This is a genomic window from Streptomyces sp. NPDC043726, assembly GCF_056436565.1.
Genome location: NZ_JBWKCI010000004.1, coordinates 342,621 through 396,264 on the forward strand (window position 1 = coordinate 342,621; position 53,644 = coordinate 396,264).

Below are 53,644 nucleotides of genomic sequence, written 5' to 3' on the forward strand. Positions count from 1 at the left end.
CCGCGTAGACCTGACGCTTGTCCTCGTTGTTCGAGCTCGTGCCACCCAGCGTCCGGGCCGCCACGCCACCCATGTCGAAGATGAGCTGGTCGATCACTGATTCCTCCAGATGTCAGCCGCGGGCAGACCGCCCGACAGCAACGAAACGGGTCGAGAGAGACGCAAGGGGGTGCCCCCCGGGGAAAACCCGGGAGACACCCCCATCACGCGGGGATCAGGCCGCGTAGACCTGACGCTTGTCCTCGTTGTTCGAGCTCGTGCCACCCAGCGTCCGGGCCGCCACGCCACCCATGTCGAAGATGAGCTGGTCGATCATCACTAACCTCCAGGTACTGCCGGGAGGGTCGGCCGCGGCTGCGGCCTGGGGTCGGTTGGCCCTTCCCGGCACGAGCCGATCAGGCAGGCGCCTGGAGGGGGCCGCAAGGCGCTTTCCCTTGCGGCCCCCCAGGCGTCTGCCAGGCTCTGGTGCCGGGAAGGGCCCGACCCCAGGCTTCGCAGCCGGACCGACCCGGTCAGTGCCTGGAGGAAACACACCCTCCTCCGGAGACATGAGGAGGCGATGGCCGGCACGGCTGGTGCGGGATCGACGACACAGCAGGACACCGCGCCTGCACCGCCAACGATGCGTTCACGCAGCCACGCGGGGCTGCTCTCTGACCCCTCTGATCGCCATACGGCCCACCAAGGGCCCTAGAAGTGAACAGCAACGCGCTGGGGCCCCACGGGCACCCGAGGCTCGCACGGGACCGGGAGATCGCCGTAGACGGCCCTGGAAGCCGCACAGCGGAACAGATCAAGCAGACGAGTCGTCACCTGACAGATTCTCGTCAGCCAGCGCCAGGACATCAGCTCGCGCAAACCGACCAAAACGACCCGAAGCCACCCCGCGCCGCTCGGCAGTGACCTCGAACCGACCCTCCGACCAGCCCAGCAGCTCGGCAGCCTCGGCACTCGACACACTCGCGACCAGCCACGCAAGACGCTCACCGACGACCCCGGAGACAGCCACGACCGGCAACCCGTCCAGGTCCTTCACGGCATACAGCGGCCAACCACGGAAATCACCCACCGGCCTCAGCACGCCACGATCAGCCAGAAGCTGGACATCCGAACGATCCACCTCCAGACCCGTCCGCTCGGCCAAACGCTCCGCCGCCTTCTCCGAACCCAGACCCGGATGATCACCGACGGCCGCCAGGACCTCCGGCACCCGATCCGGCAACGTGCGCGCCAACTCCTCCGACCAACGGTGCTCCGGCGTGTCCGGATCAGGGATCAGACCTCGGTCACGAGCACGTTGCAACTGCCAGTTCTTCAGACCCAGATAGCGCGCCAACTGAACAGGCCCCATGCCTTCACGGCTTCCCGAACGCATACGCTTCGGCTCCTTGACCTCATCGACGACGGCGACCTCACGGTCCGCACCGATCGCCGACAGGATCTCCGGCACCCGATCCGGCAGCGTACGCGCCAGATCGGCCGACCAGCGGCGGTCCTCGACGTCCGGCGCGGGGATCAGACCACGGCTCAACGCACGCCTCAGCTGCCACTCCTCGATCCCGAGCCAACGCGCAAGCTGAACAGGGCCGAAGTCAGTGCGGTGCCGGCTGGTCACAGCAGCATCCCTTCGTCGTCGGGCAGAGCAGTCCACAGAGGGCATCCCGGGCCTGCAGCACGGCAACCCCCTGTCGCAGTCTCGCCTACCGCACTGACAGCGGAGGACTCGGACTCATCACGACTGCGAGGAAGACCCCAGGTCAGACCCAGCATCGGGGTCCGGCGCCGCCACCGCCGTACGCAGCTGCGGCCAGCTCAGATCCTTCGCCACCTTCGACGCCGGAACCCAGATCCGGCCCCCGTCACGGTCCCGCCACTCCGGGATCGTGAAGGAATAGCCGCCCATCTCACCCGCCGTCGTCAGACGCGCCCGCCACAACACGCCCGCCGCGTCCAACGCCCGCTCGAACGCCTTCCTGCCCCGGCCACGCGATGCGTCCCGCGCCTCACGCACCCGCGCACGCAACTGCTCACGCTCCGGCACCGACGCCCCACGGCGCAGACTCGCCTCCCGCTCAGGACGCGTCACCTGCGGCGCCACACGGTCACTCCGCTCCTCCGCGTCCACCAACTTGTAGATGCGCTCAATCTCACGGACGATCGGCCAGGAACGGTGATAGTCGAACGCGTCCCGCACCAGCCAGCCACGCCAGTCCACCCGACTCACCGTGAGATGGATGTGCTCCTCCCCGTGCCGGACCGCGACCCACGGACACTCCCCATAACCCATCAGCCGCACGTAACGCTCGGCTATCCGGCCCCAGTCGGAGTCGGACAGAATCCGGTCCTCCGGAGCAGTCCGCAGCGCACAGCGCCAAATCGGACGGGCCACGTCAGCCCGCCGCTCCGTGTGCGTGTCGATGAGCTGCACCAGCTGGTCCAACGTGCCGGGGACGTTCCCCGCCACCAGGCGGGGATTCTCGTGCTCCTCATGGCGGCCGGGGCCGAAGTCGTAGCGCAGCGCGCGAGCCGCGCGGCGGCCCTTGGTGATCTTGGCGATCACCGAGCCGTCCCGGCGTGGGGAAAGGGAGCGGACAGGCCCCGCGTCGACAGTGCCGCGTCCCCCAGGCGCGCGATCACCTCGTCCGTCCGGGGAGAGAGCTCGCCTCGCTCACGAAGTGCGGTCACCAACTCCCTGAGATCCGACGCCGCTTGGACGAGCTGAAGGTAAGCGGCTTCGTTCACCTCCGGCACCTTCGGCACGTCCCCCGGAACTCCTGGGTGGCCCTGCAGCGCCTCTTCCACCACCGCCCGCACCCAGGCGCCCAGTTCCTTCCTCTCCGTGCCGCCGCGCGCCGCCTGCCAGCGCTCCAGCTCCTCTTCGTTCAGGCGCACGCTCACGCAGTGCTTCCGCTTCGCGCCTGGTGTACCGCGTACCAACTCCCACTCCCTCCCCAGCGACAGCTCCCACCGCCCGCCCGCCGGCGCCAGCCGACACCGCGACAGCGGTCCCACCCCTCACGGTAACCACACGTCGAGCACCGCGAGATCGTCGAGCCCCAACACGCCATAAGCGAAGCCCTATTGCATAGCTCGCTCCCTTCCACCACCAACACCAGGGCCACAACAACCAGACACAGCACGGGCGTTCCGGCTTGCGCGTCGACGCCAGCGCCACAACAACCACGCAGCGAACGGGAGTTCGCCGTGTTGTTGGCATGGGGCGTTTCAGGGCTCGACGTCCATTGCCGGAGGGCTGGTGAGGGCGGTGGCCTTCCGTGGATGGCTCGTCAAAAGGCGACAGGGGCGTTGTCCGACGCAATGCTGGCGTCGGACAACGCCCCTGTCATGGGCGACCGTTCAGGGTTGCTCAGGCTGGCCTACGGGCCTCCTCCGCCCTCTGTTGCTCCAACAGCCGCTGGATCATCAGCGCCCTCTGCTCCCGGGACATCTTCTGAATGGCTATCTCCGCACACGCCACTCCGTCGTCCCACGGCATCTTGATCTGGCGTCGGGTGCCGGGCTGAGCACCCCATGCGGGGACGTCCGCGGGACGGCGCTCAGGAGCCGGCTGTGGCGCCGGTACCGCACCCATCTCCTCTATTACGCCGTAATGACCGTCCCTCGTCGCGGGGTCCATTACGCCGTAATGGCCGTTGCCGGACTCTCGGTTCATTACGGGGTAATGGCCGACGTCTCCCGGGGCCAGGGCAACGCCGGTTCCCGCGGCGGGCCGCTTCATTACGCCGTAATCATCCGCCTGAGCCGGAGGCTGGGCAGCGGTGGGAGCAGGTCCCGATGCGGCGGAGCGCGCTGTCCGGGACGCCTGCCGTGCGGCCTCCTTCTCCGCCCTCTGCCGCTTGAGGCGATCGAGGACCAGCTCCTGCTCCTCAGCCGGCTTCTTTCCCACCGCGCGCAGGAGATCGATGGGCTCCTTTCCTATGCGCTCCTGGAGTTGTGGGGTCAGATTGAGCAAGGCAAGGCGCTGGGAGACCCAGCCCTGGGAACGATGCAGCCGCGCGGCGAGGGCCTCCTGGGTGCCGTAAATCGCCTTCAACCGGAGCAGCGCACGCGCTTCGTCGAGCGGATCCAGGTCCTGGCGATGGATGTTGGCCACGAGCGCGGACTCCAGCAGGGCGTCCTCGTCGGCGCCCTGGTCGTCGTCGACCAGGACTTTCACCGTGGCGAGGCCCGCCATCCGGGCCGCTGCCAGGCGGCTGCTGCCGTCGATGACGACATGGGTCGCGTCCGGGTCGATCTCCGCCTCGCTCTGGGGGTTGGCCTTCAGATAGGCATGCCGGTTCATGACCGTGATCGCCTGCTTCTGTCCGTGCTCCTTGAGGCTGCCGGCAAGCTGGGTGAGATCGCCCAGGGACGAGCGGGGGTTGTCCGGGTTGAGGCTGATGCGATCGACCGGCAACTCGGTGAGCGCCGCCTCGGTCATGAGAACTCCCCGGTCAGGGCAGGGATGCCCACCGCCTGTGGGCGCATGGGGACACCGGAGCGCAACGGGTTCCGCGTCAGCAGCACAAATGAAGTCATGAGAACACTTTGCTAACTTGAGAGGTCAATTTATGCCTCAACACGTCAGTTATTGCAGAGTTGTTGATCGAGATGTGTGGCGGGTGTGCCACATGGCGGCGCGACCGAGTTGGGCCGGACCCTCCGATGGGCTGAAGTCCGCCTGGCGGGGGGAGCCCCCAGAGGGCCGTCGGCTCGGCGATCGGCAGGTGGCTCTGCGCGGGGTCGAGAAGCTCCGCCCAGCGGCATCGAGAAGCTCCGCCCAGCGGCGGTGAGGCGTCGGCCGCGAAACAGGTGAGACGGGCCGGAGGCCATGTGGGGGATCCGGCCCGTCCGGGGGTCAGCTCGTTGTGCAGGTCGCGCCGTTCAGTGTGTACGTCGTCGGGGGCGCGTTCGTCGTGCCCTTCGTGCCCGTGAAGCCGACCGTGACCGAGCCGGCGGCCGGGATCGTGGACGTCCAGGAGGCGGCGGCCACCGAGACCGCGTTGCCGGTCTGGGTCGGGGTGCCGCCCCACATGTTCGTGACCTTCTGGTCGTTGGGGAAGGCGAAGGCCAGGGTCCAGCCGTTGACCGGGGCCGGGCCCGTGTTGCGGATCGTGATCTCCGCCTGGAAGCCGCCCGGCCATTCGTTGGACACCCGGTAGCCCACCGCACAGGTGCCCGCGGGGGTCGCCGTCGTCGTCACGGCCACCGTCGCCGAGCGCGGCGAACGGTTGCCGGCCGCGTCACGGGCGTAGACCGCGAAGGTGTACGACGTGTTCGCGGTGAGGCCCGTCAGCGTCGCCGTCCTCGTCGTGGAGGACGCCATCGTCGCCTCCGTCCCTCCGGTCACCCGCACCACGTCGTACGCCGTCACGCCAACGTTGTCAGTGGCCGCGGGCCAGCTGAGCGTCGCCGAGGTCGCCGTCACCCCGGAGGCCGTCGGGGTTCCGGGTGCCGTCGGGGCCTGGGTGTCGGGCGCCGTGCCGCCGAAGATCGTGGCCTCCTTCGACGTCTGGGCGATGCCGTTCGCGCCGTTGAAGATGCGCTGGCCCCACGAGCTCAGCTGATTCGGGTCGAACCCGATCGCCAGGTCCAGGATCGGGTCGGTGTTGCCGCTCCAGGACCAGGCCAGGTAGCCGAGGTCCAGCTGCTCCGCCGCCGCCATCATGGTGTCCTCGTCCGGGTCGCCCCACTGGTCTGCGGGTCCGCCGAACTCGCCGATGAGGAGGGGGAGTTTGGCGGTGACGAAGGCGTTCAGGTAGTCGGTGATCTCCGCCACCGTGTCGTACACGCTGTACATGTGGATCGAGAAGATCAGGTTGCCGGTGGTGTCCGCCGCGTACACCGCCTGGGCGTTGGCGCGCATGACGTTCTGCCAGTCCTGGCCCCAGTTGGGCGCGTCCACCATGATCGTGTGCTGCAGGCCCGCGGCCCGCAGCTTCTTGATCGCGGCGATCGTCGGGTCCGTCCAGCCCGCCGGATCGGTGTTGCCCCAGGGCTCGTTGCCGATGTTGACGATGACGTAGTCCTCCTGGCCGGCCAGTACGTCCTTCAGGCCGATCCAGTAGTCCGCCGCCGAGTCCAGCGTGGCGGCCGCCGCCTCCTCGCCGTAGCCCGTGGTGTCGTGCACCTCCAGGACGCAGATCAGCCGGTTCGCCTTGCAGCTCGCGATGACCGCGGCCACGTCCTCGGGCGTGTTCCGGGTCCAGCGATGGCCGTTGGACAGCACGACCCGCACGCTGTTCGCGCCGAGCCGCTTGATGTCGGCCAGCGACTGGGTCTGGCCGGGGTACCAGGTGTGGGCGTGGTTCACGCCGCGCATCACGAAGTCGTTGCCGTTCGACTCCAGCAGGCGGCCGTTACTGATGTGCAGGCCGGTGGCCTGCGGGGCGACGGGCGGCTCGGCGGCCTGGGCGGGGGCCGTGCCCAGGGCCAGCAGGCCGAGCAGCGCGGCCAGCGCCGTGAGCAGTGCGGCTAAGGGCGTTCGGGTTCGTCTCGTGCTCTGTCTTCTCACTGCGACTCCAGTAAGCGCCGGAAACAGGGACAACCACAGAAACGTGGGAGCGCTCCCATAAACCCACTCAGGCAGGGACACGTCAAGATGTCGCGCAGACCCGCGTGCGCTCGGCGCCCAGGCCCGGCGCGAGGGACGCCGTCACCGCGAGGGAGAGCGCGGCCATGGCCGTCATCGCCGTTGCCGGGGAGGTCAGTTGGGCGATCGTTCCCGCCAGCGTCGCGCTCGTGCCCTGCCAGGTGAGCATTCCGGCGGAGTGCAACCCGAGTGCGTGGCCGCTCAGTTCGTCCGGGGTCAGTGCCATCAGCTGCTCCTGCTGGACGAGGCTCGCGCCGAAGCCGACGGAGGCGACGGCGACCGCGGTGGCGGCGAGCGGGAGCGCGGGGTGCAGGACGAACAGGAGGTACGGCGCCGCCAGCAGGCACAGGAGCGGGACCCCGAGCCGGGCGCGCGGCGCGGGCGGGAGCAGGCGGCCCACGGCGACATCGCCGACCAGCATGCCGAAGGCCGCGCAGGCGAACAGGGTGCCGGCGGATTCGGGGTCGTAGGAGACGTAGAGGGATTCGCAGCCCACCACCAGGCCGTTGGGGATCCACAGCGCGAGGTAGACGGTCCGGCGGGGGCGGGAGGACCACAGCAGGGCGTTGGCGCGCCAGGTCGCCGAGACGGAGGGGCGGCCCGAGGCGCGGGGCCGGCGGGGTGTGAGGCCGAGGCGGACCACGGCCGCCGCGAGGACGTACAGCAGTGCCGAGAGCAGCAGGCACAGGCGGGGCGTCAGCAGCGTGACGAGGGCCCCGCCCGTCGCGTATCCGGCGATCTGCGTGATCCCGCTCATCATGTTGAAGAGCGAACGCCCCGGCAGGTAGCCGTCCTTGGCGAGGATCTCGTTCAGCAGGCCCCAGCGCACTCCCCCGCCGAGCGAGGCGACGAGTCCCTGGGCGAGCAGCACGGCGAAGACGGCCCAGATCGGCAGGCCGGGGACGGCGAGGACGGCCGTCGCCGCCGCGAAGGCCAGCGAGAGGCCCGTCAGGGCCGCCCTCGGGGGCAGCCGGTCGGCGCCGGAGAGGAAGAGGGACGCGCCGAGCACCTGGGCCAGCGAGGGGCCGAACATGCTCACCGCCGACAGCAGCGGGGAGTCCGTCGCCCGGTACACCAGCGTGGCGAGCGCCAGGCCGCCGATCGTCTGGGCCGCGATCTGGGCCGCGGAGGAGAGGAAGAGAGGGGTGAACTCGGGGGTGCGGAAGAGGAGTCGGTAGCGCATGAGCGGAGTCTCCGGCGGGCCGCGCGGGGCCGGTTAATGTTTCGCGCGGGCACGAAAGGTGGGGGGCTTCATGGGCTGGTGGCAGATCAACGCGGACACGCTCGCGCGCAGCCGGTTCGTGCTCTCGCCGCTGGCCGAGACCTTCGCGAGCCTGAAGCTGCTGCACGCGGGCGTGGGCACGCATCCCGGGGAGCGGGACTGGCTGCGCGCCCACCGGCCCGGGTACCGGGCCCTGCTCGCCGCGGATCCGGTGACGGCGCTGCTGGTGCGCGCCGGGCTCGGGCGGGACTGGATCGCCGACTTCCTCACGCCGACGCCCCGGGACGGGGAGAGCTTCGAGGAGGGCGTGGCCCGGGTCCGCGCCGCCCGCCCCGAGGACGCCCGCGCCCACCTCGCCGTGTCCCTGGCCGGCCCGCTCCCCGCCGACCTGGACCGGGACGACCTGCCGTCCCGGGCGGCGGCGCTCCTCGAGTACGTCTGGCAGGAGGCCGTACGACCGGACTGGGACCGGCGCCGACGGGTGCTGGAGGCGGACGTGGTCGCCCGGACCGTTCAGGTGAGCCGGTACGGCTGGGCGGCGGTGCTGGACTCGCTGCGGCCGGGGACCCGCTGGCTCGGGGAGAGCCGGTTCCAGGTCAACCGGCACGAGTACCCGCCCCGGGAGCTGTCCGGCGCCGAGCTGGTGTTCGTGCCGGTGACACCGAGGGCGGGGTGGGTGGCGTGGGAGGGGTGCGAGCGGTACGCGGTCGTGTACCCGTGTGTCGGAGCGCTGGCCGAGGAGGGCCGCAGGCCCGCGCCGGCCGGACTCGGGGCCCTTGTCGGCGGCGCGCGGGCCGCGGTCCTGATGCTGCTCGGCTCACCCCTGAGCACGACCCAGCTGGTCGCCGTCACCGGGCAGGGGCTCGGCTCGGTGGGCGGCCACCTGCGGGTCCTGCTGGACGCGGGCCTGGTGGAGCGGCGGCGGGCGGGGCGGTCGGTGCTGTATGTGCGGACGGCGGCGGGCGAGGTGCTGGTGGAGGCGGCCGGGGCGGTGTCACCCGGCGGAGCTAGCATCCGGGCATGACTGTAGACAGCAGCAAGGGCAGCCCCCTGGACGTCCCGATCGGCGCGCTCACCGGTGGCTCCGCCGATCTCAAGCAGTACGCCGGCCAGGTCGTGCTGGTCGTGAACGTGGCCTCCAAGTGCGGGCTGACCCCGCAGTACGCCGGGCTGGAGCGGCTGCACGAGCGGTACGCGGAGCGTGGGCTCACCGTGCTCGGGGTGCCCTGCAACCAGTTCCTCGGGCAGGAGCCGGGCAGCGCCGAGGAGATCGCCGAGTTCTGCTCGGCGACGTACGGCGTGACCTTCCCGATGACCGAGAAGGTCGAGGTGAACGGCGAGGGGCGGCACGCGCTGTACGAGCGGCTCGTCGGCTTCGCCGATGCCGAGGGGCACAGCGGGGACATCCGCTGGAACTTCGAGAAGTTCCTGATCGGCCGGGACGGAGGCGTCGTCGCCCGGTTCTCGCCGCAGACCGAGCCGGACGCGGCGGAGCTCGTCGCGGCCGTCGAGGCGCACCTCGCGGGTTGACCTTGCCCCTGGGGCAGGGCTGAGCCTCCCTGTCGCCGGGCGGAAGAGCCGCCCGGTGACGGAGGATGAGGCCGTGGACGAGGAACTGCTCACCATCGGCGCGTTCGCCGCGCGGGCGCGGCTGTCGGCCAAGGCACTGCGGCTGTACGACCGCCTGGACCTGCTGGCCCCGGCGCATGTCGACGAGGTCAGCGGTTACCGCTACTACCGCGCCGACCAGGTCGAGCGCGCGCGTCTGGTGGCGCTGCTGCGCCAGCTCGACATGCCGCTCGCCCGGATCGCGGAGGTCGTCGGGGCGCCGGACGGGATCACCGCCGCCGGCCGGCTCGACGCCTACTGGGCGGACGTGGAGACGCGGGTGGCGGGGCAGCGGACGCTGGCCGAGTACCTCCGTGGACGGCTGTCGGGGAGGAGCTCCGAGATGTACGGAAAGTTCGTGGTCGAGACGGTGGACGTGCCCGCGCAGGTGCTGATCACCGAGACCCGGCATGTGCTGGCGGGCGAGCTGCCGGCCTGGATCGGCGCCTCGCTGGGGCGCCTTGAGGAGGGGTCCCGGGAGTGCGGCGGCAGCACCGGGGCGCCGTTCGTCGTGTACCACTCCGACGTGTCGATGGAGAGCGACGGCCCGGCCGAGGCGTGCGTCCCGGTGGCGGACGAGGCTGCGGCCCGTGCCTGGGTCGAGCGCCAGGGCCGTACCCATGCGACGAAGCTGCGCGTGGAGCCGGCCCAGCGGCTGGCGTACACCAGGATCACCAAGGCGCAGGTGGCCCATCCGCAGATCCTGGCCGCCTTCGAGGCGGTGGAGGAGTGGATCCCGGGGCAGGGGCTGCGGATGGCGGGCCCGTGCCGTGAGGTCTATTTCGCGGACTGGGACGCCGCGGGCCCGGAGGACCCGGTCTGCGACGTCGCCTTCCCCGTGAAGTGAACGGCCGTGCCCGGCGGACGCGTTGGACGTCCGCCGGGCACAAGCCGAGCCCCCTCGGCAAGGACGGCGGGCTGGTCGAGAGGGCTCTTGCGTGGTGCTTGTGCGGTTGTCGATCGTCATCGGCCAAGGCTCAGGGGGCAGCCCCTTACGCCTTGACCGAGGCCACGAAGGCGCTCCACGCGGTCGCGGGAAACGCCAGGACGGGGCCCTCGGGGACCTTGGAGTCCCGGACGGCCATTGCCGAGAGGACAGGGGACTTGATCTCGACGCATGCGCCATTGCCCTGCGAGTACGAGGACTTGACCCACGTGTCCGTGACACCCTGCTTGATTGCCATGTTCGCTCCGGTAACCAGTTGCTGAGTTGCTGACCGCGTGCCGTGCGGGTGCCTTCCGTCCGCACGGCACGGTTTGCGCCAATCGGTGTTGCTCGATGGCGTGATCGACGCTACTCGCCAACTTCGGGGTGCGGAGCGACTATTCACTCGACTGGATGGCATATTCCAGTGGGGACTTCCGCCGCGGCCGGGCGAAGGTGTATCTTCCGGCGCCGCAGCTCAGCGCGCGTAGTCCTTGGCCACGTCGGCGATGAACTCGCGGCTCTGGTCGGCGTTCAGGGCCTGCGCCCGCAGGTGCTCGTACATCACGCTGTACTTCTGGACGTCCTGCGCCTTCTCCAGGTAGAGGTCGCTGGTCACGCCCTCGATGTAGACCACGCTGGAGTCGGCGGCGTCCGGGAACTCCAGGATCGCGTACTGGCCGCTCACGCCGGGGTGCGCGCCCATGGTGAACGGGATGAGCTGCACGGTGACATGGGGCAGCCGGGACATCTCGACGAGGTGCTCCAGCTGCTCGATCATCACGTGCCGGCTGCCCACCTCGCGGCGCAGCGCCGCCTCGTCGAGGACGGCCCACAGGCGCAGCGGGTTGTCCGGGGCAGAGATACGTTCCTGTCGGCGCAGCCGCACCTGGACGCGCTTGTCGATGTCGACCGGGGTGACCTCCGGCAGGGCGCCCGAGATCAGGGCCTCCGCGTAACTCTTCGTCTGGAGCAGGCCGGGGACGACCTGGGGGTCGTAGACCCGAAGGCTCGCCGCGTCCGTCTCCAGGCCGATGTAGACGCTGTACGGGACGTCCCCGAAGGCGTGCCACCAGCCCTGCTGGCGGGAGTCCTTGGCCATCTGCATCAGGGAGTCGACGATCCGGTGGTCCTCGACCTCGTAGACCCCGCACAGGTCGCGCACGTCTCGCTGGCTGATGCTGCGGCGGCCGTTCTCCAGACGGCTGATCTTCGACTGGGAGACCAGCAGCCGCTCGGCCACCTCTTCGGCCGTCATGCCCTTGAGCTCGCGGAGCCGGCGCAACTCCTGACCCAGCCGGCGGCGCCTGACAGTGGGATTGACATTGGACGCCACGGGACGTGCACCTCCGGCTGCATGAACTGCTTGCGACTTTGCGTATCTGCTGTTGAGCAGACTGCCACCAAGGTGCTTTCTACCGCTGGGAAACGGTGGATATGCGCTGTGTAAGCGCCAGTTCAGAGCGCTGACCGAATTGTTCCGCAATCTTCCGCACATGCGGCCGCGCGGGGCGGCGGGACCGTGTCGTCGTCCGGACACATACGGTCCCGCCACCCCGCGCGGACCAGCGGCTCCCGAACCGGCCTTGGGGACTGCGGTGCGGCGCTCGTGGTGCGTGGTGCGTGGTGCGTCGTGCGTGGTGCCGACTGCGGTGACGTTACGTCGTGGACCTGCGGCTCAGTGAGCCACGACGCGTGCCATCGAGCCTCGGCGTGGCTGCATCGGAACGCCACGAGCGGGTTCCGGTGCGGCCCTGCCGCCCGCGGCCGGTTGGCGGCCCGCCGGGGCTGGGCTGCGGCGCGGCTGGGCCGCGACGCCGTTCTGGACGTCCATCACGGCGTGCGCGACGAGACCGCCCATGGGGTCGTGCCTGATCAGGTCCCGCAGCCGGGACCGCGAGGACCTGCCCTCGTTGCCCGGATACAGGTGCTTGCCGAGACCGACCGCGTGCGCCAGTGCGGCGAGCGCCGCGGTCCGCGGGTCCGGCGGCACGCCGGTGCGGATCGCGGAATCCAGCCGGGACCGGATCTCCCGGCTGATGGCGTTGTCCGTCGCCTGGTAGCGAGTGGTCGGCAGCACCCCGCACATCTGACCGGCGACGGCATGCACCATGCCGCACCGCTCCAGATGCGAGAGGTAGGTCTGGCGCAACCCCAATCGGGGTCCGCCGATCCAGTGAACGGCACGCACGGGAGCGCCACGCCTGCGCAGCAGCTCCAACGCACAGTCCAAAGTCGGATCTCCAGTCGGCCGTGGTACCACCACGGCGATACGATCCCCGTCTGGGGCTATCCGTCCGGCCAGCGCCAGCTCCACTAGCTGTGCTCCGGCCAGACCGAGGTCGAGCGACTGCGGCTGTGCAGTGGTACCCGTGGCCGGGTCCAGTGCCAGCAGCAGAAGCTCCTCCGGAATTGTTCTGCGGCTCCTGCCCATCCATGCCTCCCCGCGTGGATGAATGACAGGGTGACCCCTCTCACATTGGTCTGTCGAGGGTGCGTGACCTGTTTGTAAGGGAACCAGTAGGTATGTCGTTCTCGTCTATCGCTTCGGTCAGGCCCGCACACAGGACACTGGTACATGGTTCGGACAGCGCTGCGGAGCGGTGTCCCGGGCGGCGGCGATTCAGACGGATCACGGTTTAGGAGGCATCGGTGGCGGGCGAGTCCCCCGACAGTTCGAAGCAGCGCGAGTCGTCGGCAGAACCGACGTCGGGGAGCGCGGTTCCGGTTCCGGAGTCCCGGAACGAATCCACCGACCCCCGTCTCGCGATGACCCGCGGCGGCGTGGACACGGCCACGCGCGTGTTGTCGTCCCGCGACCTGGCGGAGGCCAGAAAGCCGGCGCCGCCCGCGGAGAAGCCCGACCAGGCCGAGCCCCCGGAGAAGACCGAGAAGGCCGAGAAGGCCGACTCCGAGGAGCCCAAGTCCGGCGACGACCGCCTGCGCGCGGCCGTGGCGGCGTGGGTGGCGAACGGCGACGAGAAGACACCGGCTGCCGAGGCCGCGGACGCGGAGGAGACGCGCGAGGCCGAGGCGGAGGCGAACGCCGAGGCGAAGACCGCCGCCGAGGAGACCCCGAAGCCCGAAGCCGACGCCACCCCTGAGGGGGACGCGGACACCGAGGCGAAGGCGCAAGACGCCGAGGCGGAGAAGCCGGAGGCCGAGGCGGAAGAGCCCGAGGCCGAGGCGGAAGAGCCCGAGGCCGAGGCAGACGACCCGGGCGCCGAGCCCGAGGCCGAGGCAGACGAGCCCGAGCCCGAGGTCCAGGCAGACGAGCCGGAGGCCGAAGCCGAAGCCGAAGCCGAGGACGGCGAGTCCGCCGACGCTGACGCCGAGCCGAGCGCCGGCCCGGCGGCCACCGGCCCGGAGGCCGCCGCCACCAAGACCACCCCCCAGGACGCACCCGAGGCCGCCGACGGCGAGGACGCCCCACAGGGGCCGCCCGCAGCCGACGACGAGAGCCGCACGGGCGGTGCGGGTGGGAACGACACCCCCCAAGCCCCGCAGAGGCCCGAGGCCGCCGACGGCGAGGACGCCCCACAGGGGCCACCCGCAGCCGACGACGAAAGCCGCACGGGTGGTGCGGGTGGGAGCGAGGCGGCCGAAGGCGAAGCCGAGGACGCTTCGAAGCCCGCGGCCAAGGTCGTGGACCAGCCCACCACCGCCTTCCGCGCCGTCCGGCCCCCCGTGGACCAGCCCACCAGCAAGTTCGTCGCCCTCAAGCCCGACCTCCCGGCCAAGCCGGCGACGCAAGCGAAGCCCACGGCACCCGCCACCTCGCCGAAGCCCACGGCGCCCGATGCCACCGCCGCCGTCCCCCAGGTCGGTCCCGAGCGCACCACTCAGCAGCCGCTGCCGCCCAAGCCGCCGCTCGACCTGCTCGCCGAGCTGACGAACACCCCGCCGCCCCCGGACACCCCTGTCCGCACTCTGGTCCGCCGGGTCAAGATCTGGACTCCGCTCGTTTTGCTCCTGGTGGTGGTCTTCGCGATCGTGCAGGCCGTACGACCGGTCCCCACCCCCACCCTCGACCTCACCGCGCAGGAGACGTACACCTTCGACGGCGGCAAGGTCGACATCCCCTGGCCGCAGGAGGGACAGGCCGCCCTCGACGTCCAGGGCATCGGCACCTTCGGCTCCTCCGGTGAGCAGAAGCCCGTCCCGATCGCCAGCGTCGCCAAGGTCATGACCGCGTACGTCATCCTCCGCGACCACCCCCTCAAGAGCGGCGAAGAGGGCCCGAAGATCGAGATCGACCAGACCGCCGAGGAGCAGTCGGACGCCGGCCAGGAGTCCACCGTCGACGTCTTCGCCGGTGACTCCATCACCGAGCGCGAGGCCCTGGAGAGCATCCTCATCGCGTCCGCGAACAACGTGGCGCGTCTCCTGGCCCGTTGGGACGCGGGGTCCGAGAAGGCGTTCGTGGAGAAGATGAACGCCGCCGCCGAGGACCTCGGCATGACCAACACGACGTACACCGACCCCTCGGGCCTGAACAACACGACCGTCAGCACCGCCGTGGACCAGGTCAAGCTCGCCAAGGCCGGGATGGAGTTCCCCGCCTTCCGCGAGGTCGCCGCGATGATGTCGTACGACGACTACAAGGGCCAGAACCACGGCAACTGGAACCAGCTCGTCGGCAAGAACAACGTCGTCGGCATCAAGACCGGCACCACCACCTCCGCCCTCGGCAACCTGGTCTTCGCCGCGAAGCAGGACGTCGGCGGCGAGACCCGCACCATCGTCGGCGCGGTGGTGCGCCAGCCGGACACCGGCAGCGGCATCCTCGCCGCCGCGCTCAGCGCCGGCGACCAGCTGATCCGCGCCGCGCAGGGCGCGCTGGAGTCCAAGACGCTGCTGAAGAAGGGCGAGGTCGTCGGATACGTCGACGACGGGCTCGGCGGCCGTACCCCGGTCGTGGCGACGAAGGACGTCAAGGCGGCCGGCTGGACGGGCCTGAAGGTGGAGCTGGACTTCGCCGCCGACGCCGTACCGCACACGGCGAAGGCCGGCACCAAGGTCGGCACGCTCACCGTCGGCGACGGCGGCACCGCGGGCGCGGTCAAGGTCCCGGTGGCGCTCCAGAGCGACCTGGTGGAGCCCGGCTTCACCGACAAGCTGACGCGGATCGGCTGAGCCGCCGAGGTCGCACCGCCCGCGCCGCAGCCCACCGACCGGCCCCACCCGGGAGCCGCCCGGTGGGCTGCGTGCTAGCGTCACGAAACGGGTCAGGCCGTCGCCCACAAGGCACGACCGGAGAACCCTCAGAGTCAGGGCCGACAACACGCGGGAAACGGGACGCGGCCAGAACAGAAGACAGGACACCACGGGGAGCCTTGACGGTGGCCACCGCTGAGCCGACACGCACCGACGACACCGACCCGGGCCCGGGAACCGGCCCGCGAATAGACGGGTCCGAGGAACCTGCACCGCAGTCCCTGCTGCTCACCGTGCGTGAGCGGCTGCTGCGCCACCCGGTCCTGTCGGTCACGGCCCTCGCCGGGGTGCTGCACATCGTCTGGTTCTTCACCTTCGCCAACAGCGGCGGCGACCTCGCGGCGCAGGACGCCTGGGCCGAGTTCGTCGGCCGGCACCCGGACTCGGCGTACAACCTCGCCTGGTACGGCGGGATGCACCCGGTGTCCTACAGCGTGGTGTCGCCGTATCTGATGTCCGTGCTCGGCGTCCGTACGACGATGATGATCGCCGGGACCGTCTCCGCCGGGCTGCTCACGCTCGTCCTGCTGCGCAGCCGGTCCGTGCGCAATCCGCTGTGGGCCGCGCTCGCGGGCGTGTTCGCGCTGCTGTGCAACGCCGCCTCGGGCCGGGTCACCTTCGGCCTGGGCACGATGTTCGCCCTCGGCGCGGTGGCCGTGGTGTTCTGCTGGCCGTACCGCTGGCGCTACAAGCGCTGGGCGAAGGCGCTGTGCGCCGCCCCGCTGGCCGCGCTCGCGACGATGGCCTCGCCGGTCGCCGGACTGTTCGTGGGTCTGATCGCGGTGGCGATGTTCCTGCAGAAGAGACGTCCCGGCGCCTGGGCGCTGGGGCTCGCGCCGACCGCGGTGGTGGCCGTGTCGGCGTGGCTGTTCCCCTTCTCCGGAACGCAGCCGATGTCGATCGCCTCGGCGATCCTGCCGTTCACCTCCGCCGTCCTGGTGCTGTTCCTCGTCCCCAAGGAGTGGACGACGGTCCGGCTGACCTCGGCGGTCTACGCGCTGTCGGTGCTGCTGGTGTGGCTGATCAGCTCGCAGATCGGCTCCAACATCACCCGGCTGCCCATGCTGTTCGCGGGCGTCGCGCTGGTGGCGGCGCTCCCGTTCACGGTGCCGCGCTCGCGCAAGTGGTACGCCGTCGTGCTGTCCGTCGTCGGGTTCACGGTGTGGATCGGCGTGAAGTCGGTCGACGACGTCGTGCACACCACCCCGGCCGCCTCCTGGGCCCGGGAGCTGGCGCCGCTGGTCAACGAACTCCAGGAGGTCGGCGCCGAGAAGGGCCGGGTGGAGGTCGTCCCGGCCCGCTCCCACCGCGAGGCCTCCGCGCTCGCGCCGTACGTCAATCTCGCCCGCGGCTGGAACCGCCAGGCCGACATGGAGCGCAACCCGCTCTTCTACGACGACACCCTGAACTCGGCGAACTATCTGGAGTGGCTGCGGCGCTGGGCCGTGCACTACGTGGTGGTGCCGAAGGACGATCCGGACGGCGACGGCGGTGAGCGCGAGCGGGAGCTGGTGCAGCGCGGGATGCCGTATCTGAAGCAGGTCTGGGGCGACGCGAACTGGCAGCTGTTCCGGGTGATCGACCCGGCGCCGCTGGCCGAGCCGAACACCGTGGTGGAGCGGGCCGAGCAGGGCGAGTGGACGATGCGGGTGAGCAAGCCGGGGCGGGTGCTGATCAAGATCCCTTACTCGCCGTGGCTGAGCATCGTCGACGCCGAGGGCCACAAGCTCGACCCGCCGAAGGAGACCGAGGCCTCCAAGGACCGTCCCGACGGTGAGCCGAAGACGTACGACAACGTCAACGGCTGCCTGATGGAGACCGAGGAGGACGCCCTCGGGGACAAGTGGACGATGCTGGTGGCCCCGAAGGCGGGCACGTACCGGCTGGCGGCGCCCTATGACGTGCCGCGCGGCACGCCGTGCCCCGACGCCCTGAAGTGACCCCCCTCAGCGGAGCTGGTCCACGTACCTGTCGGTGCCGGGGACGGTGGGGACGAAGGGGGCGAGCAGCTCGATCCGGCCCAGCCCTTCGGTGCTCAGGTCGGTGCTCAGGTCCGTGAAGTACGGCTCCCAGCACTCCCGTGGGTCCGCCTCCAGGAACCACAGCAGGGTCAGCCGGGTGTCGACGCCCTCGACCTGCTTGACGTAGGTCATCCGGTCGCCGGGCAGCGGGGTCGGCCGGAAGATCGTCACCATCGCGGCCGGGGAGCCCGCGAGGCGCTTCGGCAGGTGGCGCGAGCGCAGCCACTCCAGCAGCTCGGCCCGCCGCTCGGCCGACTCCGCGTCGACGACCTCCAGCACGAGCCCCCGGTACGGGTGGTCCAGCGCGTGGAAGTCGCGCGGGCCGGCCGCGCCGTCCCGGTACACGGTCGCCTCGTGGTCCTGGAAGGCCGTGAAGACGTGGGTGCGTTCCCGGTGGACGCGGGCGTCGCGGTTGAGGCGCTTGTTGATGGCGACGGTCCACTTCATGTGGTCGTCGTAGCGGCCCGCGGTGATCCAGTACGTCGAGAGGTAGCAGCCCGCCGTGACCGGCTGGGCGACGGCCGACTTCTCGGGCACGCGCAGGAGCTGCAGGTCCCGGGTGGCGACCCAGCGGCGGCCCGCGTACATCCAGGGCATGGCCATGGCGCCGGCGTAGTAGTGATCGTCCTCGTACCAGCGGTTGTAGGCGTACTCGTGGCCCGGGTGCGGTTCGACCATGGTGATCAGGGCATGGCCCGGGCGGACGCCGTACGGGCCGACGGCGGCCAGTTCGGCGTAGACCTCGCTGCGGGTGCCGTCACTGCGGGTGCCGTCACTGCGGGTGTCCTCGCTCCCGCGGTCCTGAGCGCTCATGCGGTTCCCCTTTCCTGCGGTCGCCCATACTCTGACGCTCCGTCAGATGGAGCGCCAGAGGCCGGGAGGGGTCGGGATGTCTTTGCTCGCGGGCAGGACCGTGGTGGTGTCGGGAGTCGGGCCCGGACTCGAGCACCAAGTGGCGGCGGCGGTCGTCCGGGACGGCGGCAACGCGGTGCTCGGGGCGCGCACGGAGGCCAACCTCGCCAAGAGCGCGGCCGAGATCGATCCGGGCGGGGCGCACACGGCGTACCGCCCGACGGACATTACCGACGAACCGCAGTGCCGCGCGCTCGCCGAGCTGGCGCGGGAGCGGTTCGGGCGGATCGACGGCGTCGTGCATGTGGCGGCCTGGGACAGCTGCTTCGGGGGCCTGGAGGACGCGGACTTCACCACCTGGCAGTCGGTGCTCGACGTGAACCTGCTGGGGTCGCTGCGGATGACACGCGCGTGCCTTCCCGCGCTGCGGGACGGCGGTGGCGGCTCGGTGGTGTTCATCGGCACGCAGTCGGCGGTGGCGGCGCCCTCGCAGGTGCGGCAGGCCGCGTACGCCGCCTCGAAGGGGGCGCTGACCAGCGCGATGTACTCGCTGGCGCGGGAGCTCGGGCCGTCTCGGATCCGGGTCAACACCGTGCTGCCGGGCTGGATGTGGGGGCCGCCGGTGCAGGCGTACGTCCAGTTCACGGCGCAGACGGAAGGGGTGCCGGAGTCCGTCGTGCTGAAGCGGCTCGCGGACCGGATGGCGCTGCCGGAGCTGGCCACGGACGGGGATGTGGCGGACGCGGCGGCGTTCCTGGTGTCGGACCGCGCACGGGCGATCACCGGACAGTCTTTGCTGGTCAACGCCGGGGAGCTGATGCGATGAGTTCATGGATATGAACTGAGGCCATGTTCGCGAATACTTTTACCTCCCCTTGACCCTACGCTCACTTGTCGTGCTCACGCGACAGTGCGGACGATGAGCGCCGGGCTGAACCCTGGGAGGGCGCACATGAACGGTCTCGACTGGGCCGTGCTCATCGGCTATTTCGGCGTGATGGTGGCCATCGGCATCTGGTCGCACAAGCGCGTGGACAACGTGAGCGACTTCTTCACGGCCGGCGGGAAGATGCCGTGGTGGCTCTCCGGCATCTCGCACCACATGTCGGGCTACAGCGCGGTGATGTTCACCGGCTACGCGGGGATCGCCTACACCTACGGCGTGACGTCCTTCGTCACCTGGTCCTTCCCGATCGCCCTCGGCATCGCCATCGGCTCGAAGCTGTTCGCGCCGCGGATCAACCGGCTCCGCTCACGGCTCCACGTGGCCTCCCCGCTGGAGTACCTGAAGAACCGGTACGACCTGAAGACGCAGCAGGCGCTGGCGTGGTCCGGGATGCTGCTGAAGATCGTGGACGTGGGCGCGAAGTGGGCGGCGATCGCGACCCTGCTGTCCGTGTTCACCGGGATCTCGCTGAACCAGGGGATCCTGATCACGGGTTCGATCACGGCCGTGTACTGCACGATCGGCGGGCTGTGGGCGGACGCGCTGACCGAGCTCGGCCAGTTCGTGATCCAACTCCTGGCCGGTGTGGCGATGTTCGTGGCCGTGGTCGTCGAACTGGACGACAAGGGCATCGGCTTCTTCGGCGCCTGGGACGAACCGGAGCTCCAGGGCCACGGCGAGCCACTGGTGGGGCCGTACGGGACCGTCTTCCTGCTGGCGTTCCTCTTCATCAAGCTGTTCGAGTACAACGGCGGCATGCTCAACCAGGCGCAGCGGTACATGGCGACGCCGAACGCGCGTGAGGCGGAGCGGTCGGCCCGGCTGTCGGCGATCCTGTGGCTGGTCTGGCCGCTGGTGCTGTTCTTCCCGATGTGGATGTCGCCGCTGCTGGTGGATTCGCAGAAGCCGGACGGTTCGGACTCCTACGGTCTGATGACCGAACAGCTGCTGCCGCACGGCCTGTTGGGCCTGGTGATCGTCGGCTTCTTCTCGCACACCATGGCGATGTGCTCCTCCGACGCGAACGCCATCGCGGCGGTGTTCACCCGGGACTGCGCGCCGGTGGTGTGGCGCAGGGCGCGGAGCTGGAGCGAGGGTCAGGGCCTGCGCGTGGCCCGGGTCACGACGGTGGTCTTCCTGGGCCTGTCCATGGCGGCGGCGACCCAGGTGAACTCGCCGACGTTCGGGGACATCATCACGGTCGTGATCAAGTGGGTGGCCGGGCTGATGGGCCCGATGGCGATCCCGATGATGCTGGGCCTGCTGCGCCCCTTCCGCCGCTCGGGTCCCACGGCGGCGCTGACCAGCTGGTCGCTCGGGCTGCTGGCCTTCTGGCTGGTGAACTACCCGATCAGCTGGAACGTCGAGGGCGGGGTACCGCTGCAGTACCAGGTCTCGATCCCGCTCGCGGTCTCCCTGGTCCTGTACATCCTGGTCGGCTACATCAAGCCGGAGGACACCCCGGAACGCCTGGCCATCATCGAGAAGATCAACACCGACGACGACAGCGCGGCGGCCGCGGTACCGGCCCCGGCCCCGGCCGGGGACGACGTGGTCGGCATGCGGGTGAAGGACTAGCGCGGATAGCGGGCCAGCCAGCCCGGGGAGGAGCCCGCCGGGCCGTGCAGGGCCGGGCCCTGGGTCATCTCCATCGCGAAGTCGTCCGCCAGTTCCAGGATCGTGGGACGGCCCTCCAGCTCGGCCAGCCAAGCCGGGGGGAGGGCCGTCTCGCCGTGCAGGGCGCCCAGGAGGCCGCCCGTCAGGGCGCCCGCCGCCGCGGACGGGCCGTCGTGGTTCACCGACAGGCACAGGCCGTGCCGTACGTCCTCGCCCACCAGGGCGCAGTACACCGCCGCCGCGAGCAGACCGTCCGCCGTGCCCTCGCCCAGCAGTTCCTCGACCCGGGCCGGCGTCGGCATCCCCTGCCGCACCGCGCCGAGCGCGTGCTGGAGCGCCGCCGAGACCGGCTGGTGGCCGGGACGGGCCGCCAGCAGCGCCAGCGTCCGCTGGACCGCGCCATCGAGCGACTCCCCGCAGGCCAGGCCGTGCACGATCACCGCGTACGCCCCCGCCGACAGGTATCCCACCGGGTGGCCGTGCGTCTGCGCCGCGCACTCGATCGCCAGCTGGGCCACCAGTTGGGGCTCCCAGCCGACCAGGAGCCCGAAGGGGGCCGAGCGGGCCGCCGCCTCCGGACCGGCCTCGCCGGGGTTCTTCGGCGCCTCCGGTGTGCCCATCGTCTCGTCGCCCAGACCGATCAGCAGCGACCGCGCCGGATCGCGCCGCGCGTACAGCCACTCCTCGCGGGCCAGCCAGCCGTCGTCCTTGCGCCGCTCGTCGGGACCCCAGTCCCGCTGGGTCGCCGCCCACCGCAGATAGGCCCGGTGCAGATCCGTCGGCGGATGCCAGGCGCCGGTGTCCCGGCGGACCTGGGCGCGTATCAGCCCGTCGACCGAGAAGAGGGCGAGCTGGGTCAGATGCGTCACCGCGCCCCGGCGGCCGTAGCCGAGCCCCAGATCGACCAGGCCCTCGGCGCCGTACGTCTCCCTGATCTCCGCCAGGCCCATCCCGTCCACGGGCGCGCCCAGCGCGTCGCCGACCGCGACCCCGAGCATCGTGCCGCGCACCCGGCTGCGGAAGTCCTGCTGTTCGGAACGGCCCCAGACCGGGCCGGCAGTCGCACCCACCAAGACCTCCCCGGGACACCGTGCGGACGTACGACAGCTCAGCACTGTAATCGACCAGGAACGGTCGGTTCAGGGTGTGGAAGGGTATGCGGGGTGTGCGGAGAACGGCTCGTACTGACCCGTCTTGCTCACCGATGGTCACATTTGCGCCTACGACGGGTTTCCCAAGACGGGTTCAGGCGCCGTCCAGCCGGCCCGCCCGCTCCTCGTCCGCCGCCGCGAGCTCCTCGGCCCCCAGCGTCCGGTGCACCGCCGCCCGCTGCATCAGCGCCCACGTGTACGCCGGGCGGGCCGCGAGCACCCGGTCCAGTTCCGCCAGCGCCTCCTCGCACCGGCCGTGAACGGCCAGGGTGGCCCCCCGGCTGGCCCGCGCCGACACATACCCGGGATCCAGGGCCAGCGCCCGGTCGAGGTCGGCCAGGGACTCCTCGCACCGCCCCACCGCCCGCAGCGCGTCTCCCCGCTCACACAGCCCCCACGCCCAGTCGGGGTCCACGGTGAGCGCCCGGTCCAGGTCCGCCAGTTGCCGCTCCGGCTCCCCCAGCGCCCGCCAGACCCTGGCCCGGCGCGCGAGGGCCCACGGGTACTCGGGGTTCAGCTCCAGTGCCCGGTCCAGGTCCGCGAGTGCCGCCCGCGGGTCCCCGTGCCGCAGCCGGGTCGCGCCCCGGGAGGCCCAGGCGAAGTCGAGGGCGGGGTCGAGCCGGATGGCCTCGCCGAGGTCCCGTTCGGCCTCGTCCCGGTGGCCCTGGGCCCGGTGGTACTCCCCGCGGACCGCGAGCCAGCGGGCGTCGTCCGGGGTCAGGGCGAGCGCCCGGTCCAGGTCGGCGACGGCCGCCGCGTAGTCGCCGAGCTCGGCGTGGGTGCGGGCCCGGCCCCGGTGGGCGCGGGCCAGGCCGGGGTCGAGGGCGAGGGCCCGGCCGTACTCCACGAGCGCCTCCTCGTGCGCCCCGGAGTCCCGCAGAGCGCCACCCCGTACCGTCAGCGCCTGCGCCTTCACGGCGGCCTCGAATCCCGCGCCGCGCACCAACAGCCCCAGTGCCGCTGGCACTCCGCCCTCCGCGAGCGCCGCGCCCAGCTCACTCCCCCACCGGCCCGCCTCCCCGGCCCCCGCGTCCTCGCCCGCCTCCGCCAGCGCCCGCGCCCAGCGCACCGCCACGGTGTCCCCCGCGTCGCAGGCCATGACGAACTCGCCCAGCACCTCGGGCAGCGCCTCCCGCGCCCCCGCGCACAGCCGGTGGTAGGACTCCGAGAGCCGCAGCTCCCGCCACTCCTCGTCCGCCCACAACTCCTCGGCGCCCCGCCCGCCTTCGGTCTCGGCCCGCCACGCGCCGAACACCTCCGCGAGCCGCCGCTGCCGTGCGGCCCACCCGCGCGGGGAGCGCCGCCGCTCCAGGCGCAGCATGGGCGCCCGTACGACGTCGTGGTACCGCACCCACCCGCCGTGCTCGACGACGAACGGCAGCGAGCACAGCCAGTCGTACAAGGCGTCGGTCTCGTCGTCCGGGCAGTCCACCAGCGCCCGGAACACATCCGCGTCCAGCCGGCGGGGCAGCGCGCAGGTCAGGGCCACCCGGCGGCGGACGGGATCGCTCTCCCAGCGCAGGAAGCGTTCGACGGCGGTGGCGCTGGGGTCGCCCACCTCCGCCAGGCCGCCGGGCCGCGCCTCGGCCAGCGTCGACACCAGGACCGGCAGCCCGCCGGTCAGCCGGAGCACCTCCGCCACCACGGGCTCGGCCACCACGCCCCGCGCCGCGAGCAGGCCGCGCGCCTCGGCGTCGGTGAACGGCGCGAGGGGCACCTCGGTCACCGAGTCCAGGCCGCTCCAGCGGGCGCCGGACAGCCGCCGCTGTCCGGCGGTGACCACGACCACGGCGGCCGGCAGTCCGCCGTACCGCTCCGGCCCGGTGAGCACGTCGTACAGCCACGGATCGAGGAAGGGCCCGGTCCGCTCGTAGGTGTCGAAGAACAGGACGATCGCCGGTACGGCCGAGGCGGCGGCGCGCAGTTCGTCGAGGAGGACCGGGGTGAGCACCTTCTCCGGTGTGAGGACCAGGTCCACGTCCTCGGGGCTGCGGAAGCGGGCGCTGAGGCCGGCGCGCAGCCGGTCCGCGCCCTGGGCGAGCCGGTCCACGGGCACGGCCCGGGTGACGAGCCCGGCGCCCGGCACGGCCGTGTCCAGCAGGCCGAGGCCCAGTTCGACGGCCGCCCTGCTGCCGTCCGAGGGTGCCTCCGGCTCGGCCGCGAGCGCGGCGACGGCCGCCGCCTCCGCCTCGTGCCGCCGCTCCCGGTAGGCGGCCAGACGGCGCTCCAGTTCCTTCAACCGCCGTCCCTGGTCCAGGAACTGACGGCACAGCACGTCTAGAGCTTCCGGCACGCTGCCCGCGCCCTCGTCGACGTACGCCGTCAACGCGCCGCGCTCACGGGCCAGTTGAGCCAACTCCCGGACCAGGAAGGTCTTTCCGACGCCCGCGCTGCCGTGCACATGGAAGCGGAAGCGGCGCCGGGCGTCCCCGGGCGGGATGTCGAAGTTCCCCGTGAACAGGGCCCGTTCGGCCTCACGGCCGACGAATCCGGCACGGGCGCGCTGCCGGATCAGCTCCTGCCACGACGGGTCAGCGTGCGCCATGCGCTCCATTCTGGCTCAATCGATCTGGATCACACCGCCCCGCCACGGGAAGATGGCCGTCATGGCATCGACACCCCCACGCACCGCCCTCCGCCTCACCGCCACCCTTCTCACCGCGAGCGTCGCGCTCTACATGGCGCTCGTGGCCTTCGGGAACATCACGGACTACGGGACGAACCAGCAGTTCGTACGGCATGTGCTCGCGATGGACACCACGTTCAAGGACGACGACCTGATGTGGAGAGCCATCACCAGTAAGGGACTTCAGGACACCGCGTACGTCGCGATCATCGTCTGGGAGACCGTGGCCGCGCTCGTCCTCATATACGGCACCTGGCTCTGGGCCCGCGGCGGCGACCGCGGGGCCCGGCGCTTCTCGACCTACGGTCTGCTCATGGTCATGCTGCTGTTCGGCGCCGGGTTCATCGCGATCGGCGGTGAGTGGTTCGCCATGTGGCAGTCCGGGGACTGGAACGGTCTGGACGCGGCGACCCGGGTCTTCGTGTTCAGCGGCATCGTGCTGATCGTCAACCATCTGCCGAGTCCGGCCGAGTCCTAGTCGGAGCCCGAGCTGCTGTTGCTCCGCGAACCCTTGCCCGAGGACTTCGCCAGGACCGACAGCAGCTCGCCGGCGCCCCGGGTCGCGGCGGCCCACACCCGGGCCCAGCGCGGAGCCGTACCCCGGGCCGTCCACACCACGCAGACGCAGCCCCCGACGGCCAGCGCCAGAATCACCAGAAGGATCAGTACGCCCACTGTCACGTCCCCCGCTCTCCGTCTACTCGACCACCGTCACGGTCGTCCCCGCCGTCCCGAACTTCCACACCGCCGAGCCGTCCGCCGCCTTCATCCGGATACCGCCCGTGCTGGCCCCCTCGGCCGGGGGCGGCGGGGACGAGCCGTCCACGGCGTTGGAGAAGGCGAAGTTCACGCCGGACCCCGCCGCGAAGTAGACCACGTTCTCGATCTCCACGCCGTCCGAACCCGTTGTCTCCTCGGCCCGCGTGCCCACCTCGTAGCTGCCCGGCTCCGGGGACACCGTGCCCGGCCAGACCGTGAAGGTGCGGCGCGTGGCCTCGCTCGCGTCCACCAGCCACACCCGCTTCTCGCCGAGCGAGTACACGATCCGGCGGCCCGTGCCCGAGTCGTCCGGCACCCGCGTCGGCTTCGCGGACTCGGCGGGCTTGGGCGTCGCGGTGGCGGAGGCGCTCGGCCGGGCGGCTTCGGCCGTGGGGCGCGGGCCCTTGTCGGCCTGTACGGCCAGGACGGCGACGGCGGCTATCGCTCCCACCGTCAGACCGGTCACCCAGACCTTCGGGGCAGGCACGGCACGGATCTCCTCAGCTCACCGACAGGGTCGGATCATCGTACTGCCCAGGGGCGGAGACCTTTGCTCCAGCCAGGTGCGGAAGCCCTCCGCCCCGGCCCGGTGCCGAAGCCTTCTACTCCAGCACCGGCAGCAGCTCCGGCAGATGCCCGTCCGACACCGCCGCCGCGCGCTGCCGCTCCTCCGGGACCTCGCCGTACAGGGTCGTGCGCGGCCGCGCCGGGCGCCCCGCCGCCTCCGCCACCGCGATCAGGTCCTTGACCGACTTGTAGGAGCCGTAGGAGGAGCCCGCCATGCGGGAGATCGTCTCCTCCATCAGCGTGCCGCCGAGGTCGTTCGCGCCGGAGCGCAGCATCTGAGCCGCGCCCTCCGCGCCCAGCTTCACCCAGCTCGTCTGGATGTTCGGGATCCAGGGGTGCAGCAGGAGACGGGCCATCGCCGTCACCGCCCGGTTGTCCCGCAGGGTGGGGCCGGGGCGCGCGATGCCCGCCAGGTACACCGGCGCGTTCGTGTGGATGAAGGGGAGGGTCACGAACTCCGTGAAGCCGCCGGTCTCCCGCTGGATGCGGGCCAGGGTGCGGAAGTGCCCGAGCCAGTGGCGCGGCTGGTCGACATGGCCGTACATCATCGTCGACGAGGAGCGGATGCCCAGCTCGTGCGCCGTGGTGATCACCTCGATCCACGTGGCCGTCGGCAGCTTGCCCTTGGTCAGCACCCAGCGGACCTCGTCGTCGAGGATCTCCGCCGCCGTGCCGGGGATCGAGTCCAGGCCCGCTTCCTTCGCCGCGCTCAGCCACTCGCGGATCGGCATACCGGTGCGGGTGGCGCCGTTCACGACCTCCATGGGCGAGAAGGCGTGCACATGCATCCCCGGCACGCGTTCCTTCACCGCCCTCGCGATGTCGAAGTACGCCGTCCCCGGCAGGTCGGGATGGATCCCGCCCTGCATGCAGACCTCCACCGCGCCCACGTCCCACGCCTGCTGGGCGCGGTCGGCGACCTGGGCCAGCGAGAGGGTGTACGCGTCGGCGTCCGTGCGGCGCTGGGCGAACGCGCAGAACCGGCAGCCGGTGTAGCAGACGTTGGTGAAGTTGATGTTCCGCGTGACGATGTACGTCACATCGTCGCCCACCGCCGCCCTGCGCACGTCGTCGGCGATCCGCGTCAACGCGTCCAGCGCCGGTCCGTCGGCGTGCAGCAGCGCCAGCGCCTCCTCGTCGGTGAGCCTCGTCGGGTCGTCGGCCGCGGTGGCGAGCGCCGCCCGTACGTCGGTGTCGATGCGCTCCGGTGCCATCCCGGGGGCCGCCGCCTCGCGCAGGGCGCCCCAGTCGCCGTACACCTCATCGAAGTCGTCGCGCCGGTCGGACGTACGGCCCTCGGTGTCGATGGTGGCGTGCAGATCCGTCCGGCCGGAGGCCTCGAAGACCTCCTCGGGCTCCTGCCAGGGGTGTCCCTCGACCACGGCGTCCGCTTTGGCGAGCCCGGTCGCCGGATCCGCCAGCGCCGCCACGTGCGGACGCAGCCGCGGGTCCAGCCAAGGCTCCCCGCGCCGCACGAACTCCGGGTACACGCACAGGCGTTCCCGCAGGGTGAACCCGGCGGCTCCCGAGCGGGCGGCCAGCTCCTCGATCTGCGGCCACGGCCGCTCGGGGTTCACATGGTCGATGGTCAGCGGGGAGACCCCGCCCCAGTCGTCGATCCCGGCGCCGATCAGCCGCTCGTACTCGGAGTCCACCAGGTTCGGCGGGGCCTGGAGGCAGGCCGCGGGCCCCATGATGTGCCGGGCGACGGCGATCGTGGCGACGAGTTCGTCGAGTTCCGCGTCCGGCATGCCGCGCATCGCGGTGTCCGGCTTGGCGCGGAAGTTCTGGATGATCAGTTCCTGGATGCCGTGGTAGGCGCGGGAGACCTTGCGCAGCGCGAACAGGGACTCGGCGCGCTCCTCGTAGGTCTCACCGATGCCGATCAGCAGCCCGGAGGTGAAGGGGACGGAGGAGCGGCCGGCGTCCTCCAGCACCCGCAGCCGTACGGCCGGTTCCTTGTCCGGGGAGCCGTGGTGCGGGCCGCCGGGCTCGGACCACAGCCGGGTGGCCGTCGTCTCCAGCATCATGCCCATGGAGGGCGCGACGGGCTTCAGGCGCTGGAAGTCGGTCCAGGTCATGACCCCGGGGTTGAGATGGGGCAGCAGGCCCGTCTCCTCCAGGATCCGGATGGAGACGGCGCGGACGTAGGCGATGGTGTCGTCGTAGCCGTGCGCGTCCAGCCACTCCCGCGCCTCCGGCCAGCGGTCCTCCGGCTTGTCGCCGAGGGTGATGAGCGCTTCCTTGCAGCCGAGGGCCGCGCCCTTGCGGGCGATGTCGAGGACCTCGTCCGGGGACATGAACATCCCGTGCCCGGCCCGGCGCAGCTTGCCGGGCACGGTCACGAACGTGCAGTAGTGGCACTTGTCCCGGCACAGCCGGGTGAGGGGGATGAAGACGCTCTTCGAGTACGTGATGACCCCGGTTCTGCCCGCCGCCTCCAGGCCCGCGTCCCGGACCCGGGCGGCGGACGCGGCGAGGTCGGTGAGGGCCTCGCCGCGCGCCTGGAGCAGGACGGCCGCCTCGGTGACGTCGAGGGCGACGCCGTCCCGGGCCCGTTTGAGGGCGCGACGCATGGAGTTCTCGGTCGGGCCGGTTCCGGAGGTCGCCGAAGTCGTCATCCTTCGAGCATACGGTCGCCTTGATCGACGCTCGCCGGTCACTCGGGCCTCCCTCGTACGTCAGGCGCCGCGTCTGCCGCCGCGTCAGCCGAGGAAGCCCGCGAGGTCGTCCAGCGCCCGCAGCACCTCGGCCTCCCCGGCGGGTGGCAACTGCGCCACGACCTCCTCGATCCCGAGGTCCGCGTAGTGCGCGAGCTTCCCGGCGGTCGGATAGACGGCGTACGGCACGACCTGGAGGGCGGCCGGGTCGCGGCCGGTGTCGGCCCAGACGGTCCGGAGCGCCGGCAGCGTCTCGGTCAGGCCCCGCCCGCCGATGGGCATCCAGCCGTCGGCGTACTCGCAGATGTGAGAGAAGAGCTTCGGCCCGGCGGCGCCGCCGACGAGCGTGCGCGGCCCGACGACCGGACCGCGCGCCTTCCGCACCGGCTTGGGGTAGGCGTACGAGGCCCGCACGCTGCCGAACTCGCCCTCGTGCGCGGTCGGTTCCTCCGCCCACAGGGCACGCATCAACGCCATCCGGTCGCGGACGAGTTCGCGCCGGGTGCGCCACTCGACGCCGTGGTCGGCGGCCTCCTCGACGTTCCAGCCGAAGCCGAGGCCGAGGGTGACGCGCCCGCCGGAGAGGTGGTCGACGGTCGCGATCTGCTTGGCCAGGGCGATCGGGTCGTGCTGGGCGACCAGGGTGATGCCGGTGCCGAGGCCGAGCCGCTCGGTCACGGCGGCGGCCTGGCCGAGCGCGACGAAGGGGTCGAGGGTACGGCCGTACTCGGGCGGCAGCTCGCCGCCGGCCGGGTACGGGGTGGTCCGCTCGACGGGGATGTGGGTGTGCTCGGGCAGGTACAGCCCGGCGAACCCCCGCTGCTCCAGCTCGCGGGCGAGCCGGGTCGGGGCGATCGTCTCGTCGGTGAGGAAGATCGTGACGGAGAGGCGCATGTCCCATCTGTACCGGGGGCGCCGCGAGAAGTCGATACCGACCGGTCGGCACAATTCTCGGGGTGACGCTCGATGTCCGCCGATTTCCTTCCCGTCCTTGCGAGTTCACGCCCGATGGGCACACTCCCGGGCATGTGTGATGACGACGCAAGGCTCGGAAGACGCGCCCTGTTCGTGACGGGCGCCGCGGCTGCGCTTACGTTGGGGAGCGTGACCTTCGCGAGAGGGGCGGACGACATGCACCACACCGAGACCCGTACGGTACGCGGGACTCTGCCGCCCGGCTCGCCCGATTTCGTGTACGTCCCCGTCGAAGTACCCGACGGAGTCCGGGAGATCAAGGTCTCCTACACCTACGACCGCCCGTCGGTCCCGGCCAGCACCCCCGGCAACGCCCTCGACATCGGCATCTTCGACGAACGCGGCACCGCCCTCGGCGGCAAGGGCTTCCGGGGCTGGTCGGGCGGGGCCCGGACCGAGTTCCACCTCCGCACCGACGACGCCACGCCCGGCTATCTCCCCGGGCCCGTCAACGAGGGCACCTGGCACATCGTCCTCGGCCCCTACACGGTCGCCCCGCAGGGCCTGGGCTACGAGCTCACGATCACGCTCTCCTACGGCGAGCAGGCCCCGGTCGCCGAGCCCGTGTACCCGCCGCAGCGGGCCAAGGGCCGCGGCCGGGACTGGTACCGCGGCGACTGCCATCTGCACTCCTGGTACTCCGACGGCCGCCGCACCCCCGCCGAGATCGCCGACCTCGCCCGCGCCGCCGGGCTGGACTTCATCAACAGCTCCGAGCACAACACGCACTCGGCGCACGCGCACTGGGCGGACGTGGCGGGGGACGACCTGCTGGTGATGCTGGGCGAGGAGGTGACCACCCGCAACGGCCATGTCCTCGCCGTCGGCACGGACCCCGGCACGTTCATCGATTGGCGCTACCGGGCCCGCGACAACCGGTTCGGCAGGTTCGCCCGCCGGATCCGCGAGTCCGGCGGCCTGGTCGTCCCCGCGCATCCGCACGCCACCTGCATCGGCTGCAACTGGAAGTTCGGCTTCGGCGAGGCGGACGCGGTCGAGGTGTGGAACGGCCCGTACACGCCCGACGACGAGGTGGCGCTGGCCGACTGGGACGGCATGCTGGTGGCGTCCGTGCGGGAGGGACAGGGAGACCGGACGGGACGGGGCTGGATCCCGGCCATGGGCAACAGCGACGCCCACCGCTCCCCCGACGCCGTGGGCTCACCGCAGACGGTGGTGCTCGCCGACGACCTGACCCGGGAGGCCATCCAGGCGGGGATCCGGGCGGGGCGGTCGTACGTCGCCGAGTCCCGTCATGTGTCGCTGGCGTTCACGGCCTCCGGCGGGCGGGGTCAGCACGCGGGCATCGGCGAGCGGTTGCGGGCGGACCGGGACACTCCCGTCACGGTCCGGCTGGAGGTCACGGGAGCGCCGCGCTGCACGGTCCGGTTCGTGACGGACCAGGGCGTGCTGTTCACCAGCGCGCCGCTGCCGGTCACGGGCGGCGGGACGGTGGAGTGGGTGACCACTCCGTCGTACGCGGCCTATGTGCGGGCGGAGTTGCGGCACGAGGCGGTGCTGGCGCCGTTGCCGGGGGCGTTGGCCGCGTTCACGAATCCGATCTTCCTCGGCCGCGACTGAGGGCTGCTTCACCGTGATCTCGTACCGGAACCAGGCGGCCTCGGCCTGGACGACGCTGCCGCGCCGAGGGCGATCCTGGCCCGGGTGCTGCTGAACATGCCCATGATCGCCGGAAGTCAGCACACCAGGTCGGCGACGACGGCCGCGTGATCGGAGGGCCACACCTCGTCCACGGGCCGGTCACCGGCCCGCCGCACCGCGCGCGCGGACACGGGCCCGCCCAGCTGGACGTAGTCGATCCGCGCCCCCCGCTGCGGCCCCTGCGGGTACGGGAGTCCCGGGTCCCAGTCCCAGGTCGCGGACGGGGCCGCGGGGTCGCCGGCCTCCGCCCAGGCGTCCCGGAAGTCGCGGGCGAACAGCCGCAGTTCGGGGGAGTCCGGCTCGGCGTTGAAGTCGCCGGTGACGATCGTCGCCCCGTCGCGCCGGGCGAACCTGACGAGCGCCTCGGCCTGTCGGCGGCGTACGGCGGAGGCGTGCGGGCCGCTCGTCAGGTGCGCGGTGACGAAGGACACCGGCCCGGTGCGGGCGTACAGAGCCAGCCGCCCGTCGTCCAGTTCCCCGGGCGCCGGAAGCCGCAGGACCTCCGTGGCCTCCACCGGCCAGCGGCTCAGTACCGCGTTGCCGATGTCCACGGACGTGTCCCCGATCCGCCGGCGCCAGCGCTCGGGGGCCGGAGAGGCGGCCCAGGTCCAGTACAGGCCCAGTTCGTCGGCGAGCCATTCCGCGAGGTTCTCCCCGTCGGCCGACCACACCTCCTGGAGTCCCACGAGGTCGGGCCGCAGTTCCCGCAGCACGGAGCGGATCGCCTTCTGCCGCTCACGCCATGGGCCGAACCGCCACCACAGGTTCCAGGTCACCACGCGCACGGACCCACCCCTCGGTCATGGCACCGTCAAGGGCACCATTAAAGGGGGCGAGGCACCGCCGCCCGGCGACACCACCGCAAAACATTCGTGAACACGTACCCACAGCGCCGCACCCGCCGACGACAGGAGCCCGACCGACCATGCCCCGCAGCATCGAGAGCAAGTACCGGACCGCCAGGGCGTTCCAGCGCCGCCTCAACGCCGTGATGCGCCACCTGCCGAACCACATCCTCCTGGAGACGACGGGCCGCACCTCGGGACTGCCCCGCCGCACACCGGTCGGCGGCCGTCGGGTCGGCGACTCCTTCTGGCTGGTCTCGGAGTTCGGGGAGCGCTCGCAGTACGTGCGCAACATCCTGGCCGACCCGAAGGTGCGGGTGCGCATCCGCGGCCGCTGGCACGAGGGCACGGCCCATCCGCTGCCCGACGACGACCCGGTGGCCCGGCTGCGCACCCTGCCCCGCTTCAACAGCGCGGCGGTACGGATGATCGGCGCTCAACTGCTGACGGTGCGGGTGGACTTGAAGGACTGAGGGCCGGTCCTTAACCCGGCCAGACGATCGCCTGCACCTCGCTGTACGCGTGCAGGGCGTGGGACCCGACGTCCCGGCCGACCCCGCTCTTCTTGAAGCCGCCGAACGGCGCCTCCATGTTCCGGCCGACCGTGTTGACGCCCACTCCGCCCGCCCGCAGCCGCCGGGCGACCCGGAAGGCCCTCGCCACGTCCGCCGACCAGACGTAGTCGATCAGCCCGTAGTCGGAGTCGTTGGCGAGGGCGATCCCCTCGTCCTCCTCGTCGAAGGGGATCACGGCCACCACGGGACCGAAGATCTCCTCCCGCGCGACGGTCATGTCGTTGGTGCAGTCGGCGAGGAGGGTCGGGGCGACATAGAACCCCGTGTCGAGGGCGGGCCGTTCGCCGCCCGTCACCACCACCGCGCCTTCCTTGCGGCCCAGTTCGACGTACGACTCCACCCGCTCCCGGTGCGCGGCGGAGATCACCGGCCCGACCACGGTGTCCGGCTCCCGGGGATCGCCCACCTTCAACCGGCGCGCATAGCCGCTCAGTTGCTCCACCAGCCGGTCGTAGACCCCTCTCTGGGCCAGCACCCGGGTGGGCGCCGTGCAGATCTGCCCGCTGTAGAAGGAGAAGGTCGTCCCGATCCCCGCGACCGCCGAGCCCACGTCCGCGTCGTCGAGGACGAGGGCCGCGCCCTTCCCACCCAGCTCCATCAGCTGCCGCTTCATGTCCCGGCCGCACACCTCGGCGATCCGGCGTCCGACGGCCGTGGAGCCGGTGAAGCTGACCATGTCGACGTCCCCGGAGCCGACCACGGCCTCCCCGGCCTCCGCGGCGGCGCCGGAGACCACGTTCACGACCCCCGGCGGCACCCCGGCCTCCTCCAGCGCCTCCGCCATCCGGTAGACGGACAGGGGATCCTGCGGGGCGGGCTTCACCACGACCGTGTTGCCCATGGCCAGCGCGGGCGCGATCTTCCCGGCCGCGTTGGCCCAGGGGTTGTTGTACGAGGAGATGCAGGCCACGACCCCGACGGGCTGCCGCACGGCCAGCGCGCCCATCACGGCGGCCTTCCCCATCGGCCCCGCCTCGTTGATCTGCGGCGGAACGGCCCACTCGGCGGGCTCCACCCGCGCGTACCGCCGGAACCGGGCGGCGGCCACCCCCACCTGCATCGCCCGGGCCGTGCCGGTCGTCGCCCCGGTCTCCGCCCGCGCCAGCTCGGCGTACGGCACCAGGCGCTCCCGTACGAGGTCCGCGGTCCGGGCGAGCAGCGCGGCCCGTTCCTCGGGTGCCGTGCGCGACCAGGACCCGAAGGCCTCGCTGGCCGCGGCGCAGGCGGCGCGCACCTGATCCCGCGAGGCCTCGGGCGCCCCTCCGACGGTCTCCTCGGTCGCCGGGTCGACGACGTCGTAGAACCCGCCCTCCGGCTCGACCCAGTGCCCGCCGATGAAGAGCCGCTGGCTCACCGGGTGCTCACCGTCCGGGTGTCCTGCCCGGAGCGCAGCACCTTCCCCGGCACCGCCCCGCTCACCACGTCGTCCCGGATCGCCTCGACCCCGTTGACCCACACGGCGCGCACGCCGAGGGCCTTGGAGTCGAGCCGTGGGCTGTCACCCGGCAGGTCGTGCACCAGGGTGGCCGTGCCCGCGTCGATCCGTTCCGGATCGAAGAGCACCAGATCGGCATGGAACCCCTCCTGCACCCGCCCCCGCTCGCGCAGCCCGAAGAGCCGGGCGGGGTCGTCGGTCAGCATCCGCACGGCCTGCTCCAGGCCGACCAGCTTCCGTCCGCGCAGACAGTCACCGAGGAACCGGGTGGTGTACGGCGCCCCGCACATCCGGTCCAGGTGCGCCCCCGCGTCCGAGCCGCCGAGCAGCACGTCCTCGTGCTGCCAGGTCTGGGCCCGCAGCGCCCAGGACGCGGGGTCGTTGTCGGTGGGCATGGGCCACAGCACGGTCCGCAGGTCGTCGGCGGCGCAGATGTCGACGAGACAGGCGAAGGGATCCTGACCGCGCTCGGCGGCGATGTCCCGCACCACCCTCCCGGTCAGCCCGCGGTTCGCCTCGCTGTAGGTGTCGCCGATGACGTACCGCCCGAAGTCGGCGAGCCGCCGGAAGACGCCCGCCTCCTTGGACGCGGCGCGGGCCAGCATCTCGGCCCGGACCTCGGGGTCCCCGAGCCTGGCGATCCGCTCCGGGACGGGCAGCCCGAGGATCGGCCCCCACCCCGGTATCAGGTTCAGCGCGCAGAAGGTGCCCAGGGACATGTTCATCGGGGTCAGGATCGGCATCGTCAGCGCGACGACCCGCCCGCCGGCCTTGCGGGCCCGCTCGCTCGCCAGCAGTTGCCGGGGCACGCGCTCGGGCACGGCGGCGTCGACGGTCAGCACGTTCCAGTTCAAGGGCCGTCCGGCCGCCGCGCTCAGCTCCGCGAACAGGTCGATCTCGGCGTCGCTGAACTGGTCCAGGCACCCGGCCACGATCGCCTCGATCTGCGTCCCCTCGTGCTCGCCGACCGCCTTGGCCAGGGCGAGCAGCTCCGCGGGCCGGGCGTGCCGGGAGGCGACGGGCCGCCCGTCGCCGTCGGAGTGGGTGGACGACTGGGTGGTGGAGAACCCCCAGGCCCCGGCTTCCATGGCGTCGTGCAGCAGCCGCACCATGGCGTCGAGCCGCTCGTCGTCGGGCTGCCCCCCGACGGCCTCGTCGCCCATGACGTACCGCCGCAACGCGCAATGCCCCACCATGAAGCCGGCGTTGACGGCGATCCGCCCCTCCAGGGCGTCCAGGTACTCCCCGAAGGAGTGCCAGGTCCAGGGCGCCCCCTCCTCCAGCGCGACCAGCGACATCCCCTCGACCTTGGACATCATCCGACGCGTGTAGTCGGCATCGGCGGGCCGGGACGGATGGAGCGGCGCGAGCGTGAACCCACAGTTCCCGGCGGCCACGGTGGTCACACCGTGATTGAGGGAGGGCGTGGCGTACGGGTCCCAGAAGAGCTGGGCGTCGTAGTGGGTGTGGGGGTCGACGAACCCGGGGGCGAGGACGAGCCCGGAGGCGTCCTCGACGGTCCGGGCATCCTCGGTGACGTCGGGCGCGATGACGGCGATCCGCCCGTCACGGAGACCGACATCGGCGGTGTAGGAAGGCCCGCCAGTGCCGTCCACAACGGACGCGCCTTTGATGACGTGATCAAGCATGGGTCTTCACCTCCTGGGTGCGGGGCCGGTGCACTTGCTCAGGGGCGCGGGGCTGTGTCAATTTGCGGCTACCGCCGCGCGGGCGCGACCAGCCCCCACGAGCCCGCAGCCGCCAACGACGATCAGACACCCCTCCGGAACCGCGAAGTCCGGTGCACAGGATCCGTGTCGATCTTCGGAATCACGTGCTCCCCGATCAGCCGGATCGTCTGCAGCGTCTCCTCCTTCGGCACCCCCACCGGCAACCCGAAGCTCAACTGGTCCGCCCCCGCCTGCTCCCACCGCTTGCACTGGCGCAGCACCTCGTCGGGATCCCCGCAGATGAGCAGTTCCTCCTCGATGAGGACCTCGACGAACTCCTCGGTGTACTCGGGCAGCGTCTCCGGCCACACGGGGAAGCCCTCGGGCCGCGGGAACGTGTCGTGGTACCGGAAGACCAGCGAGGGCAGATAGTGCAGCCCTCCGCTCACGGCGATCCGCACGGCCTCCTCGTGCGTCGGCGCGCAGATCGCCGTCGTCGTCACCATCACGTTGTCGTTGACGAAGTCCCCGATCGGCTCCGCGTCCACGATCGCCGTCTTGTACTTCTCCAGCACCCACTCCATGTCGGCGACCTTCTGCACGCTGAACCCCAGGACCCCGAGCCCCTTCTTCGCGGCCATGGAGTACGACGGCGGCGACCCGGCCGCGTACCACATCGCGGGGTGGGACTTCCCGTACGGCTTGGGCAGCACCTTTCGCGGCGGCAGCGACCAGTGCTTGCCCTGGAAGCCGACGTACTCGTCCTGGAGCCACATCTTCGGGAACTCGGCGATGGTCTCTTCCCAGATCTCCTTGGTGTGGTTCATGTCCGTGATGCCGGGCAGGAACCCGAGGATCTCGTGCGAGCCGGCGCCCCGCCCGCTGCCGAACTCGAAGCGGTTGCCGGAGAGATGGTCGAGCATGGCGACCTTCTCGGCGACCTTCACGGGGTGGTTGACCTGGGCGAGCGGGTTGAAGATCCCCGAGCCCAGATGGATCCGCTCCGTCGCGTGCGCGAGGTACCCGAGGAAGACGTCGTTGGCCGACAGATGCGAGTACTCCTCCAGGAAGTGGTGCTCGGAGGCCCAGGCGTACTTGAAGCCGGACTTGTCCGCCTGGATGACGTACTCGGTCTCCTCCATCAGCGCCTTGTGCTCGGCGAGCGGATCGGTCTCTGCGCGCTTGCCGACGTATCCCTGTACAAAGAGCCCGAATTCCAAGGCGGTTCACCGTCCCCGGTCTGGAGTTCCCGTCCATTTTTCTGATGGTCCGTCAGATCGCTGACTGTGGCACCACCGGCATGAACCGTCAAGAGCTGACGGTCAGTCAGATTACTGACACCCCGGCCAGCCAGCCGCCGTCGATCACGAACGGCTGACCGGTGATGTAGGAGGAGTCCTCCGAGGTCAGGAAGAGGGCGAGCCGGGCCACCTCCTCCGGTCGCCCGATCCGCCCGAGCGGCACGAGCTTGCGGTACAGCCCGTCCAGGGCACGCGAGGTCTCCTCCGCGTCCGCCGCCGGATCGAGCTGGGCCGGGTTGGACATGGCCGTGTCCACGGCGCCGGGACACATGGCGTTGACGCGGATGCCGCGGGGTGCCAGCTCCAGCGCGGCGACCCGGGTGAGTCCGACGATCGCGTGCTTGGTCGCCGCGTACGCCCCGACCGCCGCCATTCCGGTCAGCCCGGTGTAGGAGGCGGTGTTGACGATGGTCCCGCCGTCCTCCATCTCCGGCGCGACGGTCCGGATCCCGAGGAAGCAGCCGACCTGGTTGACCCGCACGACCCGCATGAACTCGTCGAGGGGCGTGTCCACCAGGGAGTTGAACCGCAGGATCCCCGCGTTGCCGACGAGCCCGTCGATGTGCCCGTAGGCGCGCTTGGCGGCGCCCACGGCCGTCTGCCAGTCCCCCTCCTCCCCCACGTCGAGGTGCACGTACAGCGCCCCGATCTCCTCCGCGAGGGCCCTGCCCTGCTCGTCGAGCACGTCCGCCACGACCACCCGGGCTCCTTCCGCCCGGAACAGCCGCGCCTCCTGCTCCCCCTGCCCGCGTGCCGCCCCCGTGACGATGACGACCCGACCGTCCAGCTTGCCCATGCGCCGACTCCTCACAGATGGGGTCCGATGTCGGCGCCGAACGCCGAGATCTGGTCGATGAGTTCACGGCGGCTCCGGCTGCGGAACCGCACCTGTATCCGGTCCACGCCCATCGCCCGGTACGCCCGCAGCGACTCGGCGAGTTCGTCCGGGCGGCCGGTCAGCGTGCGGCGGCCGACGTGCCAGTCCGGGGTGCCGACGTAGAGCGGTTCGGCGATGGCGCCGATGGTGAAGGGGCCGCCGCGCCCGGCCTGCTCCCTCAGCTGCCGGATACGGCCGATCTGCGCCGGCAGCCGGTCCCTGGGGTCCCCCTGGGGCAGCCACCCGTCCCCCTTGAGCGCCGCCCGGCGCACGGCGGCGGGCGAGGACCCCCCGACCCAGAGGGGGACCCGCTCCTGCGCGGGCCTGGGCAACTGCCCGAGGCCCTCGAAGTCGTACAGCTTGCCGTGGTGCTCGGGGAACTCCTCCGGACCGAGGGCGGCGCGCAGGGCGTCGATGTTCTCGTCGAGTACGGCGCCCCGCTGCCGGAAGTCGACACCCAGGGCCTCGAACTCCTCCTGTACGTGCCCGGCGCCGACGCCCAGGATCAGCCGCCCCCCGCTGAGGTGGTCGAGGGTGGCGTACTGCTTGGCGGTGAGGAGGGGGTGCCGCAGCCCCACCACCGCGATGTGGCTGAGCAGCCGTACGTGCTCGGTGCCGGCGGCGAGGTAGGCGAGGGTGGCGACCGGGTCGTACCAGACCGTGCTCATCGCGGAGGCGAGCCGGCGCGGGATGGCGACGTGGTCGCAGCAGGCGACGTAGGAGAAGCCGGCGTCGTCCGCGGCGCGCGCGACGGCGAGAAGGTCCTCGGGGCTCGCGGCGGCCTCCCAGGGCTCGGCGAAGAGGGTGCTCTGGGACTGGATCGGGAGCTGGATGCCGTAGGACACGCGCGTCCTCCTTGTCTGGCGGTCCGGGAGAGGTCGTCAGGGACGGGCGCCGGGCCACAGGCCGGCCTCCGTCAGTCCGAGCAGGTCGATGGCGTTGCGCCGTACGATCCGCTCGACGACGTCCGCGTCCAGGTGCCCCATCTGGGCCTCGCCGACCTCCCTCGACTTTGGCCAGGTGGAGTCGGAGTGCGGGTAGTCGGTCTCGTAGAGCACGTTGCCGAGCCCGATGGCGTCGAGGTTGCGCAGCCCGAAGGCGTCGTCGAAGAAGCAGCCGTAGACGTGCTCGGCGAACAGCTCGGACGGCGGCCGGTGCACCTTGTCGGCGACCCCGCCCCAGCCCCGGTTCTCCTCCCACACCACGTCCGCCCGCTCCAGGATGTACGGGATCCACCCGATCTGCCCCTCCGCGTACATGACCTTGAGATTCGGGAAGCGCTCGAACTTCCCGCTCATCAGCCAGTCGACCATCGAGAAGCAGCAGTTGGCGAAGGTGATGGTGGAGCCGACGGCGGGCGGCGCGTCGGCGGAGGTGGAGGGCATCCGGCTGCTGGAGCCGATGTGCATGGCGACGACCGTGCCGGTCTCGTCGCAGGCGGCGAGGAAGGGGTCCCAGTCGTCGGTGTGGACGGACGGCAGCCCGAGATGGGGCGGGATCTCGGAGAAGGCGACGGCCCGGACACCGCGGGCGGCGTTCCGCCGTACCTCCTGGGCGGCCAGCTCCGCGTCCCACAGCGGGATGAGCGTGAGCGGTATGAGCCGCCCGCCGGCCCGCGGCCCGCACCACTCCTCCACCATCCAGTCGTTGTAGGCGCGGATGCACAGCAGCCCCAGCTCGTGATCGCCGGCCTCGGTGAAGGTCTGCCCGCAGAAGCGCGGGAAGGTGGGGAAGCAGAGGGCGGACTGGACGTGGTTGAGATCCATGTCGGCGAGCCGCGCCGGGACGTCGTACGACCCCGCCCGCATCTGCTCGTACGTGATGACCTCGAGCTTGATCTCGTCGCGGTCGTACCCCACGGCGGTGTCGAGCCGGGTGAGGGGCCGCCGGAGATCCTCGTACACCCACCAGTCACCGATCGGCCCGTCGTCCCCCTTCTCCCCCATCACGGGCTTGAACCGCCCGCCGAGAAAGGTCATTTCCTTGAGGGGGGCGCGGACGATCCGGGGCCCGATGTCCAGGTACTTCTTCGGGAGCCGTTCCTGCCACACCTGCGGGGGCTCCACCGTGTGGTCGTCGACGGAGATGATCAGGGGAAGGGTGGTTTTGGTCTCCATGGCCGTACGGTAGCGCCGATCTGACGACCCGTCAGCTACCGGGTCGCACCTGGAACCCCGCGTAGAGGTTGTAAGGACCTTGTGGTGTACCGCACGTCTGGCTGTGAGTGCGGTCTCGCACGGCTGACGCATCCGCCATGAACAAGGCAAACTGGCCTGGTTGTCATGACGTTCTGCAGGGGGACGGCGATGGACGGTGTACCGCGGGTGCCGGAGCAGCGGCGAGGCGGCTCTGTCGGCTCACCGGAGCCGACGGCGCTGCGCTTCGGCGTGCTCGGCCCGGTGCGCGCCTGGCGCGAGGGGGAACTGCTCAACACCGGCTCCCCCCAGCAACGCGCGCTGCTCGCGGCCCTGCTGCTGCGGGAGGGCCGTACGGCGACGGCGGCCGAGCTGATCGACGCGCTGTGGGGCGAGGAGCCACCGTCCCAGGCGCTGGCGGCGGTCCGGACGTACGCCTCACGGCTGCGGAAGGTGCTGGACCCCGGGGTCCTGGTCAGCGAGTCCGGCGGCTACGCGGTCCGCGGCCTGGAATCCGGCGCGCTGGACCTGGCGGTGGCGACGGAGCTGGCGACCGAGGCGGAGAAGGCCAAGGGCGCGGGCGACCTGTGCCACGCGCGGGAGGTCCTGAACCGGGCGCTGGCGCTGTGGGACGGGGAACCGCTGGCGGGGGTGCCGGGCCCGTACGCGGAGGCGCAGCGGGTCCGCCTGGAGGAGTGGCGCCTGCAGCTCCTGGAATCCCGCCTGGACATGGACCTGGAGCAGGGCTGCCACGCGGAGGCGGTCTCGGAGCTGACGGCACTCACGGCGGCCCACCCGCTCCGGGAGCGGTTCCGCGAACTGCTGATGCTGGCGCTGTACCGCTCGGGCCGGCAGGCGGAGGCGCTCGCGGTGTACGCGGACACCCGGCGCCTGCTGGCGGACGAGCTCGGGGTGGATCCTCGCCCCGGCCTGCGTGAGCTGCAGCAGCGCATCCTCCAGGCGGACCCGGGCCTGGCGGAACCGTCCGCTCCACTGGCGGAACCGACGGTGGTACCCGTGCGCCCCGCCCAACTTCCCGCGACGGTGCCGGACTTCACGGGCCGGGCGGGCTTCGTCACGGAGCTCAGTGACGTGCTGGCGTCGGCGGAGGGCCGGGTGATGGCGGTCTCCGCCCTGGCCGGGATCGGGGGCGTGGGCAAGACGACGCTGGCGGTGCACGTGGGCCACCAGGCCCGGTCGGCCTTCCCGGACGGGCAGCTGTACGTGGACCTCCAGGGCGCGGGGTCGCGGGCGGCGGAACCGGAGACGGTGCTGGGGTCGTTCCTGCGGGCGCTGGGGACGGCGGACTCGGCGATCCCGGACTCGCTGGAGGAGCGGGCGGCGCTGTACCGCTCGGTGCTGGACGGCCGGAGGGTGCTGGTCCTGCTGGACAACGCGCGGGACGCGGCGCAGGTACGGCCGCTGCTGCCCGGCACGTCGGGCTGTGCGGCGCTGGTGACCTCCCGGGTGCGGATGGTGGACCTGGCGGGGGCGCACCTGGTCGACCTGGACGTGATGTCGCCGGACGAGGCGCTGTCGTTGTTCACGAAGATCGTGGGCGAGGAGAGGGTGGCCTCGGAGCGGAAGGCGGCCCTCGACGTGGTGGCGGCGTGCGGCTTCCTTCCGCTGGCGATCCGCATCGCGGCGTCCCGCCTGGCGGCGCGGCGGACCTGGACGGTCTCGGTCCTGGCGGCGAAGCTGGCCGACGAGCGACGCCGACTGGACGAACTCCAGGCGGGCGACCTGGCGGTCAAGGCGACCTTCGAACTGGGCTACGGCCAACTGGAACCGGCCCAGGCCCGAGCCTTCCGCCTGCTGGGCCTGGCGGACGGGCCGGACATCTCGGTGGCGGCGGCTGCGGCACTGCTCGATCTCGGGGTGCGGGAGACGGAGGAGTTGCTGGAGTCCCTGGTGGACACCTCGCTGCTCGAATCCGCGGCGCCCGGCCGGTATCGCTTCCACGATCTGGTTCGGCTCTACGCGCGTGCTTGCGCGGAGAGGGACGAGTGGCCGCCGAGCGAGCGGGACGAGGCGTTGTCCCGGTTGCTGGACTTCTATCTGGCGACCACCGCGCAGGTGTACTCGATCGAGCATGGCGAGGACCGCCTGACCGATCATCTGGCGCCGACCCGGTATCCGGGGCTGCGCTTCACGGAGGCGACGACGGCCCTCGACTGGCTGTACACGGAGGCCGGGCAACTGCTGGCCTGCGTGCGGCAGGCAGCGGGGACGGAGCGGCTGCGGCGGGCCGTCGATCTGCTGTGGGCAGCAAAGGATCTGACCGAGTCGGGCGCCAACTCGCACCAGTACGAGATGACGGCCGAGGCCACCTGCGAGGCCACCCGAGTCGCGGGCCAGGCGCAGGCGGAGGGCAGGGCCCGCACGGTGCTCAGTGATGTGCTGCTGGTCTCCGGTCGTATCAGGCAGTCGGAGCAGGAGGCGCGGGTCGCCATGGAACTCGCGGCAGGCGCACGCGACTCCATCGCCGTCAGCTGGGTCGCCAACAACCTGGGGCTCATCTGCCTGCACGAGAAGCGGTTCGCCGACGGCAAGGCCTTCTTCGACCAGGCCCTCGTAGGTCTGCGAGCGGCGGGGAACCGGCCGTTCGAAGCGACCGTCCTGGGCAACCTGTCCCGGGCTCACCTCGGCATGGGCAATGTCGCGAAGGCCGTCGAGATCGCCCAGAGCGGTCTCGCGGTGCACACCGAGGTCGGCCGGACCGTGCGCCTGGCCAACGGCCATTTCCAGCTGGGCGTAGCGCTGACCAGGGCGGGCCGGTACACGGAGGCGCTGAGCCAGTTCTCCGACGCGCTCGGTCTCTTCAACGACCATCGGCAGCGGCTCTGGGAGGGCGTCACCCACTTCCGCATCGCCGAGGTGCACGCGGCCGAGCGCCGCCCCGCGCCCGCCGCGCAGCACGCCGAACAGGCCCTCGCACTGGGCTGCATCGGCGGTGACCGCATGCAGGGCAACGTCCTCACGTTGTTGGGGCGTTCGCTGTCCGCACTCGGTCAGGCGGGCAGGGCGCGCGCCTGCTGGCGTGAGGCGCTCAACCTCTACGAGCAGAACAGCGCACCGGAGGCCGAGGATGTGCGCGCGCTGCTCACGTCGGCTGCGGCAGCATAGCGAGCAGGCCTCTCACCTGGGGATTGTCGGCGTTCAGCGTTCGTTTATCTCCCTGGCGCAGACTCGTACTCAGATCGAACCGGCGCCACGGGGGGCAGGCGGTTCGACTCGGAGCCCGGCCGGTTAGTCTGCGGCTCCGAACGCCCGTCCGGTAATCCTCGGGGGAGTTACCGGACGGGCGTTCCTCACTCATCACCGAAAAGAGGAACACGAGCCCATGAGCGAGCAGAAGAAGGACGAGACCGTCTCTCAGGAGAACGACGCCACGGCCGGCGAGACCGTCGCGGACGAGACGATCACCACGATGAACAACTCCATGCCGAGCGAGCCGGCCAAGGTGGAGACGATCACGACGCTCAACAACTCCATGCCGGCCCCGCCCGCCCTGGACCTGGACGGCAACAAGTAAGCCTCATCGCACGGGGATCGGCCGCGGCGGCGCGGAGGGGGAGCCGTCGCGGCCGACGTGTGTCACGGGAAGCCGGGCCTCACAGCCCCTTCACCACCACCCTGGTCGGGCAGAGCTTGCTCATGTCGTCCTCGTCGGACGTGAACAGGACCACGCCCCCGCTCTGCATCCCCGCGATCACCGCGAGGGCCGCGTCGATGGCGTACTTGTGGCCGTGAAGGCCGCTGTCCTGCAGCAGGCCGATCGCCGCGTCGGCGACCTGGCGGGTGACCGGCTCCACCACCACCCGGGACATCGCCCACGACCAGGCCGAGTGCTGCACCTGACCGTGATACGCCTCGACGAGGGTCATGGAACTGGTCACCACGCGAATGCCCGAACGGTGGGCCTCGTTCAGCCGGGCGGTCATTTCCCGCTCACGCAGCACCGCCCTCGACAGGGCCTCACAGTCCAGTACGTAGGTTCCGGTGGCCATCAGCCCGCCATCGGAAGTCCCGGACCGGCGCCCTCGGCCCCGGCGGCACGCTCGGCGAAGATCCGGTCGAACTCCCGCCGCTCCGCTTCGGCGGCGGCGATCTCCTCGTCCGTCAGCGCACTGCCGTCCTCCTGCATCCACGCCACCAGTTCACCGAGCCGGTCCTGCTCCCGCTGGCGCTCTATGGCCCGCGTGACATAGGCACTGAACCCGCCGGCCCCGACCTCCCGCCGAATCTCCTCGGCGAGCTCCTCCGGCAGGGTCACGGTGTACTTCCTGGTTGCCATACCACTCACCATACCGACCCTCTCCCCACCCGGCCGGTCGTGTTCGAGCCCTCACCCTCTGTAAGGTCCGGCGCATGAGCGACCCCTGGCAAGCGGACCGCATCGGCAGTGCTCTTCGGGGGCGGAATCCGACCGTGCTGAGGCAGCTCCCGAGTGGGGGGTTCGCTGTGGTCGGGGATGTGCAGTTCTTGCCCGGGTACTGCCTGCTGCTCGTCGGCCGGCCCTCCGTGCAGCGGCTGTCCGAGCTGGCCAAGTCCGAGCGGCTCGCCTTCCTGAGTGACATGGATCTGCTGGGCGAGGCTGTCGAGCGGGTGTGTGCGCGGCTGGACCCCGGGTTTCGGCGGGTCAATCTGGAGATCCTGGGGAACACCGACCCCTACCTCCACGCGCACGTCTGGCCCCGCTACGACTGGGAGCCCCCCGACCTCCTCGGCAGGCCCGTCTGGCTCTACCCGCGTGAACGGTGGAGCGACCCCCGGTACGCACTCGGGGAGAGGCACCAGCCCTTGCGGGACGCCCTCCGGCAGGAGCTGCGGCGCCTGACGAAGCCCGGCGCCGCGTGACTCCCGGCCCGGCTACCCCCTGCGCCCCGTCCCCGAGCCGAAGCCCAGCCACGTGTGCCGGTTGCCCCACCAGCACCAGCCCACCTTCGGGGCGTCCCGGCGTTCCCGGCCGTCCCTGCCCGTGCCGTTGCTGATCCAGATCGCCGGGGTCCGCGCGTCCAGGCTGCCGTTCGCCTTGCGGAGACGGGAGCCGATGGTCATGAAGCAGTGGTTGCGTTCCAGGGCCGCCGGTTCCTGGAGCAGCCAGTGGATGCCCTCCGTCAGGATCAGCGGCGTACGGCCCTCCTTGGTCAGCGCCGGCAGCGCCTCCTCCGGGCTCCAGTTGGACTTGTCGTCACCCCTGTCCACGCCCGTCACCACGTACAGCCCGGCAGGTGACGGCAACTCCAGCTCCCACGGCGTGAATTCGTCCACGTCCGGCATGTCCACCACCACGAAGCCCGGCTTCCCCCCGTGCCGCAGCAGCGGCGCCAACGCCGACGCCGGCACCCGATCAGGATGCACCGCCAGCAGCGCCCCTTCCCCGCCCTCCGCCTTCTCCGCGAAGGCACGCACGTCCTCCGCCGGTATCCCCGCCAGTTCGTGCACCCCGAGTTCGATCAGGCGCTCCGCCTGCGCGGTGAGTTCCGGCAACGCTGCGGTGTAGGACACGGTCCGCACTCCTCAGTTCGGTCAGTGGTCAAGCGTTTACCGACTGATCATCCATCACCTCTCATGATTAATGGGCTATTTGGGGCCGGGCCCTGTCAGCACGCCACCCACCGGCCCCATCCTCATGGCATGAACCTGCCGCCCGACGGACGGGCCGCAGCCTCATGGAGGTGTGGGATGCACCGCAGACTCGGTACCGCACTTGCAACCTCGGCCATATCCCTCGTCACCGTCGTCGCCACGGCCACCGCCGCCGACGCCGCCCCCGCCGACAAGCCCCAGGTCCTCTCCAGTTGGACGCAGACCAGCGCGACCAGCTACAACGCCTGGGCCTCCGCCCGGAACAACCAGTCCGCCTGGTCCGCCTACGGGTTCGACTGGTCCACCGACTACTGCTCCTCCTCGCCGGACAACCCCTTCGGCTTCCCCTTCAGCCTCTCCTGCGCCCGTCACGACTTCGGCTACCGCAACTACAAGGCCGCGGGCACGTTCAGCGCCAACAAGGACCGCCTCGACAGCGCCTTCTACGAAGACCTCAAGCGCGTCTGCAACAACTACGGCGGCGCCACCAAGACCGCCTGCACCAGCACCGCCTGGACCTACTACCAGGCCGTCCGCGCCTTCGGCTGACCGGAGAGAACGAGGGGGCGCCGGGCTCAGCCGCCGGCGCCCCGCCTCAGCTCGCCCTTCACCACCTTGCCGCTCGCGTTCCTCGGCAGCTCCGCCACGAACTCCACCGACCGCGGCACCTTGTAGTTCGCCATCTCCCGGCGGGACCAGGCCATCAGGTCGTCCGCCGTCAGGACCGAGCCCGGCCGACGGACCACGTACGCCCTGCCCACCTCCCCGAGCCGCGCGTCCGGAACGCCGATCACCGCCACGTCCGCCACATCTGAGTGCAGGGCCAGCAGTTGCTCGATCTCCGCCGGGTACGCGTTGAAGCCGCCGACGATGAACATGTCCTTCAGACGGTCCGTGATGCGCAGGTTCCCCCGGTCGTCCAGCACCCCCACGTCCCCGGTCCGCAGCCAGCCGTCCTCCGTCAGCGCCTCCGCCGTCGCCCGCTCGTCCTCGTAGTAGCCGCGCATGACGTTGAAGCCCCGGACCAGGACCTCCCCCGGCTCGCCGGCCCCGCCGGAGACCCGCACCTCCACCCCCGGTATCGCCCGCCCCGACGTCGACGCGATCACCGAGAGGTCGTCCCCCTGGCGGCACATCGTCACCACACCGCTCGCCTCCGAGAGGCCGTACGCGGTCAGGACCGTCGACACCCCCAGCTCCGCGCGCAGGCGCGAGACCAGCCGCAGGGGCACGACCGCCGCGCCCGTCACCACCAGCCGCAGCGAGGAGAGGGCGAAGGAGTCCCTCGCCGGGTGGTCCAGCAGTGACTGCAGCAGCGTCGGCGGGCCCGGCAGCACCGACACCCGCTCGGCGGCCACGTTCGCCAGCACCGTGTCCACGTTGAACACCGGCTGCGGGATCATCGTCGCCCCGCGCATCAGACAGGCCAGTACGCCCGCCTTGTAACCGAAGGTGTGGAAGAAGGGGTTCACGATCAGGTAGCGGTCACCCTGCCTCAACCCGGCCAGCTCGCACCAGACTTCGTACGCCCGCAGGCTCTGCGCGTGGGTGATCACCGCGCCCTTGGGGCGGCCCGTCGTCCCGGACGTGTACACGATGTCCGACGGCCACGACCCCTCGACGCCGTCCCAGCGCCGCCGCACCTCCGCGGGCCCCACGCCCTCCCCGGCCGCCAGGAAGTCCTTCCAGGTGCGGAAGTCGGGCGGGGCGTCGTCCGAGAGCACGACCACGTCCAGCTCGGGAAGGCCGCCCCCGAGGGCCCTGCGCAGGGACGCCACGTACGACGTTCCCAGGAACGTGCCCGTCACGAACAGCAGTCGCGCCCCGCTCCGGCGCAGCACGTCCGCCGCCTCGACGCCCTTGAACCGCGTGTTCAGCGGGACCAGCACCGCCCCGGCCGACACCGCCCCGAGCGCCGCGACGATCCAGTCCAGCGAGTTCGGCGCCCAGACGGCCACCCGGTCGCCCGGCCGGACCCCGTTCGCCATGCACGCCGCCGTCGACCGCTCGACGCGGGCGCCCAGTTCGGCGTACGAGATCCGGGTCCGGCCCTCCACGACGGCCTCGGTGTCCGCGTACCGCTCGGCCGCGTACCGCACCAGGCCCGGAATGCCGCCCCACTCCACGTCACCGCGCACCACAGCCCCCAACCTTCCCCGGCTCTCGACCATGTCCGAGCCGGGGTGACCTCATAGCTGACTGCCCGTCAGATTAGCTGTAACCTGACGCCCTGTCAGCCGACGGGAAGCAGACGGGGAGGGGCTCAGCCATGGTCGGGATCAAGGACGCCACCGCCATCGTCGGGATCGGACAGACCCCCTTCGCCAAGCGACTGCCGGAGGACGAACGCACCCTCGCCTGCCGCGCCGTGCTCGCCGCCCTCGACGACGCCGGGATCGCGCCCGGCGAGGTCGACGCGCTCGCCTCCTACACCATGGAGGAGACGGACGAGGTCGAACTGGCGAAGGCCGTCGGCCTCGGCGACCTCACCTTCTTCTCCAAAGTCGGTTACGGCGGCGGCGGTTCGTGCGCCACCGTCGCCCACCTCGCCGCGGCCATCGCCGCGGGGCAGGCCACCGTCGGTGTCGCCTGGCGGTCCCGCAAGCGGGGCTCGGGGCCCCGGCCGTGGACCAACACGGCCGTCCAGCTCCGCACGCCCGCCCAGTGGACCCGGCCCTTCGGCCTCCTCCGGCCCGTCGACGAGATCGCCATGCTCGCCCGCCGTCACATGCACGAGTACGGCACCACCCGGGACCACCTGTTCAACGTCGCGCTCGCCTGCCGGAACCGGGCCAACCAGAACCCCGCCGCGATCATGTACGACCGCCCCCTGACCCGCGAGATGTACATGACCTCCCGCTGGATCAGCGAACCGCTCTGCCTGTTCGACAACTGCCTGGAGACGGACGGGGCGTTGGCCTGTGTCGTCGTCAGCGCGGAGCGCGCCCGGGACTGCGCCCAGCGGCCCGTCTACGTCCACTCCGCCGCCCAGGGCCTGCCCGCCCAGCACCACGGCATGGTCAACTACTGGAACGACGACCCCCTCACCGGTCCCGCCTGGACGGCCGCCCGGCACCTGTGGAAGCACGCCGACCTCACCCCGCAGGACATCGACGTCGCCCAGATCTACGACGCCTTCACCGCACTCGTGCCGCTCTCGCTGGAGGGATACGGCTTCTGCGGGCGCGGGGAGGGCGGGGCGTTCACCGAGCAGGGCGCCCTGGAGATCGGCGGACGGCTGCCGCTGAACACCGGGGGCGGCGGGCTCTCCGAGGCCTACGTGCACGGCTTCAACCTCGTCAACGAGGGCGTCAAGCAGCTCCGCTGGACCAGTACGGCCCAGGTCCCCGGCGCCGCCACCTGCCTCGTCACCGCAGGCGAGGGTGTCCCCACGTCCGCTCTGCTGCTAAGGAGCTAGCCATGCTCACGCCGGTCACCGATCCCGACGGCGCCCCCTTCTGGCAGTACGCGGCCGCGGGCGAACTCCGCGTCCAGGCCTGCGCCGACTGCGGCGAGCCGCGCTTCCCGCCCCGCCCGTGCTGTCCCCACTGCCAGTCCTTCGGCACCACCTGGCGGAAGGTCGGCGGACACGGACGGATCTGGTCCTACGTCGTCCCGCACCCGCCCCTGCTGCCGGACTACGCGGCGCAGGCGCCGTACAACGTCGTCGTCGTGGAACTTCTCGACGCGCCCCGGATACGACTGGTCGGCAACCTCGTCGCGCGGGCCGGGGGCGCGCCGAACGAGGTGCCCGCCGACCGGCTGCGCATCGGGGCCCGGGTCCAGGTCGTCTTCGGTCCCGACGGGCTGCCCCAGTGGGTCCTGGAGCGGCCGTGAGCGGTCTGCTGATCAGCGCCGACAAGGACAGCGGCGTCGCCGTGCTCACCCTGAACCGGCCCGGCCGGCTCAACGCCCTGGACCTCGCCACGGCCGCCGAACTGAGCGAGTGCTGGCGGGCGTTCCGGTTCGACGACTCCGTGCGGGCCCTCGTGCTCACCGGTGCCGGGGAACGGGCCTTCTGCACCGGGATCGACCGGGACGCCGAGGTGCCGCAGCCGGACTCGCCGTACATGCAGGACGATCCGCTGCTGAGGGTCGGGCCCAAGTCCAACGACCTGTGGAAGCCGGTCGTCGCCGCCGTGCGCGGGATGGCCTGCGGCGGGGCCTTCTATCTGCTCGGGGAGTGCGATTTCGTCGTGGCCGATCCCACGGCCGTCTTCTTCGATCCCCACACCACCTACGGCATGGTCAGCGCCTACGAGTCGATGCTCATGGCCCGGCGCATGCCCTCCGGCGAGGTCGCCCGGATGATGCTCATGGGCACCGCCGAGCGGATCTCCGCACGCCGGGCCCATGAGGTGGGTCTCGTCTCCGAAGTCACCGAGGAGGGCGGCGACTTGGCGGCGGCCGTGCGGTGCGCGTCCGTCATCGCCGGGTATCCGGCGGGCGCCGTCCAGGGCACCGTCCGCGCGCTCTGGGCCGCCCAGGAGGCCGCCCGGGCCGCGGCCTTCGCCCAGGCGCCCCATCTCATCGCCCTGGGGAACCTGCCGCCGGGAGAGCAGGCGGAGCTGTTCTCCCGGCGGCAGCGGACCTACCGCGTCCGGTAGCCGCTCACCGAGCGGTCGCGAACGACTCCGACTCGCACTCGGCGACCTTCGCCGCGAGCCCGCCGTTCGACAGCTCCACCTGCACGGTCGCCGTCTCGCTCCCGGCCACGAACTCGTCCACCGTGCGGGTCTCCACGATGTTCTTCGACGCGTCGAGGAAGTCGACCGTGATCGTGTAGGTGGCGCCGGAGGTGTTCGGGTTGGCGACCTCCAGCGTGGCGTACGGCTCCTGCTCCGTCGCACAGCTCACCAGCAGCACCATGGCGTCCTGCGGCTGCCCGGCGCTCGCACCGCCCGAGCCGGAGCCGCCCGAACTCACGTCGTCATCGTCGTCGTACCGCGACGACGAGCTGTCGTGGTCCTGGCCCGAACTGCTGCACCCGCCCCCGCTGTCACCGTCCCCGCTGCTGCCGCCGTGCCCCCGCCCCGACGAGAAGCCCGTCAGGGAGAGGACCACCAATGCCGTGACCGCTGCGAACTTGAGCTTGCGCCCCCGAAGATCCATGCGCGGAACCCTAGCGATCGGCTGTCACGAGCATGTCACCGCATGGCGACCGGGGCGTCCCCGGCGTAGCGTCTGGGGTGAGAGCGGCGTACCCCCCGCTCCCGGCAGCGACGGCCGCCGTCTGGCCCCTTCCGTGCACCGGTACGACGGCCGTCCCCCGACCCGGGGGACGTCAGGCGGTCCGTGCCGTCCCCGTCCCCTTCTCCGCGTCCAGCGCGTACACGCACCGGTCCTTGCTGCACGCGTAGACGACGCCGTCCTCCACGACCGGCGAACCGGTGATCTCACCGCCGGTCGCCAGCTTCCACCGGAGCCGGCCGTCGTCGGCCTTGAGGGTGTAGAGCAGGTGGTCCGTGGAGCCGAAGTGGATACGGCCCGCCGCCACCGCCGGGGCGCCCACGATGTCGCCGCCCGACTGGAAGCGCCACTTCGGGGTGCCGGTGACCGCGTCCAGCGTGTACAGGCCCTTGCCGCTGCCGACGTGGACGTGCCCGGCGGCCACCAGGACCGGCTCGATCGAGGACCGGGACTCCGTCGCGATCCGCCAGCGGTCGCGGCCGTCGGTGGCGTCCAGGGCGTAGACCGTGCCGAGGTAGTCGGCGAGGTAGACACCGCCGCCGGTCACCGCCGGGCCCGGCACGAAGGCGGGTGGGCAGAGGAAGACCGCCGGGGCCTCGAAATGCCAGCGGACCTGGCCCGAGGCGACGTCCAGCGCCAGCACCCGGGTGCCGGCGGAGACGTAGACATAGCCGTCCTGCGCCTGCGAGATCCGCACCGGGACTCCGCCGCAGGAGGCCGCGTCGCCGATCGGGTACGACCAGCGCTCGTCGCCGGTGCGGGCGTCCAGGGCCCTGAGCCGGGCGTCCTGCCAGACGTACACCGTGCCCTCGCACAGCGCCGGGCCCGCCTCCGGTGACTCGAAGTCGGTCTGGGCGCCCGTGAGTTCCCACAGCTTCTGTCCCGTGGACGCCTCCCAGGCCTGGACCCCGCCGCCGCGGGTGCCGGTGACGACCGTGCCGCGCTCGGCCTTGAGGGAGTAGACCCAGGCGTCCGTCGGCAGCCGCCACAGGTCGCCGCCCTCCCGGCAGTCCAGGGCGAACAGGGTGGGGCCGTCGGAGGCGTGGATCCGGCCGTCCGCGACCGCCATGGACCAGGCGACGTCCCTGGTCTTGAAGCGGCGCCGGCCCGTGCCGACGTCCAGCGCGTGCACCTCGAAGGAGGTGACGTAGACCAGGTCACCGGAGACCGCCGGGGTGCCCCACACGTCGTTGGACATCCGGAACCGCCAGGGGCGCCAGCCGCTCGCCGCCTCCGGGGGCGCGGCCGGGGCCGGGGGCACGGCGGGGCCCACGGCGGAGTCCGTGCCGTTGACCCCGGGGCGCGGCTTGGACCAGGAGGCGACCAGGCCCGCCTCCGGCGGCGGCGCCTTCACGGCGGCGGCGCGGGCGTCGGCGACGCGCGGCCCGGGGCCGATCGGCACCTGGGCGCCCGCCAGGCGCACCGGGCCCGTGTCGGGGGCGCCGACCGGGACCGGCGGGGAGTGGGAGGGCGGGGGCGGGATGTTCCGCCCGGCGCTGCGGCCGGCGGGCGGTCCGGACTTGGCGGGCGGGCGGCCGTTGCGCCGCGCCTCGATCAGGCTCACCGCCCGCTCGGGCAGCCAGGCCGACGCCGTACCGCTGTCGTCCGAGCCCGAGCCGAACAGGTGCGGGGCCAGCTGGGCCTGGAGGTCGGCCGGGTTGGGGCGGCCGGTCGCCTCCATCTGCATGCAGGACTCGATCAGCGGGCGCAGCTCGTCCGGGAGGCCTTCGAGGTCCGGGCCCTCCCGGAGCAGCATGAAGACGGTCTCGACCGGGTTGGCGCCGTGGAAGGGCGGGTGGCCGGTCGCCGCGAACACCAGCATGGAGCCCAGCGAGAAGACGTCGCTGGCGCCGGTGACGCTGCGGGAGTCCTTGGCCTGCTCGGGGGACATGTAGGCGGGGGTGCCGACGGCGACGTTCGTCATCGTCAAACGCGTGTTCGATACGCCGGAGGCGATGCCGAAGTCGATGACGCGGGGGCCGTCCTCGACCACGAGCACGTTCGACGGCTTCAGGTCGCGGTGGACGAGCCCCGCGCCGTGGATCGACTGCAGCGCCTCCGCGACGCCCGCCGCGAGCCAGCGCACCGCCTGGGCCGGGAGGGGCCCGCACTCGTTCACTATCTCTTCGAGGGAGGGCGCGGGCACGTAGGCGGTGGCCAGCCAGGGCACGGCGGCGCGCGGGTCGGCGTCGACCACGGCCGCCGTGTAGAAGCCCGAGACGGCCCGGGCCGCCTCCACCTCGCGCGTGAAGCGGACGCGGAAGAGCTGGTCCTCGGCGAGTTCCGTACGGACCGTCTTGATCGCCACGCGCCGCCCGGACGCCGAGCGCGCGAGATAGACCAGCCCCATGCCGCCGGCCCCCAGCCGTCCCAGCACCTCGAACGGCCCGATCCGCCGCGGATCGTGCTGTGTCAGCTGATCCACCACTTGCCTGCCACCTCCCCGTACGGGCCGCGTCACCCACGTATGTACGCGACCCCGTGCAGCGTCTCACCACCGCACCGCCATGGCGGCACGCACCCCGATCCTTCCTGTCCGCGGGCGTGGTTGCGAACCCGGGGTCGAATCGGGGTGTCTCCGGACAAAAACCTCAGTTCGACCGCTCCAGTACGGCGAACGAGGC

General features: G+C 71.6%; 46 protein-coding genes. 17 read left to right on the forward strand and 29 right to left on the reverse strand.

The features are described from left to right. Window positions 1-793 precede the first annotated feature (793 nt). The 6 genes from AC068Z_RS13760 to AC068Z_RS13785 all read right to left on the reverse strand — a co-directional run bounded on the left by AC068Z_RS13760 (window position 794) and on the right by AC068Z_RS13785 (window position 7,775). Complete coding sequence (locus AC068Z_RS13760) at window positions 794-1,615, reverse strand: hypothetical protein (protein ID WP_478554808.1); 822 nt, start codon at window positions 1,613-1,615, stop codon at window positions 794-796. A gap of 117 nt (window positions 1,616-1,732) precedes the next feature. Beyond that, window positions 1,733-2,560, reverse strand: a complete 828-nt coding sequence (locus AC068Z_RS13765) for a relaxase/mobilization nuclease domain-containing protein (RefSeq protein WP_478554809.1) — start codon at window positions 2,558-2,560, stop codon at window positions 1,733-1,735. Continuing rightward, window positions 2,557-2,898 carry a hypothetical protein gene (locus AC068Z_RS13770; protein WP_478554810.1) on the reverse strand — a complete coding sequence of 114 codons (342 nt, stop codon included), beginning with the start codon at window positions 2,896-2,898 and terminating at the stop codon, window positions 2,557-2,559. Before AC068Z_RS13770 ends, AC068Z_RS13765 begins: the two co-directional genes overlap by 4 nt. Window positions 2,899-3,367: 469 nt before the next feature. After that, window positions 3,368-4,441: a ParB/RepB/Spo0J family partition protein gene (locus tag AC068Z_RS13775; RefSeq protein ID WP_478554811.1), complete on the reverse strand. Its 1,074-nt coding sequence runs from the start codon at window positions 4,439-4,441 to the stop codon at window positions 3,368-3,370. Window positions 4,442-4,858: 417 nt separating this feature from the next. Beyond that, window positions 4,859-6,514: a cellulase family glycosylhydrolase gene (locus AC068Z_RS13780; RefSeq protein WP_478554812.1), complete on the reverse strand. Its 1,656-nt coding sequence runs from the start codon at window positions 6,512-6,514 to the stop codon at window positions 4,859-4,861. Window positions 6,515-6,596: 82 nt separating this feature from the next. Then, window positions 6,597-7,775: an MFS transporter gene (locus AC068Z_RS13785; RefSeq protein WP_478554813.1), complete on the reverse strand. Its 1,179-nt coding sequence runs from the start codon at window positions 7,773-7,775 to the stop codon at window positions 6,597-6,599. A 70-nt stretch (window positions 7,776-7,845) separates the two neighbouring features. Here AC068Z_RS13785 and AC068Z_RS13790 point away from each other — a divergent pair, with 70 nt between their 5' ends. The 3 genes from AC068Z_RS13790 to AC068Z_RS13800 are packed head-to-tail and all read left to right on the forward strand — an operon-like array spanning window position 7,846 to window position 10,269. Next, a complete protein-coding gene (locus AC068Z_RS13790) occupies window positions 7,846-8,838 on the forward strand; it encodes an ArsR/SmtB family transcription factor (RefSeq protein ID WP_478554814.1) in 993 nt (330 codons plus the stop codon). Next, window positions 8,835-9,344 carry a glutathione peroxidase gene (locus AC068Z_RS13795; protein ID WP_478554815.1) on the forward strand — a complete coding sequence of 170 codons (510 nt, stop codon included), beginning with the start codon at window positions 8,835-8,837 and terminating at the stop codon, window positions 9,342-9,344. Before AC068Z_RS13790 ends, AC068Z_RS13795 begins: the two co-directional genes overlap by 4 nt. 55 nt (window positions 9,345-9,399) lie before the next feature. Continuing rightward, window positions 9,400-10,269 carry a MerR family transcriptional regulator gene (locus tag AC068Z_RS13800; protein ID WP_478554816.1) on the forward strand — a complete coding sequence of 290 codons (870 nt, stop codon included), beginning with the start codon at window positions 9,400-9,402 and terminating at the stop codon, window positions 10,267-10,269. Between the two features lie 145 nt (window positions 10,270-10,414). Here the strand turns inward: AC068Z_RS13800 and AC068Z_RS13805 are convergent, their stop codons facing one another. The 3 genes from AC068Z_RS13805 to AC068Z_RS13815 all read right to left on the reverse strand — a co-directional run bounded on the left by AC068Z_RS13805 (window position 10,415) and on the right by AC068Z_RS13815 (window position 12,781). Beyond that, window positions 10,415-10,606, reverse strand: coding sequence for a DUF397 domain-containing protein (locus AC068Z_RS13805; RefSeq protein WP_451719482.1), 192 nt, complete (start codon window positions 10,604-10,606; stop codon window positions 10,415-10,417). A gap of 219 nt (window positions 10,607-10,825) precedes the next feature. Further along, on the reverse strand, window positions 10,826-11,683 hold the full coding sequence (locus tag AC068Z_RS13810; RefSeq protein ID WP_478554817.1) for a helix-turn-helix domain-containing protein: 858 nt from the start codon (window positions 11,681-11,683) through the stop codon (window positions 10,826-10,828). 342 nt (window positions 11,684-12,025) lie between these two features. Next, window positions 12,026-12,781 (reverse strand): GOLPH3/VPS74 family protein, encoded by a 756-nt coding sequence (locus AC068Z_RS13815; RefSeq protein WP_478554818.1) that lies wholly within the window; start codon window positions 12,779-12,781, stop codon window positions 12,026-12,028. Between the two features lie 335 nt (window positions 12,782-13,116). Here AC068Z_RS13815 and AC068Z_RS13820 point away from each other — a divergent pair, with 335 nt between their 5' ends. Then, a complete protein-coding gene (locus AC068Z_RS13820) occupies window positions 13,117-15,483 on the forward strand; it encodes a D-alanyl-D-alanine carboxypeptidase (RefSeq protein ID WP_478554819.1) in 2,367 nt (788 codons plus the stop codon). A 206-nt stretch (window positions 15,484-15,689) separates the two neighbouring features. Further along, the gene (locus AC068Z_RS13825; protein ID WP_478554820.1) at window positions 15,690-17,504 is read left to right on the forward strand and encodes an MFS transporter; all 1,815 of its coding nucleotides are present in this window, start codon (window positions 15,690-15,692) and stop codon (window positions 17,502-17,504) included. Window positions 17,505-17,510: 6 nt separating this feature from the next. Here AC068Z_RS13825 and AC068Z_RS13830 read toward each other — a convergent pair whose 3' ends face one another. Continuing rightward, window positions 17,511-18,398, reverse strand: a complete 888-nt coding sequence (locus AC068Z_RS13830) for a hypothetical protein (RefSeq protein WP_478554821.1) — start codon at window positions 18,396-18,398, stop codon at window positions 17,511-17,513. A 76-nt stretch (window positions 18,399-18,474) separates the two neighbouring features. On the opposite strand from AC068Z_RS13830, the gene AC068Z_RS13835 reads away from it, so the two are divergent. After that, window positions 18,475-19,263, forward strand: coding sequence for an SDR family oxidoreductase (locus tag AC068Z_RS13835; RefSeq protein ID WP_478554822.1), 789 nt, complete (start codon window positions 18,475-18,477; stop codon window positions 19,261-19,263). A 126-nt stretch (window positions 19,264-19,389) separates the two neighbouring features. Then, window positions 19,390-20,961: a sodium:solute symporter family protein gene (locus AC068Z_RS13840; RefSeq protein WP_478554823.1), complete on the forward strand. Its 1,572-nt coding sequence runs from the start codon at window positions 19,390-19,392 to the stop codon at window positions 20,959-20,961. Here AC068Z_RS13840 and AC068Z_RS13845 read toward each other — a convergent pair. Beyond that, window positions 20,958-22,070: an ADP-ribosylglycohydrolase family protein gene (locus AC068Z_RS13845; protein ID WP_478554824.1), complete on the reverse strand. Its 1,113-nt coding sequence runs from the start codon at window positions 22,068-22,070 to the stop codon at window positions 20,958-20,960. The genes AC068Z_RS13840 and AC068Z_RS13845 overlap by 4 nt on opposite strands. A 175-nt stretch (window positions 22,071-22,245) precedes the next feature. Continuing rightward, window positions 22,246-24,696, reverse strand: coding sequence for a tetratricopeptide repeat protein (locus tag AC068Z_RS13850; protein WP_478554825.1), 2,451 nt, complete (start codon window positions 24,694-24,696; stop codon window positions 22,246-22,248). A 61-nt stretch (window positions 24,697-24,757) separates the two neighbouring features. On the opposite strand from AC068Z_RS13850, the gene AC068Z_RS13855 reads away from it, so the two are divergent. Beyond that, on the forward strand, window positions 24,758-25,255 hold the full coding sequence (locus AC068Z_RS13855) for a DUF2165 domain-containing protein (RefSeq protein ID WP_478554826.1): 498 nt from the start codon (window positions 24,758-24,760) through the stop codon (window positions 25,253-25,255). On the opposite strand, the gene AC068Z_RS13860 is transcribed toward AC068Z_RS13855, so the two are convergent. From AC068Z_RS13860 to AC068Z_RS13875, 4 genes are all read right to left on the reverse strand, one after another. Beyond that, window positions 25,252-25,452 carry a hypothetical protein gene (locus AC068Z_RS13860; protein WP_478555366.1) on the reverse strand — a complete coding sequence of 67 codons (201 nt, stop codon included), beginning with the start codon at window positions 25,450-25,452 and terminating at the stop codon, window positions 25,252-25,254. The two genes, AC068Z_RS13855 and AC068Z_RS13860, sit on opposite strands and share 4 nt — an antisense overlap. A 22-nt stretch (window positions 25,453-25,474) precedes the next feature. Next, window positions 25,475-26,023 carry a hypothetical protein gene (locus AC068Z_RS13865; protein ID WP_478554827.1) on the reverse strand — a complete coding sequence of 183 codons (549 nt, stop codon included), beginning with the start codon at window positions 26,021-26,023 and terminating at the stop codon, window positions 25,475-25,477. A gap of 115 nt (window positions 26,024-26,138) precedes the next feature. After that, window positions 26,139-28,724 carry a bifunctional FO biosynthesis protein CofGH gene (locus tag AC068Z_RS13870; protein ID WP_478554828.1) on the reverse strand — a complete coding sequence of 862 codons (2,586 nt, stop codon included), beginning with the start codon at window positions 28,722-28,724 and terminating at the stop codon, window positions 26,139-26,141. An 84-nt stretch (window positions 28,725-28,808) separates the two neighbouring features. Next, window positions 28,809-29,657 (reverse strand): LLM class F420-dependent oxidoreductase, encoded by an 849-nt coding sequence (locus AC068Z_RS13875; RefSeq protein ID WP_478554829.1) that lies wholly within the window; start codon window positions 29,655-29,657, stop codon window positions 28,809-28,811. A gap of 132 nt (window positions 29,658-29,789) precedes the next feature. On the opposite strand from AC068Z_RS13875, the gene AC068Z_RS13880 reads away from it, so the two are divergent. Next, on the forward strand, window positions 29,790-31,319 hold the full coding sequence (locus tag AC068Z_RS13880; protein WP_478554830.1) for a CehA/McbA family metallohydrolase: 1,530 nt from the start codon (window positions 29,790-29,792) through the stop codon (window positions 31,317-31,319). 116 nt (window positions 31,320-31,435) lie between these two features. On the opposite strand, the gene AC068Z_RS13885 is transcribed toward AC068Z_RS13880, so the two are convergent. After that, window positions 31,436-32,185 carry an endonuclease/exonuclease/phosphatase family protein gene (locus AC068Z_RS13885; RefSeq protein ID WP_478554831.1) on the reverse strand — a complete coding sequence of 250 codons (750 nt, stop codon included), beginning with the start codon at window positions 32,183-32,185 and terminating at the stop codon, window positions 31,436-31,438. Between the two features lie 140 nt (window positions 32,186-32,325). Here AC068Z_RS13885 and AC068Z_RS13890 point away from each other — a divergent pair, with 140 nt between their 5' ends. After that, window positions 32,326-32,718, forward strand: coding sequence for a nitroreductase/quinone reductase family protein (locus tag AC068Z_RS13890; protein ID WP_478554832.1), 393 nt, complete (start codon window positions 32,326-32,328; stop codon window positions 32,716-32,718). Window positions 32,719-32,728: 10 nt separating this feature from the next. Here the strand turns inward: AC068Z_RS13890 and AC068Z_RS13895 are convergent, their stop codons facing one another. From AC068Z_RS13895 to AC068Z_RS13920, 6 genes are all read right to left on the reverse strand, one after another. Further along, on the reverse strand, window positions 32,729-34,174 hold the full coding sequence (locus tag AC068Z_RS13895) for an aldehyde dehydrogenase family protein (protein ID WP_478554833.1): 1,446 nt from the start codon (window positions 34,172-34,174) through the stop codon (window positions 32,729-32,731). Then, window positions 34,171-35,904, reverse strand: coding sequence for an N-acyl-D-amino-acid deacylase family protein (locus AC068Z_RS13900; protein ID WP_478554834.1), 1,734 nt, complete (start codon window positions 35,902-35,904; stop codon window positions 34,171-34,173). Before AC068Z_RS13900 ends, AC068Z_RS13895 begins: the two co-directional genes overlap by 4 nt. A 122-nt stretch (window positions 35,905-36,026) precedes the next feature. Then, window positions 36,027-37,145, reverse strand: coding sequence for an LLM class flavin-dependent oxidoreductase (locus AC068Z_RS13905; protein ID WP_478554835.1), 1,119 nt, complete (start codon window positions 37,143-37,145; stop codon window positions 36,027-36,029). Window positions 37,146-37,251: 106 nt separating this feature from the next. Next, window positions 37,252-38,022, reverse strand: coding sequence for an SDR family NAD(P)-dependent oxidoreductase (locus AC068Z_RS13910; protein WP_478554836.1), 771 nt, complete (start codon window positions 38,020-38,022; stop codon window positions 37,252-37,254). Window positions 38,023-38,033: 11 nt separating this feature from the next. Next, on the reverse strand, window positions 38,034-38,948 hold the full coding sequence (locus tag AC068Z_RS13915; protein WP_478554837.1) for an LLM class F420-dependent oxidoreductase: 915 nt from the start codon (window positions 38,946-38,948) through the stop codon (window positions 38,034-38,036). A 36-nt stretch (window positions 38,949-38,984) separates the two neighbouring features. Next, window positions 38,985-40,220: an amidohydrolase family protein gene (locus AC068Z_RS13920; RefSeq protein ID WP_478554838.1), complete on the reverse strand. Its 1,236-nt coding sequence runs from the start codon at window positions 40,218-40,220 to the stop codon at window positions 38,985-38,987. A gap of 189 nt (window positions 40,221-40,409) precedes the next feature. On the opposite strand from AC068Z_RS13920, the gene afsR reads away from it, so the two are divergent. Beyond that, complete coding sequence (gene afsR / locus AC068Z_RS13925) at window positions 40,410-43,364, forward strand: SARP-family global regulator AfsR (RefSeq protein ID WP_478554839.1); 2,955 nt, start codon at window positions 40,410-40,412, stop codon at window positions 43,362-43,364. A gap of 217 nt (window positions 43,365-43,581) precedes the next feature. Continuing rightward, on the forward strand, window positions 43,582-43,773 hold the full coding sequence (afsS, locus tag AC068Z_RS13930; protein WP_478554840.1) for a regulatory protein AfsS: 192 nt from the start codon (window positions 43,582-43,584) through the stop codon (window positions 43,771-43,773). 79 nt (window positions 43,774-43,852) lie between these two features. On the opposite strand, the gene AC068Z_RS13935 is transcribed toward afsS, so the two are convergent. Beyond that, window positions 43,853-44,248, reverse strand: coding sequence for a hypothetical protein (locus AC068Z_RS13935; protein ID WP_478554841.1), 396 nt, complete (start codon window positions 44,246-44,248; stop codon window positions 43,853-43,855). Next, window positions 44,248-44,535, reverse strand: coding sequence for a ribbon-helix-helix domain-containing protein (locus AC068Z_RS13940; RefSeq protein WP_478554842.1), 288 nt, complete (start codon window positions 44,533-44,535; stop codon window positions 44,248-44,250). The genes AC068Z_RS13935 and AC068Z_RS13940 overlap by 1 nt, the downstream gene beginning before the upstream one ends. 74 nt (window positions 44,536-44,609) lie before the next feature. Here AC068Z_RS13940 and AC068Z_RS13945 point away from each other — a divergent pair, with 74 nt between their 5' ends. Then, window positions 44,610-45,098, forward strand: a complete 489-nt coding sequence (locus tag AC068Z_RS13945) for an HIT family protein (protein WP_478554843.1) — start codon at window positions 44,610-44,612, stop codon at window positions 45,096-45,098. A gap of 12 nt (window positions 45,099-45,110) precedes the next feature. Here AC068Z_RS13945 and AC068Z_RS13950 read toward each other — a convergent pair whose 3' ends face one another. Beyond that, window positions 45,111-45,749, reverse strand: a complete 639-nt coding sequence (locus AC068Z_RS13950) for a DUF5701 family protein (protein ID WP_478554844.1) — start codon at window positions 45,747-45,749, stop codon at window positions 45,111-45,113. 177 nt (window positions 45,750-45,926) lie between these two features. Between AC068Z_RS13950 and AC068Z_RS13955 the strand changes: the two genes are divergently transcribed. Further along, window positions 45,927-46,379, forward strand: coding sequence for a phospholipase (locus AC068Z_RS13955; protein ID WP_478554845.1), 453 nt, complete (start codon window positions 45,927-45,929; stop codon window positions 46,377-46,379). A 26-nt stretch (window positions 46,380-46,405) separates the two neighbouring features. Here AC068Z_RS13955 and AC068Z_RS13960 read toward each other — a convergent pair whose 3' ends face one another. Next, entirely contained in the window at window positions 46,406-47,968 is a 1,563-nt protein-coding gene (locus AC068Z_RS13960) for a FadD3 family acyl-CoA ligase (protein WP_478555368.1), read from the reverse strand. A 131-nt stretch (window positions 47,969-48,099) separates the two neighbouring features. Here AC068Z_RS13960 and AC068Z_RS13965 point away from each other — a divergent pair, with 131 nt between their 5' ends. Genes AC068Z_RS13965 through AC068Z_RS13975 form a run of 3 tightly spaced genes read left to right on the forward strand, consistent with a single transcriptional unit; the run spans window position 48,100 to window position 50,437 of the window. Continuing rightward, window positions 48,100-49,248: a lipid-transfer protein gene (locus tag AC068Z_RS13965; protein ID WP_478554846.1), complete on the forward strand. Its 1,149-nt coding sequence runs from the start codon at window positions 48,100-48,102 to the stop codon at window positions 49,246-49,248. A 2-nt stretch (window positions 49,249-49,250) separates the two neighbouring features. Further along, window positions 49,251-49,667, forward strand: a complete 417-nt coding sequence (locus AC068Z_RS13970) for a Zn-ribbon domain-containing OB-fold protein (protein WP_478554847.1) — start codon at window positions 49,251-49,253, stop codon at window positions 49,665-49,667. Beyond that, window positions 49,664-50,437, forward strand: a complete 774-nt coding sequence (locus tag AC068Z_RS13975; RefSeq protein ID WP_478554848.1) for an enoyl-CoA hydratase/isomerase family protein — start codon at window positions 49,664-49,666, stop codon at window positions 50,435-50,437. Before AC068Z_RS13970 ends, AC068Z_RS13975 begins: the two co-directional genes overlap by 4 nt. A 4-nt stretch (window positions 50,438-50,441) precedes the next feature. Here AC068Z_RS13975 and AC068Z_RS13980 read toward each other — a convergent pair whose 3' ends face one another. Together AC068Z_RS13980 and AC068Z_RS13985 are read right to left on the reverse strand one after the other, a co-directional pair. Then, window positions 50,442-50,942, reverse strand: coding sequence for a hypothetical protein (locus AC068Z_RS13980; protein WP_478554849.1), 501 nt, complete (start codon window positions 50,940-50,942; stop codon window positions 50,442-50,444). A gap of 172 nt (window positions 50,943-51,114) precedes the next feature. After that, the gene (locus AC068Z_RS13985; protein ID WP_478554850.1) at window positions 51,115-53,448 is read right to left on the reverse strand and encodes an outer membrane protein assembly factor BamB family protein; all 2,334 of its coding nucleotides are present in this window, start codon (window positions 53,446-53,448) and stop codon (window positions 51,115-51,117) included. Between the last annotated feature and the right edge of the window lie 196 nt (window positions 53,449-53,644).

What these genes read in the sequence shown, in the direction of transcription:
- AC068Z_RS13935 (WP_478554841.1), bottom strand. Translation starts at nt 44,248, where the DNA reads ATGGCCACCGGAACCTACGTACTGGACTGTGAGGCCCTGTCGAGGGCG.
- AC068Z_RS13875 (WP_478554829.1), bottom strand. Translation starts at nt 29,657, where the DNA reads ATGCGCCTCTCCGTCACGATCTTCCTCACCGACGAGACGATCGCCCCG.
- AC068Z_RS13815 (WP_478554818.1), bottom strand. Translation starts at nt 12,781, where the DNA reads ATGGGCAGGAGCCGCAGAACAATTCCGGAGGAGCTTCTGCTGCTGGCA.
- AC068Z_RS13850 (WP_478554825.1), bottom strand. Translation starts at nt 24,696, where the DNA reads ATGGCGCACGCTGACCCGTCGTGGCAGGAGCTGATCCGGCAGCGCGCC.
- AC068Z_RS13795 (WP_478554815.1), top strand. Translation starts at nt 8,835, where the DNA reads ATGACTGTAGACAGCAGCAAGGGCAGCCCCCTGGACGTCCCGATCGGC.
- AC068Z_RS13830 (WP_478554821.1), bottom strand. Translation starts at nt 18,398, where the DNA reads ATGAGCGCTCAGGACCGCGGGAGCGAGGACACCCGCAGTGACGGCACC.
- AC068Z_RS13805 (WP_451719482.1), bottom strand. Translation starts at nt 10,606, where the DNA reads ATGGCAATCAAGCAGGGTGTCACGGACACGTGGGTCAAGTCCTCGTAC.
- AC068Z_RS13820 (WP_478554819.1), top strand. Translation starts at nt 13,117, where the DNA reads ATGACCCGCGGCGGCGTGGACACGGCCACGCGCGTGTTGTCGTCCCGC.
- AC068Z_RS13940 (WP_478554842.1), bottom strand. Translation starts at nt 44,535, where the DNA reads ATGGCAACCAGGAAGTACACCGTGACCCTGCCGGAGGAGCTCGCCGAG.
- AC068Z_RS13955 (WP_478554845.1), top strand. Translation starts at nt 45,927, where the DNA reads ATGCACCGCAGACTCGGTACCGCACTTGCAACCTCGGCCATATCCCTC.
- AC068Z_RS13855 (WP_478554826.1), top strand. Translation starts at nt 24,758, where the DNA reads ATGGCATCGACACCCCCACGCACCGCCCTCCGCCTCACCGCCACCCTT.
- AC068Z_RS13790 (WP_478554814.1), top strand. Translation starts at nt 7,846, where the DNA reads ATGGGCTGGTGGCAGATCAACGCGGACACGCTCGCGCGCAGCCGGTTC.
- AC068Z_RS13775 (WP_478554811.1), bottom strand. Translation starts at nt 4,441, where the DNA reads ATGACCGAGGCGGCGCTCACCGAGTTGCCGGTCGATCGCATCAGCCTC.
- AC068Z_RS13970 (WP_478554847.1), top strand. Translation starts at nt 49,251, where the DNA reads ATGCTCACGCCGGTCACCGATCCCGACGGCGCCCCCTTCTGGCAGTAC.
- AC068Z_RS13880 (WP_478554830.1), top strand. Translation starts at nt 29,790, where the DNA reads ATGTGTGATGACGACGCAAGGCTCGGAAGACGCGCCCTGTTCGTGACG.
- afsS (WP_478554840.1), top strand. Translation starts at nt 43,582, where the DNA reads ATGAGCGAGCAGAAGAAGGACGAGACCGTCTCTCAGGAGAACGACGCC.
- AC068Z_RS13900 (WP_478554834.1), bottom strand. Translation starts at nt 35,904, where the DNA reads ATGCTTGATCACGTCATCAAAGGCGCGTCCGTTGTGGACGGCACTGGC.
- AC068Z_RS13920 (WP_478554838.1), bottom strand. Translation starts at nt 40,220, where the DNA reads ATGGAGACCAAAACCACCCTTCCCCTGATCATCTCCGTCGACGACCAC.
- AC068Z_RS13785 (WP_478554813.1), bottom strand. Translation starts at nt 7,775, where the DNA reads ATGCGCTACCGACTCCTCTTCCGCACCCCCGAGTTCACCCCTCTCTTC.
- AC068Z_RS13840 (WP_478554823.1), top strand. Translation starts at nt 19,390, where the DNA reads ATGAACGGTCTCGACTGGGCCGTGCTCATCGGCTATTTCGGCGTGATG.
- AC068Z_RS13910 (WP_478554836.1), bottom strand. Translation starts at nt 38,022, where the DNA reads ATGGGCAAGCTGGACGGTCGGGTCGTCATCGTCACGGGGGCGGCACGC.
- AC068Z_RS13980 (WP_478554849.1), bottom strand. Translation starts at nt 50,942, where the DNA reads ATGGATCTTCGGGGGCGCAAGCTCAAGTTCGCAGCGGTCACGGCATTG.
- AC068Z_RS13890 (WP_478554832.1), top strand. Translation starts at nt 32,326, where the DNA reads ATGCCCCGCAGCATCGAGAGCAAGTACCGGACCGCCAGGGCGTTCCAG.
- AC068Z_RS13870 (WP_478554828.1), bottom strand. Translation starts at nt 28,724, where the DNA reads ATGACGACTTCGGCGACCTCCGGAACCGGCCCGACCGAGAACTCCATG.
- AC068Z_RS13965 (WP_478554846.1), top strand. Translation starts at nt 48,100, where the DNA reads ATGGTCGGGATCAAGGACGCCACCGCCATCGTCGGGATCGGACAGACC.
- afsR (WP_478554839.1), top strand. Translation starts at nt 40,410, where the DNA reads ATGGACGGTGTACCGCGGGTGCCGGAGCAGCGGCGAGGCGGCTCTGTC.
- AC068Z_RS13835 (WP_478554822.1), top strand. Translation starts at nt 18,475, where the DNA reads ATGTCTTTGCTCGCGGGCAGGACCGTGGTGGTGTCGGGAGTCGGGCCC.
- AC068Z_RS13945 (WP_478554843.1), top strand. Translation starts at nt 44,610, where the DNA reads ATGAGCGACCCCTGGCAAGCGGACCGCATCGGCAGTGCTCTTCGGGGG.